Here is a 54,543-nt window from a genome sequence, read left to right on the forward strand (position 1 = left end):
GGACCACCTGTCCACCCGCGCGCGGCGCAACGCCGAGAACCTGATCATCCTCGGCGGCGAGCAGCCCGGCAGGCAGTGGCGCAACCCGGTGGCGCTGGGTGAGCTCGTGCGCGGCGCGACCGCCGAGACCGAGGAGTACAAGCGGGTCAGCGTCGGCAAGCTGCCCTCCATCGCCGTGGTCGGCCCCGCCGTCGGCGACCTCGTCCACCTGCTCGCCGAGCTGATCGACAACGCGACCTCGTTCTCCCCGCCGCAGTCGCGGGTCGAGGTGCGCGGTGACATCGTCGGCCGGGGCATCGTGATCGAGGTCGAGGACCAGGGCCTCGGCATCGAGCCGGAGCACTGTGACGAGCTGAACCGGATGCTCCAGGACCCACCGGACTTCAGCTTCATGGCGCTGTCCGAGGAACCGAGGCTCGGGCTGTTCGTGGTGGCCAGGCTGGCCGCCAAGCACGGCATCACGGTGACCCTCCGTGACTCCGCCTACGGCGGCACCAGGGCCATCGTGCTCGTCCGCTCCGACCTGCTCAGCCCGCTGCCGGAGGAGGACGACGAGCCCGACGTCACCGAGGCCGTGCCCGCTCAGGTGGGTGCGCGGCACCGCGCGGAGCCGGGGCCCGAGCCGGAACCCCCCGCCCCGGTCGACGCCGAGCGGACCAGGCAGGCGATGGCCCCCGTGCAGCAGCACGCGCAGCAGCCCGGCCCCGGCGGGCGGCCCCCGCTGCCCACGCGCAACGGCCGGTCGGGCGAGCGCAGGCAGCAGGTCGACATGTTCCGGCCCGCGCCGCAGGAGGACTGGCCGACGCAGGAGCCGCAGGCGTCGCCGCCGGTGGCCGAGCACCGGCCACCGCCGCCGTCCCGCGACGTCCGGCCACCGAGACAGGGCGGGCCGCCCGCCCAGCAGGGGAACGGGCAGCAGGGAAATGGCGCGCTGTCGTCGGGACGGCCGCCGCTGCCCCGGCGCCGCCGTCAGGAGAACCTCGCGGCCCCGCTGCGCGACGACGCACCCGTCACCGAGCAGACGGACATCATGATGGCGGACGACCCGGACCAGGCCCGCCAGCGGCTGGCGGCCTTCCAGCGCGGCACGCACCGGGCCCGTGAGCAGGAACCCGGCCCCCACGACCATTCTGGAGAATGAGAGACATGGCCAACGCGGGAGTCAACGAACTCGACTGGTTGCTCGACGACCTGCTCAAGCAGGTCGCGGGTGCCGACCGCGCCGTCGTACTGTCCGCCGACGGGCTGCTCATCGGCCGGTCGAGCAACCTGTCCGAGGCCGACGGGGAGCACCTCTCCGCCGTCGCGTCGGCGTTCCAGAGCCTCGCGCGGGGCACCGGACGGCACTTCAACGGCGGTCAGGTGCGGCAGACCGTCGTCGAGATGGAGCGGGCCTTCCTGTTCGTGACGGCGGCCGGCAGCGGCGCGTGCCTCGCGCTGCTCACGGCGGACAACGCGGACATGGGTATGGTCGCCTATGCGATGAACATGTTGGTCAAGCGCGTCGGTGCGGTGCTCTCCGCCGCACCCCGCACGGCGGAGAACGCCCCCAACCTGCGCGAGGTGAGGCAGTGAGCGCGGCCGCTATCCGTTCCATCGGGCGCACGGAGCGTCTTTCGCCATGAGCGGGCAGGGCGAGGCGTGGTTCGATGACGCGGCCGGTCCGCTGGTCCGGCCGTATGCCGTCACGGGTGGCCGCACCCGGACGGACAACTTCGGCCTCGACCTGATCACGCTCGTGGTGGCACTGCCCTCCGTCGCCGAGGCCGCGGGCATGGCGCCGGAGTATGCGAAGATCGTGCGCCTCTGCCAGCGACCGATGTCGGTCGCGGAGGTGGCCGCACGGATCGACCTGCCCCTGCCGGTGGTGAAGGTCCTGCTCAGCGACCTCATCGAGCAGAACTACGTCATCTACCGGTCGGCGGCCCCCGCGACCGACACCCCCAACAAACACGTACTGCAGGCGGTTCTTGATGGCATCCGGAAACTCTGAGCACCGGCGGAGCCTCACCGCGACCGCGGTGAAGCTCCTCATCGCCGGCGGGTTCGGGGTCGGGAAGACGACCATGGTCGGTTCCGTCAGCGAGGTTCCGCCGCTGCGGACCGAGGAAGTGCTGACCTCGGCCTCGGAAGGCGTCGACGACCTGTCCGGGGTGGAGCGGAAGACCACCACCACGGTCGCGCTGGACTTCGGGCGTATCACGATCAACCCGGAGCTGATCCTGTACCTGTTCGGCACGCCCGGCCAGGACCGGTTCTGGTTCATGTGGGACGAGCTCGCGCAGGGCGCGCTCGGTGCCGTCGTGCTCGCCGACACGCGCCGGCTGGAGAGCTGCTTCCCCGCGGTGGACTTCTTCGAACGCCGCGGGCTGCCGTTCGTGGTGGGGGTGAACTGCTTCGACGGTGCCTACCGCTACGGCACCGAGGAGGTGCGGGCGGCGCTCGACGTTGACATGAGCGTGCCGCTGCTGCTCTGCGACGCGCGGGACAAGGAGTCCACGAAGCAGGTGCTGGTGACCCTGATCCAGCACGTCATGGTGAACGCCGAGCTGGCCGCGAGCGGCTGACGAGGAGCGCGAGCGGCAGCAGCGCCAGCGTCCCCGCCACGGCGGTGACCAGCACGAACCCGCCCACGCCGAACAGCTGACCGGCGCCGAGGCTGGCGACCGCCGAGGCGCTCCACACCAGCGCGTCGACGATGCCCTGCAACCGGGTGCGCTCCGCCGCTGGGAGGTCCCTGCTGAGCAGGCCGCTGCCGCCGACGAAGACCAGGTTCCAGCCGTAGCCGAGCAGGAACAGCGCGACGGGCAGGCCGGTGGCGTGTGCCGTCGGGGCGGCGATCGCGGTGGCCGAGGCGACCGCGAGCGTGCCGATGCCCGCGTAGATCGTGGCGCGTCCGCCCCAGCGGTCGGCGATCCGGCCGGACAGCGGCGCCAGGGCGAACATGCCGATCATGTGCGCGCCGAGCACCCAGCCGACGCCGTCGAGGCCGTGGCCGTGCTCGTGGAGCTGCAGCGGGGTCATCGTCATCACCGCGACCATGCACACCTGCGCGGCCACCATGGCGACCAGCGGGGTCAGCACCACCCGGCTGCGCAGGGCCCGGCCGGTGTCCGCGAGGGAGAACGCGGGCCGCACCCCGGCGGGCGTGGTCGCGGCCGTGCGGGGCAGGGCCGCCGCGGCGAGCACGGCGACAGCCGTCACCACCACCGCCAGCCCGACCGGTCCGGACAGCTCCGGCAGGGCGAGCAGCCCCGCGAGGTGGGATGTGGGCGCGAGCAGTGCGGGGCCCGCCAGTGCGCCGACCGTTCCGGCCAGCACGATCAGGGAGAGACCGGTGGCCCTGCGCTGCTCCGGGTAGAGCTCGGCGGCGACGTACCGGGACAGCTGCGCCGCGCCGTTGCCGAGGCCGAGCAGCGCCATCCCGGCCAGCAGCAGTGCGAGCGTGCCCGTCACCGCGCCGCCGAACGCGACCAGCCCGCCACCGGTGGCGAGCGCGTAGAGCGTGACCAGGCCGAACCTGCTGCCCCTGCGGGACACCAGGGTCGCGGCGATCAGCGCTCCGGATGCCGTGCCGAGGACGCCGGCCGCGTTGGGCAGCCCGGAGAACCCCGCGCCCGCCCGCTCGGCCGCGATCAGGCTGCCCGCCGTGCTGGCGCCGACCATGACGGTGTTCATGGCGGCGACGCCCGCGAACAGCGCGGCCATGGAACGGATGCGGACCGAGCGCGCAACCACGGGCGCCGTTGTCGTCACGCCGACCGATGCTAGCCACGTCCACCGACAAAGCGAACGCATTTCGTGACCGGCGACCGCCCCCACCGCCCGCCGAAAGCTCCCCAATGTGGCATTGGTTGCGTTGGACGTCCCCAATGTGGCATTCGGTGCGTCGAGCGCACCGAATGCCACATTGGGGAGATTCGAACGGGCCGGGTCAGCCTTCGGTGAGCAGGGCGTTCATCGTGTCGATCTCCCGTTGCTGGGCGTCGATGACGGCTTGGGCGAGCTGGCGCGCGCCCTCGTGCTCACCGTGGTCCAGCTGCTCGCGGGCCATCTCGATGGCGCCCTCGTGGTGCCGGACCATCATCCGCAGCCACATGCGGTCGAACTCCGGTCCGGAGGCCGCGGACAGGCCGGACAGGTCACCGGACGACATCATGCCGGGCATGCCAGCGTGGTCCGCGTCGTGCTCGCCGTGGCCGCCCTGTCCACCGCCGGTGCTCGCACCCCATTCGGACAGCCACGTCGTGAGCCGCTCGATCTCCGGGCCCTGCGCCCGTTCGATGTCGGCGGCGAGGTCACGGATCCGCGCGTTGCCGGTGCGGGCCCCGACCAGCTCCGCCATCTCGATCGCCTGCTCGTGGTGCGGGATCATCCGCTGGGCGAACTCGACGTCCGCGTCGTTGTGCCCGGCGCCGCCGGTGCATGCCGTCAGTACGGCTCCGGCGGCCACAGTGGACAGCACGAAACCGAGTGTCTTCCTCATCATGGTTTTCCTTGCCTGTGTGCGATGTTCTCGGGTGTGTCGGGCCGGGACCGGCCGGTCTACACCCGGAGCACACAGGCGAGGTGGAGCAGGTCGCGCCCGCCAGGGCGCGGTGGTGCGCGGGCGGCCGAGCGCGGCACCACCGCGCCGCGGGGCCCCGGCGCCCGGCCGGCGGCGAGGCGCCCGGACAACAGGGTCAGCGCCAGTGCGAATCCCGCGGCGACGGCCACGGCGAGGCACAGGTGGAGCAGGTCGTGTCCGCCGCCCGGTGCCGGGTGGCCGTCGGCGGGCCGGTGCTCGTCGCCGTGCGCGGTGCCCTCGGCCATCGTGTGCGCGGCGTGGGTGGCGTGAGCCGTGGGCGGCGGCTCCGCCTCGGCGCCGGTGTGGTGCATGAGGACCACGCCGAGCGCCAGCAGGCACAGCAGCACCCACCGCGTGATCACGGAAGCTCCCCAATGTGGCGTTGGTTGCGTTGGACGCTCCCAATGTGGCATTCGGTGCGTCGAACGTACCGAATGCCACATTGGGGAAGCTTTCCTTCTCGGTCAGCGGGGGAGCGGTTGCCAGTCGCGCACAGGATACGTGTGCGCGTAGTTCAGGGTGCAGACCAGCGCGTCCCGCTGGGCGGTGCGGCCCGCGAGCGGTTCCAGCGGGGTGACGGTGTGCCAGAACCGGCTGTCCTCGAACACCAGCAGGGCGCCCGGTTCGAGAGTGCCCCGGAACACCGGCTCGCCGCCGGCCTCGGTCTCGTAGAGCACGGTCTCCGCGCCCCGGCCGACCTTGTCCAGGACGTAGATGAAGATGACCCGTTCGCCGTCCTGGTGCGGACGGGTCACGACGTTGGTGAACGTGCGGAACAGGTTGACGCCGAACGTGCCCTTCGGGTCCCGCCACGGGGGCGGCACGAGCGCCAGTGCCGACTTGATCCAGTGTTCGAACACGCCGTCGGCGAGTACCTCGACCCGGCCGTACTCGCGCGCTTCGGGCCGCTCACCGCGGTCGGCGATGGTGATCGTGTCGTGCTCGGTCAGGACCGGCTCGCCGCCCCGCCAGGCGAAGCGCACGACGTCGCGGGCCCGTTTCCGGTCGACGGGGAGGTCGTTCTCGTAGGCCTTCAGCACTCCGTCGTGGAAGTATTTCTCGCGAATGTGCTCGCGGCCTTCCAGGGAGAACCCGAATTCCTTTTCGTTGAGGACGACGAAACCGTCGTCGAGGAGTCTCCGCCAGTCGCCGGAGAGAGAGTCGTCTGCCATGGATGGTCCAGTGTCCAATGCGGGGGATGGTCGGAATGGGTCAGGAGAAATGCTGCTGTCGTACCGAGTTGATCAGCGCCCGCGACTCGTCCGGCGTCAGTGCGTGCCTGCGCAGTTCCTCGTGGTGACCTTTGTACTCAGCGACCTCGTCGGCGGTCGTGATACTGCGGAAACCGGCGTGGTTCTCGATGTGCACGAAACCGGATTCCAGGTCGCCCGCGAACTCGAAGTGCGCGTACATGCAGGTGAAGGTGAAAAGCGGCGGCGCGGTGAACGGATAGATTCTCAGCTCGACATGGGGTGCCGTCGATCGCTCGATGAGGTGGTCGAGCTGCTCGCGCATGACGGCGGGGGAACCCACCAGCTGCCGGATCGTGGTCTCGTGGGCCACCGCCACCAGTTCCAGTGGTGGCTTGCCGGGCCGGTCGGTCAGCGCTCGCTGCCGCTTCATGCGCAGCTCGACGAGCGCGTCGATCTCCTCGGCGGACCGCCAGCGTTCCGTGCTCCGGTAGTAGGCCCTGGCGTACTCGGCCGTCTGCAGGAGCACGGGAATGGCCGGGATGGTGTACACGCGGGCGACGGCGGCCTCGGCCTCGTAGTCGACGTGTTCACCGAGCTCGTCGGGGATCTCCCGGCTGTAGGCGGTCCACCACGGCTTCTCCTGGCCCGCCCTGGTCCACGAGCGGAGCTGCTCGGCGAGGCTCGTGCCCTCGAGTCCGTAGAGCCGGATGAGGTCACGGACGTCCCGCAGCTGCGGCCTGCCCTGACCGTTCTCCAGCCGCGACAGCTTGGACGTGGAGATCATCAGCTCGGCCGCGACGTCCTCGAGTGTCTTGCCCGACTGGCTGCGCAGGCGGCGCAGCTCGTCGGCGAGGAGCTTGCGGGGTACCACGCGGCCGGGTGGAGCCATGAGACCTCGGTTCGGGGTGGAGAAGCCTGGATATTCCGTTGTGGGAACCCTCATGAGCAATTCCCAGAGCGGGATCCTAGAACATCGACCGCGACTGGTACAGCCTGGCAGTAGTGCCAACGGGTGAACCTTCGCGTGGCCTCTGGACCCAGCGCGGCAGCGCGCTGCGCTGAACGAGTGAACCGTCATGGGATGGCCAGTATGGGAATTGCACGATGGGCATGCATTACGGGACACTCGTGGTGAAGTTCCCGTGAGATCCCACCACCAGGAACCACCAGGAATCCGAAGGAGACCCACCGAGCACGAACCGTCGGCGATCAACTCGGGGACTCGGCCCAGCCCGTCGAGTGGAGGAGGACCGCCATGTTCGTGTCGTTGCGAGTGGGACTGTTCATCCGCGTACTGGTGGTCACCGCACTCGTCGCCGGTGCCCTCATGCTCGCCCTCGGCGCCCGGACCCGGCCCTCGGCGACCCAGCCGGGCGGCGACGGTTCCGCACCCGAGTCGGTACCGGCCACGGAGGCGCCCGCCGCGCCGCCGCGCGAGATCCGGTACCGGGTCTCCGGCACCGGGGGAGCCGGGCTCAACGTACGGGCCTGCCCCGATGTCGACTGTGTGAAGGTCGGCGAGCTCGACGAGGGCGCCACCTTCGCGGTCACCTGCTGGCGGCAGGGACCGGCCGTGGCGGGCAACGCGATGTGGCTGGCGGGCACGGTCGACGGCCGGGAGGGCTTCGCCTCCGCGCGCTATCTCCGGCCGTTCACCGGGGTGGCCGCACCCGCCTGTGCCGAGGAACCGCTCGCCCTGGCCGGGTGAACTGCCATGAGTGGCTCGTTACTGACGAAAAGTGTCAGTGACGAGCCACTCATGACATTCGGGGTCAGCCCGGTGGGCGGCCCTGGATGGACGCGTCGAGCAGCTGGACCGGGTGCAGCATCGGCACGCCGTCGAGGTAGCGGCCGATCTGCAGCAGGCAGCCCGGGTTGGCGGTCACCAGCAGGTCCGGCCGCGCGGCCCGGATGTTGGCCGCCTTCCGCTCGCCCAGCTCGGCGGCGGGCTCCGGCTGCACCATGTTGTAGATCCCGGCTGAGCCGCAGCAGATCTCCGCCTCCGGCAGGTCGACCAGCTCCAGGCCGGGGATCGTCCGCAGCACCGCTCTCGGCTGGTCCCGCACTCCCTGCGCGTGCCCCAGATGACACGCGTCGTGGTAGGCGACCCGCGCCCGCACCGGGTGCCGCGGCGCCCGGGGCTCCAGCTCGGCGAGCACCTCGCTGACGTCCCGCACCTTCTCGCTGAACGCGCGTGCCCGCTCCGCCCACTCCGGGTCGTCCGCGAGCAGGTCCGCGTACTCCTTCATCGACGAGCCGCACCCGGCGACGTTCACGACGATCCGGTCGGCAGGCAGCCGCTCGAACGTCTCGATCGTCCGCTTCGCGCGCCGTACCGCGTGCGGCTCGCGCCCGGCGTGCAGGCCGAGCGCCCCGCAGCACCCCTGGTCCCTCGGCGTGAGCACCTCACAGCCCTCGGCGGCCAGCACCCGCTGCGTCGCCACGTTGACCTCGTGGAAGAACACGTCCTGCACGCAGCCGGACAGCATCGCGACCCGCAGGCGCACGGTCCCCTCGGGCCGGACCCGCCGGGGCAGCGAGGCGAACGCCTCCCGCAACCGCACCGGCGGCATCAGCGCCTGGGCCGCCCGCAGCCGGGGCGGCAGCACGCGCTCGGCGAGCCGGGCCAGGCCCAGCTTCTGGTAGGCCAGCCCCGCCACGGCGGCCGCCCGCAGCCGCCGCCGGTACGGGAACAAGGCGAAGATGCCGTCGCGGAACAGCCGGTCGGCCCTCGACCGTCGCACGTTGCGCTCGATCTGCGGCCGGGTGGCCTCCAGCAGCCGGTTGTACTGCACGCCGGAGGGACACGACGTCACGCACGCCATGCAGCCGAGGCACGCGTCGATGTGCTGGGTGAAGGCGCCCGCCAGCTCGATCTCGCCGCGCTCGGCCAGGTCCATGAGGTAGATCCGGCCGCGCGGGGAGTCCATCTCCTCGCCCCACAGCTGGTACGTGGGGCAGGTCGGCAGGCAGAACCCGCAGTGCACGCAGTCGTCGAGCAGCTCCCGCGACGGCGGGTGCAGCGCGTCGAAGCTGGAACGGTCCGCATCGGACACCCGGTCACCCTCCACTGTCGGCACCACCGAACCACGTCTCGAACCGGCCCCGGCCGAGCCGTGCCTCCGGGTCCAGCTCCCGTTTCAGCGCCGTGAGCACCCGGACCGCGGACGGCGCCCTGCCCCAGGCACGCAGCGGCCCGGCAGGGCGCTGCCGCAGCACGGAGGTGCCACCCTCGGCCGCGACCGCGTCGTGCACGTCCGCCACCTCCGCCGGGGGCACCCGGACCGTGCCGACGCCGGTGCCGAGCCCGCCCGTGGCGCCTTCCCCGCGGAGGAACCGCGGCAACCGGCTCGGGCGGCAGCCGATCCGGACCACGGCGTCCCGCGGGGCGGGGCGGGCCACCAGGTCCGCGTGCCGGGCCCACGCCGTGGCGGCGTCGTCTTCGGTGAGCACGGCACCGCCGATCAGCTCCGCCAGCTGCCGCGCCCTCGCCCGCGTGCCGTCCGGCGTGCCCTCCAACCGGGCCAGCAGCTCGCCGTCGGACCACTCCAGCGCCACCGGTTCCAGCGCGCTCGCGAGAACGGTGGCCGCGCGTCCGGCGGCCGTGTCGAGGGGGCACTCGAGCCGGACGGTCCGCTCGGCGGCCGGAACGGGATGCAGGCGCAGTACGAGGTCGGTGACCAGCGCGAAGGCGCCGTAGGAGCCGTGCAGCAGCTTGCTCAGGTCGTATCCGGCGACGTTCTTGATGACGTGCCCGCCGGTGCGGGCCACCGTGCCGTCGGCGAGCACGACCGTCGCCCCGATGACGAGGTCGCGCAGCGAGCCGTAGCCCAGCGCGAGCGGCCCGGAGTCGGCGGTGGCGAACAGCCCGCCGAGGGTGGCCCCGCGCCCGGCCCTGGCCGCGTCGAACGCGAGCCGCTGGCCGTGCCCCGCCAGTTCCTCCTGCAGCCGCACCAGCGGCGTGCCCGCCCGCACCTCCACGGTGAGGTCCGCCGGGTTGTACGCCAGCACACCGGTCAGCCGGGTCGTGTCCAGCACGGTCGGGGCGGTTCCGGGCGCTCCGGCCCAGTCGGCCGCGGTGCCCGCGCCGCTGATCCGCACCGGGCCGCTGGTGTCGGCCAGTGCCTCGTGTGCCGAGCGCAGGTCGGTGGGGGAGAGCACGACCGGGGAGGTGGTGGTCATAGGCGCTCGATCACTCCCGCCTCCTCGAGCGGGTGGGGCCGGTAGACGCCGGGCCGCTCGCCGCACAGCCGCGGCGTGGGAAGGAGCTTGCCCGGGTTGCACAGCCGGTCCGGATCGAAAGCCGAGCGCACGCGGTCCATCACCGCGAGGTCGTCCACGCCGAACATGCGCGGCATCGAGCACGCCTTGTCGGTGCCGATGCCGTGCTCGCCGGAGAGCGACCCGCCGAGCTCCACGCACAGCTCCGCGATGTCCTTCGACAGCTCCTCCGCCCGCTCCAGCTCGCCCGCGTCGGCGTCGAACAGCACGAGCGGATGCAGGTTGCCGTCGCCCGCGTGGAAGACGTTGGCCACGCGCAGCCCGGCGGCGTCGCCCATGCGCGCGATGCGGTCGAGCACCTCGGCGAGCCGCGTCCGGGGCACCACGCCGTCCTGCACGATGTAGTCGGGACTGATCCGGCCGACCGCGGCGAAGGCCGCCTTGCGGCCCTTCCAGATCCGGGCGCGTTCGCCCGCGTCGCCCGCGACGTGCAGCCGGGTGCAGCCGTGCCGCTCGCAGATGGCCTTGACCTGCTCGAACTGCTCGCCGCACTCGGCCTCGGGTCCGTCCAGCTCCACGACGAGCGCGGCGGGGGTGTCGAGCGTGTAGCCCGCCCCGACGGCCTTCTCCGCGGCCTGGATGGCGAGGTTGTCCATCATCTCGACGGCGGCGGGCACGATCCCGGCCGCGACGATGTCGCTGACCACCTCGCCCGCGGCGGGCACGGAGGGGAAGTCGGCGAGCAGCGTCCGCACCGTCTCGGGCACCCGCAGCAGGCGGACGGTGATCTCGCACGCGATGCCGAGGGTGCCTTCCGAACCGAGGAAGACGCCGCGCAGGTCGGGCCCGAGTTGCTCACCGCTGTCGCCGCCGAGGGTCACCACTTCGCCGTCGGGCAGGACCACGGTCATGGCGAGCACGTGGTTGGTGGTGAAGCCGTACTTGAGGCAGTGTGCCCCGCCCGAGTTCTCGGCGACGTTGCCGCCGATCGTGCACACCTGCTGGCTGGAGGGGTCGGGCGCGTAGTAGAGCCCGTGCGGGGCCGCGGCCTTGGTGATGTCGAGGTTGGTGACCCCGGGCTGGAGGACCGCGCGCCGGTCGACGGGGTCGACGTCGAGTACCCGGCGCAGCCGCTGCAGCGAGATGACGACGCCGTCGGCGACGGGCATGGCGCCGCCGGAAAGCCCGGTTCCCGCGCCCCGCGCGACGAACGGTACGGAATGCCGGTGACAGACGCGGACGGCGGCCGCGACGCTCTCGGTGTCGCGGGGCAGCACCACGAGCGCGGGCACCTGCCGGAACCCAGTCAGGCCGTCGCACTCGTAACTGCGCAGGCCGACCGGGTCGGAGATGACGTTGTCGGCGCCGACCGCCGCCACGAGCGCATCCCGTGCGGCCTGGTCGAGCATTCCCCCAAAGTACCTGCCGGGCTCGTGAGTGAGAAACGTTGTTCTAACCACGTTTCTCACTCACGAGCCTGCGCGGTCGGTCAGGCGTTGATCTCCTTCGGCGCCGGCGCGCCCTCGATGGCGATCTTGCGCGGCTTCGCCTGCTCGGCGACCGGGATGCGCAGCGTCAGCACGCCCGCGTCGTAGCTCGCGCGGATGTTGTCCGTGTCGAGCGACTCGCCGAGGAACAGCTGCCGCGAGAACACGCCGAGCGGGCGCTCGGAGACCTGCATCTCCACGTCCTTGTCCGCCATCGGCCTGCGCTCGGCCTTGACGGTCAGCACGTTGCGCTCCACGTCGACGTCGATCGCGTCCGGCGCGACGCCGGGCAGGTCGAACGAGACGACGAACTCGTCGCCGGACCGGTAGGCGTCCATCGGCATCGGGTTCGGGCGCGACCACGTGCCCGAGGGCGCCGCGGTGCCGAAGACCTGCTGGGCCAGCCGGTCGAACTCCCGGAACGGGTCGGTGCGCATCAACATCGTTCCACCTCCTGGTTCCCACACCTGTGTCGACGCGCTGTCGCCGGGATTCCCACACCCGGGACACCTCCGTTGTACTACGTCGTCGTTCCGTTGACAACTACTTACGTCGTCGTCATGATGACGCCATGGAGGATGTGCGGTCAGGCGGGGAGCACCCGGACTACGCGCGGCTGCGCCAGGTGGTCCGGCGTGCCGCGGACGGCGAGGAGCTGGAGGCCAACCAGGTGCTGGCCGCGCTGGACCTGCTGCGCCGCCTGCGCGACGACCTCGCCGGCTGGGAACCACAGCTCATCGCCGCCGCGAGGGAGCTCGGCACCAGCTGGGCGGAGCTGGCGCCGGTGCTCGGCGTGGCCAGCAGGCAGGCCGCCGAGCGGCGGTACCTGCGGCTGCGCCCGTCCGCTCCGGACTCGGCGGCCACCACGGCCGACGAGCGCGTGCGGGCGGAACGTGACCGGCGCGCGGGCGAGCGGGCCGTGGCGCTGTGGGCTCGTGCGAACTCGGCGGCGTTGCGCAGGCTCGCCGGGCAGGTGGGCGCGCTGGAAGGCGTGGCCGACCACGTGCGGGAACACGTCGACCGGGTGCAGGACGCGCTGGGCGGGACCGACGCCGCCGACCTGCTGCCCCCGCTGGCCGGCGCGGGTCCGCACCTGGCGGCCAGCCACCCCACCCTGGCCGCCCGGATCAGCGACGTCACCGCCGAGGCGGAGCGTCTCCGCCGGGACACCCAGCGTCGCCGGGCGCGTGGTCGTTGACCAACGTGGTATCGCTGAGCTGCGATAACGCGTACCTTTTCGACCATGCGGGCAATGTGGAAGGGCGCGGTGTCGTTCGGGCTCGTCACGATCCCGATCCACCTCTACGCGGCCACGGAGAGCAAGAACGTCTCGTTGCGCCAGGTGCACGAGGCCGATGGCGGCCGGATCCAGTACAAGCGGTTCTGCACGGTCGACGGCACGGAGGTGCCGTACGCCGAGATCGCCAAGGGCTACGAGCTCGCGGACGGCGGCATGGTCGTGCTCACCGACAAGGAGCTCGCCGAGCTGCCGCTGTCCACCTCGAAGACCATCGAGGTGGAGGAGTTCGTGCCGCTCGAGGCCATCGACCCCATCTACTTCGACAAGAGCTACTACCTCGAACCGCAGAAGGCGGCGCTCAAGCCGTACGTCCTGCTGCGGGACGCGCTGGCCAAGTCGGGCCAGGTGGCCATCGCCAAGGTCGCCATCCGCCAGCGGGAGTCGCTGGCCGTGCTGCGCGTGCTGTCCGACGTGCTGGTGCTCACCACCATGCTGTGGCCGGACGAGGTCCGCACCCCCGACTTCGGCTTCCTCAAGGAGGATCCGCCGCAGGTGCGCCCGCAGGAGCTCACGATGGCGGGCTCGCTCATCGACTCGCTGTCCGACAGCGTCTTCGAGCCGTCGAAGTACCGCGACAGCTACCGCGAGGCGCTGATGTCGCTGATCGAGTCCAAGATCGCGGGTGCGGAGACCACCGCGCCGCAGGCGGAGACCGCGGAGGCCGAGGTGACCGACCTGATGGCGGCGCTGGAGGCGAGCGTGTCCGCCGCCCGGAAGTCCCGGGGAGCGGCCTCCGGCAAGGGCTCGGCGCGCAAGACGACCACCCGCAAGTCGCCGCGCCGCCCGGCCAAGGGCGCCTGATACCGCACGGCCGACCGCGACACGCCCACGGGTGCTCCCCCGATCGGACGGCGCACGGTGGTACCAAAAGCTTCATGAACTGTGCGAGCTGCGAGGCCCGTCTCGACCACTGTCACGGGACGCTGGTCCAGCACGCCGACGGCGGCGCCGAGTGCACCGATGGCGGCTGCACCGGGCCCGATCCGGTACGGCACGCGTTGCTGCTCGACTGCGCGTCGGTCGACGGTGGCTGCGCCTGCCTCCTCGTCGAGTACGAAAGCGAGCTGCTCAGGGCTTCGTGACCGCGAAGCGCAGGCCGAAGTTGTCCAGCGTCGCCGGCAGCCGGCGCCCTGAGCCGAGCCGCCTCGCCGTCGTCCTCGGGGCCAGCAGCCGGTAGTCCCGGTCCGCCAGCAGGGCCGCGAGCATCGTGCTGGCCGTGAACAGTGCCAGGTTCTGACCCGGGCACTCACCCGGTCCCTCACTGAACGGCACGAGCGCCGGATCCTGCTGTGCCCGGCCGTCCAGCCAGACATCCGGGTCGAAGCGGTCCGCGAACGGCAGCCGCTCCCGGTCGCGGTGGAAGAACGGGCTGAACACCACGAACGTCGTCTCGGGCGGCAGGTTCCCGGTCCGCCATTCGGTGGTCTCGGTGCTCTCCCGCAGCACGATCGGCGTGGTCGGCCACAGCCGGACCGACTCCAGCACGCACGCCCGCAGGTAGGGCAGCTGGCTGGGGCCCATGGCGTCCCCGGCCTCCGCGCGTGCGCTGGCTGCCTGCACCGGGTGCGTCGCCAGCAGCGCGAGTGTCCGCAGGGTCACCATTCCCACCGCGTCGAACGCGAACAGCCAGTGCGGCACCTGGCCGTAGGGGTCGACGCCGGGTTCGGCGGGCGTGTCCGCGACGGCACCGGCGAGGCTGCCCCGTTCCGCCCGGTCGAGGTGGCGGGCCAGCGTGCGCCGGAACCGTTCCCGCAACCCGCGGTCCTTGGGCCGCAGGTAGGCCCAGTTGCCGTGGTAACGCAGGGTCGCCAGCGCGTCGGTCACCTCGTCGTCGTCCCGTGCGCCGTCGCCGAGCACGATGCGGCGCACGATCCGCCACCATGCCCGGTTGAAGGCGGGCCAGTCCAGCCGGTCACCCGTCTCCGCGAGCAGCCGGGCCGTCTCCTCCCGCACCGCCGTGTCCGCCGCTCCGGCCACGGCGTGCAGCGGGTGGTTCCACTCGAGGGCGTCCTCGTTGAACCGGCGCCGCGGCCGCCGTTCCGAGCCGCGCGTGGTGAGGACCGCGTGCGGCTGGAAGTGGCTCAGTGCCGCGCTCTTCTCCCGCGTGGCCGGCGCGAACGGCGCGGGGGTCCGGTCGAGCACGCGTTCCACGTCACCGGCGTCGAGCACCAACGCGAACGAGCGGCGCGGGATGCGCAGCGGCACCGGGTCGGGCCCGTAGCGGCTGCGCAGCCGCCGCAGCAGCCGCACCGCGGGGCGGTCCAGTCGCAGCCGCCCGGCCAGCGCCATCACCTTCGGCCGCCGCTTGAGCACCCCGCCCGCGAGCGTGGGCAGCACGACCTGGCCCAGCACGCGGGCGGTGTCGGTCCGGGTCGCGGGGCGGGGCGTCGAGCTCATCGACCTCACTGACCGCGCTGGGCGGGCACGAGCTTGCCGTCCTGCGGGGTCAGGCCCAAAGCCTCGAGCAGTTCCGCGCACTCCTCGGCATCGGCCGACGCCGACGCCACCGCCCGCGCCGCCCGGTAGCGCTGGTGCGCGTCCGGCTCCTCGCTGTACGGCAGCACGGGCTTCGGGTCCTTGCTGGGCGCATGTGGGTTCACGACAGCTCCTGCGATCGAGGTCTTGGTCTCCAGGTCTCGTGGTCACCGTGGTACGTGCAGTTACCCACTCGCCGTGCCCGCTACACGTGCCGCCTCGTACGCGAGCTGGAGTTCCACGTGTGCCTCGACGATCAGCAGGGGCACCCGGGAGCCGATCCCCAGCACCCCCAGCCCGGCGGTGACCTCCTGCACCACCTCCGGCTGGTGCTCACCGATGGCGCCGGTGAGCACCAGCGCGTCGATCCGGTCCAGGCTCGCGGACATGGCGGCCAGTTCCCGGCGGACGCGGTGGCTGAACACGTCCATCGCGAGCCGTCCGCGGCGGTCCCCGGCCCGTGCCGCGCGCACGAGCTCGTCCGGGGTGGCGGAGCGTCCCCCGGACAGGCCGAGCAGGCCCGAGCGCTGCCGCAGGGCCTCGTCGAGCTCGGCGAGACCGATCTTGTCCTCCCGCAGCAGCCACAGCAGCAGGCCGGGATCGACCGAGCCCGAACGGGTCGGCATCGGCAGCCCCTCCAGCCCGGTGAACCCCATCGAGGTGTCCACGCTGCGGCCGTCCCGCACGGCACAGACGGAGCTGTCGTCGTCGAGGTGGGCGATCAGCAGGTTCAGCTCCCTTGCCGGGCGCTGCAGCAACTCGGTGGCGCGGCGCAGCGCCCACGCGTACGACAGGCCGTGTCCGCCGAACCGGTGCAGGCCCCACCGCTCGCGCCACTCCTCGGGAAGGGCGTAGGTGCGGGCCGCCTCGGGCAGGTCCGCGTGGAACGCCGTGTCCGGGCAGACGACGTGCGGCACCTCGGGCAGGCGGTCCCGCAGGTGGTCCAACAGCGCCAGCGCGGCCGGACCGTCCTCGGGCGCGACGGTGGCGGCGTCCGCCAGCTTCCCGCGCACCAGATCGTCCACAACGGACGGTCGAGTGACCGCGGGCCCGCCGTGACTCAGCCGATGGCCCACCGCCGCCGCACGCGGCATCCGGCCGAGCAGTCCGGTGAGCGCGTCCCGGGCCCGCGCCGAGTCGGCGGGGACGTCGGCCTCCACCTGGTCGAGGACGCGCAGGCAATGCTCGTCGACGACGTGCGCGCGCAGTCTCTCCGGACCGCCGTCGACCGCGAGGATCGCGTTCACGTCCGCGACTACCACCCGTGCTGCCTGCGGAAACGCGTTGGTTTCCCCCTGCAGCGGCACGGGTACTCAGCGTGCGTGGCGGGGCGCGCCACGGGAAGGAGGCTACGGTGACGACCGACATCTACCTCTGGTTCCTCGGTATCGGCGTGGCCATCATCGTCGCGGACGGCTTTTTCCTGTACCACAGTGGCAAGCGGTACCTCGCCGCGGCGGACGGCGAGGGCGGGGAGACCGCCATGTCCCGGCTGATCGCCGTGCTGTTCCACATCGTCATGTTCGGCATCCTGGCGCTGCTGTCGGTGTTCGACTTCGACTTCGGCGACGGCGCCTCGATGCGGGCGCTGGTGGGGAACCTCGGCGTGCTGCTGCTCGTCCTCGCGATCGTGCACGGCGTGACCATCGCCGCGCTGTCGAACGTCCACGACAACCAGGTCGCCGAGGACCAGCTCGCGTCCCGCGCGTCGGCGAGCACCAACGCGCACATCCAGCGGGGGCCGGTCGTCACGCCGGTGCCGGGCCAGAAGGGCCGTGACCCACAGGTCAGCCCTTCGATCGAGCATGACGCCCTGTAGCCCGCGGGCCGGGGCCGGTCGCGCGGCCGGTCAGGCTGGACGGCCGCCCGGCGGCACGCCGAGTGGCGAGGGGGAGTCCTCGTCGGTGAGCCGCCGCTTCGGCCGGGGCCCCTTCGGCTCCCGCGACGCCAGTTCGTAGCAGGCGAGCAGGCGGAGTCCGGTCCACTCCTCCGGAGTCCAGTCGGATTCCACCCTGGGGGGCCGCCAGCCTTCGCGCAGTGCCCGCTGCCGGGTGTCGTAGGCGTGCGAGGCCAGCAACACCAGCCGGCTGACCGGTACGGGGCGCTCGACGGCGGACTCCTGCTCGCGCAGGGTCGTCCGGATCGCACGCAGGTGCTGGTGGAGCTGGGTACGCAGGACGGGCTGGGCGGCGAGCGCCGTCCAGCCCGAGTTCAGCTCATCGGCCATCCGGCGCAGCCATCTCCGCGCCGAACGGTCGGCTGCCGAATCCAACCAGCGCACACGTCGATGATGACCCTCGGTGCACATGATCGCTACTCGGAGGGTCCATCCGCCGTCACGGTATGCGCCCATCCGGCGGACGGACGGTGGTCGGCAGCCGGGCCGGAGGAATTCTCACCAGCGCCGGTACCCGGTCGCGCGATGGACGGCTTTCCCACTGACGGAGTAGCCCGCGTACGATTTTCCGGATGAGCCCGGTCGGGGGACCACCATGAACGGAACCACGTTGCGAGCGGACGCCCGGCGCAACCGGGAGCGGGTTCTCCAGGCCGCGAGGGAGGCCTTCGCGGCCGAGGGGTTCGCGGTACCGCTCGACGACATCGCCCGCCGCGCCGGTGTCGGTGCGGGCACCGTGTACCGGCACTTCCCGAGCAAGGAGGCGCTGTTCGACGCCGTCGTCGCGGAACGGGCGGCGGAGCTCACGGCCGAGGCGCGCGCACCGGCGGACAGCGCGGCGGCGGGGGCGGCGTTCTTCGCGTTCGTCGAGCGGGTGGTGGCCGAGGGCACGCGCAACGCGGCACTCCGCGACGCGCTGACGGGCCCGGCGGCGTTCGAGCGGGGCGCGGTCGCCGAGTCCGGTTTCGCCGCGGCGCTCGGTGAGCTGCTGCGCCGTGCACAGGCGGCCGGGGCGGTCCGCGGGGACGTGGACCTCGGCGGCCTCAGGGCGCTGATCGCGGGTTGCCTGACGGCCGAGCGCACCGCTCCCGCGGGCCGCCACCTCACCAGCGTCTTCCTGGACGGCCTGCGCGCCGGCTCGTGAGTGAAAACCGTGGTGAGAACGACGTTTCTCACTCACGAGCCGGCAGGCCGCTAGCGCGCGGGGTCGACGCCGAACTGCTTCGCGATGTCGTCGAGCATCTGGTGGGCGCCCTGCAGGCTCACCGAGACGTACCACGTGTCGTCGTCGACGTCGGTGATCTCGCCGTTGAGGGTCTGCCACAGCGGGTTGGACTGGAACTTCGCCTTCGGGTCCTCCGCCTGCTGCGTCTCGTCGGCGTAGTTGGAGACGTAGACGTGATCGGCGTCGAGGTCGCGGATCCGCTCCTGGCTGAGGTCGACCGCGATCTGGTCCTTCGTGTCGGGCTGGTTCGCGGGCCGCGTCAGCCCGACGTCGGAGAGCACGATGCCGGGGAAGGACTTGCTGCTGTAGAGCCGCACGGTCGGCTCGCCCTCGACGAACCGGACGAGCGAGTACGTCGGCATCGACCCGGTCTTCTCCTCGATGGCCTGGCCGATCTCCCTGGCACGCTGCTCGTAGGCGCCGATCTTCCGCTCGGCGAGGTCCTCCTTGCCCAGTGCCTTCGCGAGCAGCCGGATGTTCTCCTTCCACGTCGCGCCCGTGGTCTCGCTGAACACGGTCGGGGCGATGTTCGACAGCTCCCCGTAGAGCTCCTCGTGGCGGACCTTCGCCGAGACGATGAGGTCCGGTCGCACGTCGTACAGCTGTTCCACGTCGGGGCTGGACAGCTGGCCGATCATCCGGGCGTCCTCGCCGAACCGGGTGTCGTCGCCGAGGTAGGCGGGGAAGCCGTCCGTCGTCGGGTACTTCGTGTACGCGACGACCTTCGTCTCCAGGGCCAGCGCGGCGTCGACGTAGCTGGAGTCCAGCGCGGCGACGTGCTGCGGCCGCTGCTCGATCGTGGTCTCGCCCATCGCGTGCTGGATCGTGCGGGGGAACCCTTCCTGGTTCGCGGCGGACGGGTCGGCGGCCTGCTCGCTGGGAGGCGAGCACGCGGCCAGCGCCAGCACGGCGAGGGCGGCCGCCGTCAGGCCGGTGCGCCGCGATCGACGTTGACGGTACAGGCGGGGCATCTGCGATCCTTTGCGTTCGGTTAGGCTTTCCTAACGGTCGGGCCACCGGACCATAAGCACACACCGGCCACCGGGAAAAGGGTTCGTAACGTGGATGACAGGAGCCGTCCATGGAGGTGACCGTCGCGTCACCGGCGGGTACCGCCCGTGACGGCATCCCGGGCCGGACTCCCCGCCGTCGCCGGTCGCTCACCCTGGGCGCGCTGGTCGCCTGCCTGGTGCTGGCGGCAGGCCTGAGCATCGCGTTCGGCGCCCGGACGCTGCCGCCCGCCGCCGTGCTCGACGCGCTCGTCAGCCCGGACGGGTCCGAGGCCGACCTGATCGTCCGGTCCCTGCGCGCGCCCCGCACGCTGATCGGCATTCTCGCCGGGCTCGCACTCGGCGCGGGTGGCGCGCTGATGCAGGGCCATACGCGCAATCCGATCGCGGACCCCGGGCTGCTCGGCGTCAACCAGGGCGCGGCCTTCGCGATCGTGCTCGCCATCGTGGTCTTCGGCGTGCGCGACCTCTACGGGTTCGTCTGGTTCGGCTTCGCCGGTGCGCTGCTCGCCGCCGTCGTGGTGTTCCTGCTCGGCTCGGTCGGCGGGCGCGGCTCCACCCCCGTCACGCTGGCCCTCGCCGGGGCGGCGATCAGCGCCCTGCTGTACGGGCTGATCTCGGCCATCGTGCTCGGCAACCGCGAGGGCATGGAACTGTTCCGGTTCTGGCACGTCGGGTCCATCGCGGGCAGGGACTTCGCGGTGGCGGGCCAGATCGCGCCCTTCGTCGTGCTCGGGCTGGTGCTGGCGCTCGTCAACACCCCCGGGCTGAACACCCTCTCGCTCGGTGAGGACGTGGCCACGTCCCTCGGCCAGGACCTCCGCCGCACCCGGGTGCTCGGTGTCCTCGCGATCACGCTGCTCGTCGGCGCGGCCGTGGCCGCGTGCGGGCCGATCGCGTTCCTCGGCCTGATCGTGCCGCACATCGCGCGGGCCGTCACCGGGCCCGACTACCGGTGGCTCGTGCCGTCGGCCGCGCTGCTCGGCGCGATCCTGCTGCTCTGCGCCGACGTCGTCGGCAGGCTCGTGTCCGGCGACCGGCTGGAGGTGGGCATCGTGCTCGCCGTGCTCGGTGCGCCCGTGTTCATCCATCTCGTCCGGCGGCGGGGACTGGTGCGGCTGTGAGCGCGGTGCGGGACAGCGGCCCGGCGCCCGGCCGGAAGGTGCTGCGGGCGGGACCGGCGGCGTGGACGTTCCGGCCGAGGGTGGTCGCCGTGCCGCTGGTCGGCGCCGCCCTGCTCGTGGTCGTCGCCGCCGTGAACATCGGCAAGGGCAGCTCCTACATCGAGCCGCTCGACGTGCTGCGGACGCTGCTCGGCGGGGGAGACCGCCGCGAGACCGGCATCATCTTCGACCTGCGGCTGCCGCGCACCCTCGCCGGGGTGCTGGTGGGTGCCGCGTTCGGGCTCGCGGGCGCGATCTTCCAGACGATCGCCCGCAACCCGCTGGCGAGCCCTGACATCCTCGGGATCACCTGGGGCGCGGGGGTCGGCGCGGTCGGCGTGATCGTGGTCGGCGGTTATCGCGGCCAGGTCAGCGGTGCCGCCGCCGAGCTGGGCGTGCCGCTCGCCGCGCTCGTGGGCGGGCTGGTCGCGGGCCTGCTGCTGTACGCCCTGTCGTGGCGCCGTGGCATCGACGGCTACCGCATGGTGCTGGTGGGCATCGGCCTTTCGGCCATCGGCTACAACATCGTCTACTGGCTGCTGACCGTCGGCGACGTCGACGACGCCGCGCGGGCGACGACGTGGATCGTGGGCAACCTGGCCGACGTCGGCTGGGAGGCCGTCGGCCCGGTGGCGCTCGCGCTCGCCGTGCTGGTGCCGGTCACCCTGGTCGGCGCGCACACCCTCGGTGGCCTGCAGTTCGGCGACGACACCGCGCGCGGGCTCGGCATCCGGGTCGACGCGGCCCGCGGTGGTCTGCTCCTGCTCGCGGCGGCGCTGGCGGCCGTGGCCACCGCGGCGGCGGGGCCGATCACCTTCGTGGCGCTCGCGACCCCGCAGATCGCGCTGCGGCTCGCGCGGACGGCGCAGCCGCCGCTCGCGGGCTCGATGGTGCTGGGGGCGTTGCTCACGGTCGGAGCCGATCTCACCCTCCGGCTGACCGCACCGGCCCTGCCGGTCGGCGTGCTGACCGCGATCCTCGGCGCGCCGTACCTGATCTACCTGTTCGTCCGGAGCCGCCGGGAGGTGCGCGCATGACCCGACTGCGAGCCGAAGGCGTCCGCCTCGGCTACGGCGAACGTGTGGTGGTCGACGACCTCGACCTCGACGTGCTCGACGGGTCGGTCACCGTGATCATCGGCCCGAACGGGTGCGGCAAGTCCACCCTGTTGCGAGCGCTCGGCCGGTTGCTGCGCCCGAAGGCCGGTGCGGTGCTGCTCGACGGCAAGCGCATCGACCGGCTCCCGACCAGGGAGGTGGCACGGGTCGTCGGCCTGCTGCCGCAGGCGCCGAGCGCGCCCGAGGGACTGACGGTGGCCGACCTGGTCTCGCGGGGCAGGCACCCGCACCAGAGCTGGTACCGGCAGTGGTCGGGCGGCGACGAGGAGGCGGTGCGGTCGGCGCTCGCGATGACCGGCATGGACGTGCACGCGGGCCGGGTCGTCGACGAGCTTTCCGGCGGCCAGCGCCAGCGGGCGTGGATCTCCATGACGCTGGCCCAGGACACGTCGATGCTGCTGCTCGACGAGCCGATCACCTACCTCGATCTGGCGCACCAGGTGGACGTCCTCGACCTCGTCCGGCGGCTGCACACCGAGCGCGGGACGACCGTGGTGATGGTGCTGCACGACCTCAACCTGGCCGCGCGCTACGCGGACACGCTCGTCGCCATGCGCGACGGGCGGGTCGTCGCCCGCGGCGCACCCGGGGACGTGCTGACCGAGCAGTTGCTCTCGGACGTGTTCGACCTCGACGCGAAGGTGCTGCCCGACCCGGTCTCCGGGACACCGCTGGTCGTGCCCGTCAGCGCCCACCTGCGCCCCGACCCCTCGTGAGTGAGGAACGTGGCGAGAACCACGTTCCTCACTCACGAGGCCGGTGCGGCTCGGCTCCCCTGACCAGTATCGTCAGCGCGTCGGCGGCCGGGGTGGCCGGCGGTGCGCCGGTGGCCAGCCTGCGCAGTTGCAGGCCGGTGACGAGCGCGACGGCCGGACCGGCGAGCCGCTCCGGGTCCGGGATGTCCAGCGCGCGCAGGATCGTCAGCGCCAGCTCGTCGTAGGCGGCGAAACAGCGGGCCGTCGCGTCGCGCAGTCCGGGGTCGCGGCCCGCCTGCAGGAACAGCTCCAGCGAGGCGATCTCGGCGATGCCGAGCGGCAGGTTCGCCAGCACGGTGTCGACGGCGGCCGCGGCGGCCTCGACGGTCATCCCCTCGGCGCGGTGCGCCTCGGCCAGCCCGCCGAGGCGCACCGCCTCGTCCTCGGCGAACAGCAGCATCGCCTGCCGCAGCAGTTCCGGCTGGCTGGGGAAGTGGTAGGTCAGCGAGCCGAGCGAGACTCCGGCCTCCGCGACGATCCTGCGGTTGGTCAGCCCCGCGACGCCCTGCTCGCCGATCACGCGCAGTGCCGCGCGGAGGATCGCCTCGCGGGTGCTCACGGTGTCCGCTCGTGCCAGCGTTCGGCCCGCTCCAGCTGCGCGGCCAGGGAGACGAGCAGCTCCTCGGAGTCGGCGGGGCCGAGCAGCTGCGCGCCCAGCGGCAGGCCGTCGGCGGTCGGCCCGGCCGGGACGTTCACCGCGGGCCAGCCGAGCACGTTCCACGGCCACGCGTACGGGCAGGCGGCCACGATCGCCCGGTCGGTGCGCCAGTTCGGCAGGCCGGTGAACGCGTCGGCGCGGGGCGGCGGCGTCGCGGTCGTGGGCGCGAGCAGCACGTCGACCTCGTCGAACACGGTTCCCACCTGCCGGTGCAGCAGTGGCTCCGCGCGCCGGGCCAGCCGCAGCAGGGGACGCAGCCGCGCTCCGGCCCGCTCGTTGGCCCTGGTCCTGCGGTCGAGCAGGCTCGGGTCGGGCACCTTGGCGACGACCCAGTCGTGCACGCCGACGAGCGAGCGGGGCAGGAAGTCGAGCCCGATCAGGCCGTAGCGCGGTTCGACGGGCCGCACATCGTGCCCGAGCGCGGTGAGGACCCGCGCGAGCCGGGTGACGGCGGCCCGGACCACCGGGTGGAGCCGGGCACGCACGCCGGAGAACGGGATCCGCAGCGACAGCCCGATCCGCAGGTGCCCCGGTTCCCGGCGGGCGGCCCCGGCGAAGGTGTCTTCGGTGCCCGCCGTCACGTCGAGCAGCAGCGCGGCGTCGGCCACCGTCCTGGCGAGCGGGCCGTGCACGGTCAGGCCGTGGAACAGCTCCGGTTCGGGGTCGGTGGGGATCCGCCCGCGGCGGGTCTTGATGCCGACGAGGTTGTTCCACGCGGCGGGGATGCGCACCGAGCCCGCGCCGTCGGAGCCGAGCGCGGCGGGCACGAGCCCGGCGGCGACAGCCGCCGCCGAGCCACCGGACGAGCCACCCGGCGTGTGGGCGTGGTGCCACGGGTTGCGGGTCAGGCCGAAGGCCGCTCCCTCGGTGAACGGCCACTGGCCGATCTCGGGTGTGTTGGTCTTGCCGACGATGACGGCGCCCGCGCGCTTGAGCCGGGTGACCACCTCGGCGTCGGTGTCGCGGACGGGGAACTCGCCCGCGCAGCCGAACGCGGTGGGCAGGCCCGCGATGTCCGTGTCGTCCTTGATGGCGACGGGCACACCGAGCAGCGGGGCCCGGTCGCCGGCCGCGAGCCGCCGGTCGGCCGCCTCCGCCTCGCGCCGCGCCTCGGCGGCGCGCACGTGCCGGAAGGCGTTCAGGGTCCGCTGGGACCGCTCGATCCTGGCCAGCGTCGCCTCGACCAGCCTGGCCGAGGTGACCCGGCCGCGCGCGAGCAGGTCGGCCTGGCCGGTGAGACCGGCGAAGGTGAGGTCGCCGGCCGTGGTCGCGTCGCTCATGGCCCGCTCCAACTCGTTCGTTCGAACGAACGATATCACCGGACGCTGGTGCGCCGTGCCCGCGCCGCCCGAAGCGCGAGTGCCAGGAACGTGGCGAGCAGCGCGAAGTCCACCAGCAGCACGAGCCGCTGGGTGAGCCCGACCGGGAAGACGTCCATGAAGTAGGACACGCCGAACAGCGCGAGTCCGTTCCAGCTCAGGGACAACACGCAGACCAGCGCGGTGCGGACCTCGGCGAGGGCGGGGTGCCCGCGCAGCCCGTCGAGCAGGGCAAGCCCGATGATCGGCAGGCTGAGGAACGCGACGGCGCTGCCGAGCTGGTGCACCCTGCCGACGAGCGGGTGGATGTCGGGGCTGAAGCTCGCCGGGAACAGCGCGGCCGCCACCAACCCGGCGGCGGTCGCGGTGAACAGCACCGACGTGGACCGGCTGAGCGGGACGCCCGCGACGTGCAGCGCCCCCCGGACCGCGACGACCCCGATCGCCAGCGAGACCAGGCTCGCCTCGAGCATGCCGACGCCGTGGTCGGTGAACGCGTAGCGGCTGAGCGTGTCCAGCATGGGGTCGTAGGAGCTGACCACGTGCAGGATCGTCAGCGTGAACAGGGCCCAGCCGATCGCCGCGTAGGCGGCGAGGGCCCAGGGCCGGACACGGGTCTCGGCGACGGTCGTGGCCACCGGTTTGGTCATGGTCACCAGCTTGGTGTCCGGCCACCGCCCCGGGATCAGGGAAGCTCCCTGAGCCTTCCCCTACTTCTCCCGGAAGTCGATCAGGGCGAGCGCCTGGTCGTCATGCCGCTTCGACCGCGGCCACCGCGTCGCGTGCGGGTCGGTGTGCTCGGCCTCCCGGACGGCGTCGAGCACCGTCGCGGCGCCCTTGCGGCGGGCGAGGTCGAGCACCTCGGCCCAGTCGAACAGGCCGTACGTGTCGACACCGACCGCGGCGCCGTCCGTGGCGAGCAGCACGGCGTCCACCGAGTCGAGTGGCCAGCGGCGGACGAGCGCGTGCCGGGCCGCGGCGGGATCGGCCTCCGCGACCCAGAACCCGCCCTCGCTGTTGCGCCGCCGGTTGACGGCCTCCCTGGTGCGCAGCGCGCCACTGCGCCGCAGGGCCAGTGCCCGGTCGTCGGCGACGATGTCCGTTCCGGACTGTCCGAACGCGATGACGGGGCTGTCGCCGAGCACGAGTGCGTCGACGGCCTCGCCGGTCCACCGCAGCATGGCCACGGTGCTGGAGGGGGAGTGGCCCGGTCGCAGCCCGTGTGCCGTGGCGACGTCGGTGATCGCGGCGGCCAGCGCGCCGGCGAGGTCGGCGTCCGGCCGGGCCCGCAGCCGGGCGTCGAGTCGTTCGGCCAGCCGGGTCGCGTACCAGCCGCCGCTGGGCAGGTCGTCGCGGAACTCGGTGGCTCCGTCGAGCAGGACGACGGCGTTGCCGGTGGTCACCACGTGGTCCTCGGTGGGCCGGGGAGCGCCGTTGACGCCAACACCGGCCCGTTCGGCGATGTCGATTCGGGGCACGGGGTCGACAGTAGCCGCGGCAGGCGTCAACCGACGTTGACAAACCCTGTGCGTCAACCTATGTTGACATCATGACAGAGGCAACCGACCTGGCCGCCAGGGCAGGCGATCGCGACCCGCGGGTAGGGCTGCGGGCGGTCGCCGCCCTGCGCAGGCTGCTGGAGCAACTGGAGGCCGTGCAGGTGCGCAGCGCGCGCGTGCAGGGCTGGTCGTGGCAGGAGATCGCCGACGAGCTGGGTGTGAGCAGGCAGGCGGTCCACAAGAAGTACGGGAGGCGTTGATGTTCGAGCGGTTCACCAAGGACGCCCGCGAGGTGGTGGTCGAGGCGCAGGGCAAGGCGGTCGCGCAGGACGCGGCGGAGATCGGTGCCGAGCACCTGCTACTCGCGCTGATCGCCGCGCCGGACGGCAGGGCCGCGCGGTTGCTCACCGAACTGGGCGCCGAGCCGGAGCTGCTGACCGCCGAGCTGAACAACGTCCGCAGGCGGGGCGGGCTCAGCGATTCCGACGCCGAGGCGCTCGCGGAGTTCGGTATCGACGTGGACGCGATCGTCGAGCGGGTCGAGCGGGCGCACGGCGAGTACGCGCTCGCGGACCGCCCCCGGCGGACCCGTTCTCGCACGTTGCGGCACCGGCCGTTCACGAGCGGGGCCAAGCAGGTGCTGGAACGCACGCTCCGCGAGGCGCTGGACCTCGGCGACCGGCACATCGGCTCCGAGCACATCCTGCTCGCTCTCGCCACCCAACCGGGCGCCACGGCGGACGTGCTCGCCACCTACGGCGCCGATCCCGTGGCTATCCGGCGCGCCCTGGCTCGTCCGTGAGAAACGTGGTGAGGGCAACGTTTTTACGAGGCCACGCGGGCGTCTCGCCATGCGACGTACGGCAGGAACGCCTGCGTCAGAGGGCCGATGCCCAGCGCGTAGAGCACCGTGCCCGCGCCGACGGTGCCGCCCAGCGTGAACCCGATCGCGAGCACGGTGAGTTCGATCCCCGTGCGGACCAGGCGCACCGAGCGGCCGGTGCGGGCGGAGAGGCCGGTCATCAGCCCGTCGCGCGGACCGGGGCCGAGCCGGGCCCCGACGTACACGGCCGTCGCCAGGCCGTTCAGCACCACCCCGCCGACCAGCAGCGGGATCTGCAGCGCCAGTACGTGCTGGTCCGGAAGCACCAGCCGGACCAGGTCGACGGTCACCGCGATCACCAGCACGTTCGCGACCGTGCCCACGCCGGGCCGCTGGCGCAGTGGCACCCACAGCAGGAGCACGGCGACGGCGGTGAGGCCCGTGATCGTGCCGAAGCTCAGGCCGGTCAGCCCGGTGAGGCCCTCGTGCAGCGTGTTCCACGGGTCGAGGCCGAGCTGTGCCCTGGTGAGCATCGCGATGCTGGCCCCGTAGAGGGCGAGGCCCGCGACCAGCTGCACGAGCCTGCGGGACGGGTGGACGGTGACGCTGACGGGACGGAGGTCGACTGGCTGGGCCACGTACGGAACTATCCAGCAGATTGGCTGGCGATACCATAGCCAATCGGCAAGAATTGGCCTGGTGAACACCGACATCCCACTAGGTGGACGTGTATCGGGTCCTCGATTGGCTACGTTGCTGGGGGACTGGCGACGCGGTGGGTCCCGGCGCGGTGCCGCCGATCTCGCCGCGGCCGTCGAGCTGCTCGTGCTCGACGGGCAGCTGCCGGTCGGCACGCGACTGCCCGCGGAGCGGGAGCTGGCCGACGCGCTCGGGGTGAGCCGCACCCTCGTCGCCGCCGCGCTCGACCGGCTGCGCGCGGACGGGCTCGTCGCCAGCAGGCGCGGCGCGGGCTCGTGGATCGCGGCGGCCCGGGACGCCGGGTCCGTACCGGTGCCCGAGCGCGGTGCTGACCTCATCGACCTGGCCAGGGCGGCGCCACCCGCCGCGGCCGGTATCGGAGCGGCGGTCGACGTCGCGCGGCGGGCGCTCACCGCGGAGCTGGCCGGCCACGGGTACACCGCGCAGGGCCTCGCGGACCTGCGGGCACGGATCGCCGAGCGCTACCGTGCCCGGGGCCTGCCCACCACACCCGACCAGGTGCTCGTCACCAACGGCGCCCACCACGGGTTCGCGCTGGCGCTGCGCGCGTTCACCGGCCCCGGCGACCGGGTGCTCGTCGAGCAGCCGTGTTATCCCAACACGCCCGAGGCCATCCGGGCGGCGCACGCGCAGCCGGTGCCCGCGCCGGTCGACCCGGTCGAGGGGTGGGACCTGCCCGGGATCGAGGCCGCGCTGCGGCAGGCCGCGCCCCGGCTGGCGTACCTCGACGTCGACTTCCACAACCCGACCGGTCTGCGGCTGGACGCCGAGGGCCGGGAACGGCTCGGGGCGGCACTGGCGCGGTCGCGGACCCCGGTCGTGGTGGACGAGACGGTGGCCGAGCTCGACCTGGAGGGCGACCCGGTGGCCGGTCCGCCCCCGCTCGCCGCGTTCGCGGGCGACTGGGCGATCACGGTCGGGTCCGCGGCCAAGTCGCACTGGGGCGGCCTGCGGCTGGGCTGGATCAGGGCGGCGGAGGAGGTCGTCGACCGGATTCTCGCCTCCCGCTACTCGATCGACCTGGGATCTCCGGTGCTGGAGCAGCTCGTGCTCGCGGAACTGCTCACCGACCCGGAGCCGTTGCTCGCCAGGCGGCGCACGGAGGTGCGGGAACTGCGGGACGTGCTCGTCTCCTCGGTGCGCACCCACCTGCCGGACTGGACGTTCCGCGTGCCGGAGGGCGGGTTGTCGCTGTGGTGCCGCCTGCCCGAGCCGATGAGCACCCGGCTCGGCGTGGCCGCGGCGAGCCACGGCGTGCTCGTCGCTCCGGGGCCGCGGTTCGCGATCCGGGGCGGCTTCGAGCGGTGGCTGCGGTTGCCGTTCGCGCAGCGGGCGGACCGGCTGGACGAGGCGGTGCGCAGGCTCGCCGTCGCGGCGGCCTCGGTCCGTCCCTCGGGTGCGGCGAACGCGCTGGACGTGCCCGTCACGTGACGAGCGAGACAGGCACGACATGACGAAGCCGGTGCGCCGGATGAGAGATGCCGTCACTCCAGGGATGCGGGACGGGTGGTCATCCGGCGCACCGGCTTCGGCCGCGGGCGCTTCCCGGCATCGCCCCTCGCCATGCCGGGAAGCCCCGTCGGCTCAGGCGCGCACCGGGTGGAGGTTCCCGCTCGGCGCGGTGAGCGGGAACCACCGGTGAACGCCCGGGGTGGGCGCCGGCGTCGCGGGGGCAACGCGACGCCGGGCCCGGAACCCGTCACGGCCGGGCGCGGTCGGCCGAGCGGGAAGAATGAGTCGCACGTAACACCCCGAACTAAACGAATCGGACCGAATCGAGACGTGATCCGGGCGTCGCGAAACCAGAAGTTGATCTTGTTCTGGACGCGGCTTTCCCGGCGGGTTCGGCTCGCGGGGTCAGTCGGGTGACGTGACGGGCAGGGCGGCCTCCCGGCCCGCCCCGTCGGCGTCGTGGCCACGGCTCGTACCGAGAAGCCGCAGCTGGGTGGGCGTGGTCTCCGCGTTCGGCGTGGCGTGCACGTGGCGGCCGCCGCCGGAGTTGTCCTGCGGGGCGACGACGCTCGCGCCGCCGGTGGTCGCGGTCGCGGGCGCCAGCGGCAGCGAGCCGCCGCCCGGTGCGCCGGGGACGGAGCCGCCGCCCGCGCGGATGTCGGTTTCCCCCTCCGGGCCCGACGTGTCCGCGGCCGTCCACGAGGTGGCGGCGGACGCGGGGGTGCCGCCGGATCGTGCGGTCACCACCGGACCGGCGACCGCGCCGCGGTCGGCCCGCGCGCCGTCTCCGGCCGGAGCCGGCGCGGTCGCGGGCAGCTGGTCCGGTGCCGTGGGCCGCGGTGCGGGCGCTGCCGGAGCGGTGGCGTCCGGCGCGGGCGCGGGCGCCTGCGGCGCGAGGTCGGGCACGACCGGGCCGAGATCGGGCAGCACCTTCGGCACGTCGACGATCGGCGTGATGGCATCCACCGACCCCGACACGTCGTCGACGGTGGTGTCCACGGTGCGCACCACGGTGTCGACGGTGCTGGTGAGGGTGCCCAGCAGGTTGCCGGTGGGCTCGGTGACCCGCTGCACGGTCTGGGTGGTCTGCCGGAGCACGGGCTCGGTGATCCGCGTGAGCCCGCCGAGGAGGCCGGCCCCCGCCTGCGGTGCGGTCCGTGGCTCCTCGGACGTTTCCTCGACCGGCTGCTCGGTGGGCTGCTCGGCCGGCTGCTCGGTGGGTTGTTCGGCCGGTTGTCCGGTGGGCTCCTCAGCGGGCTTCCCGGTGGCTCGCGGCTCCGCGGGCGGAGCGGGGTCCGGCTCGGCCGGGGCGGTGCCCGCACGGGAGGTGTCCACAGGGGAGGCGTCCGGCTCCTCGGCCGCCACCGGCTCGGTCGTCGTGGTGGCCTCGTCGGCGAACGCGACCGACGAGAGCGCCGACGTCAGCAGCCAGGCGGCCACGGCGAAGCCCGCGATCACCAGCAGGCGCGTGAGCGAGGTGGGCAGCACGGCACCGGAGCGGTGCGTGGCACCTGAACTCCTCACCGCAACCACCGTCCGTACTCCCGCTCACGGCTCGTCGCCCGTGGATCATGGTCGGGGTCATCCGGCCTGGTCGCGGCTACCCCGGCTAGCCCATTTCTAACATCGACGGGGAGTCTTTCACCTCGTGAGCGTCCGATCCACCCCGGACGGCGCAATCGTGGCCAGTTTGTGCAAACGGGCGATCGCGTCGTCGAGAACTTCGTCGCGTTTGCAGAACGCGAATCGGAGTACATGATTCCACTCGTCCGGGTGATCGGTGAACACCTTCACCGGCACGGCGGCCACTCCGATCCGTTCGGGCAGCTGCCACGCGAGCTCGGCGGCGTCGGTGAAGCCGAGTGGGCGCACGTCGGCGCAGACGAAGTAGGTGCCCGCGCTCGGCCACACGGCGAAGCCAGCCTCGGCGAGCCCCGCCGCGAGGCGGTCGCGTTTGGCCGCCAGCGACCGGCGCAGCTCCGCCACCCAGTCCAGCTCGTGCCGCAGGGCGTGGGCGACGGCGGGCTGCAGCGGGCCGCCGGAGACGAAGGTGAGGAACTGCTTGGCGGACTTCACGGCGGCCACCAGCTCCGGCGTCGAGCAGGCCCAGCCGATCTTCCAGCCGGTGCAGTTGAACGTCTTGCCCGCGCTGGAGACGGACACCGTGCGCTCGGCCATCCCCGGCAGCGTCGCCAGCGGGATGTGCTCGTTGTCGTCGAACACCAGGTGCTCGTAGACCTCGTCGGTGATCGCGATCAGGTCGTGTTCGACGCACACGGTCGCCAGCGCCGCCAGCTCGGCGCGCGTGAACACGGTGCCCGTCGGGTTGTGCGGCGAGTTCACGAGGATGGCCCTGGTCGCGGGGGTCACCGCCGCGCGGACGGCGTCCACGTCGAGGGCGAACCGGCCGCCTTCCGAGACCAGGGACACGACGCGCCGGGTGGCTCCGGCCATCGCGACCGATGCGGCGTAGGAGTCGTAGTAGGGCTCGATGACGATCACCTCGTCACCGGGTTCGGTCAGGGCGAGGAGGCTGGCCGCGATGGCCTCGGTGGCGCCCGCGGTGACGAGGACCTCGCTGTCCGGGTCGTAGCGCAGGCCGTACCGCTCGCGGTGGGCGGCGATCGCGGCCCGCAGCTCCGGCCGTCCCGGGCCCGGTGGGTACTGGTTGGCCCCGCCGAACAGGGCGTCCTTGGCCGCGTCCAGCATCCCGGCCGGTCCGTCGGTGTCCGGGAAACCCTGGCCGAGGTTGACCGCGCCGGTCCGGGTGGCCAGCGCCGTCATCTCGGCGAAGATGGTCGAGGTGAACGGCCGGAGGCGGGGGACGAGAACTGGTTCGCGCACGATCGCCCATCCTCACGGACAATGGCGTCGTGGAGCAACTGACGTCCGCCGGAGCGCGACCGGCCGAACCACCTGGCGGCATCGCCGACGAGGAGGCCAAGCGGCGCGGCCTGCGCAGGATGAAACTGGTCGCGCTGTCCTTCCTGCTCGGTGCGACGGTGTTGTTCCTGCTGGCCAGCTGGGCGGAGGCGGCGGGCTGGCCGGTGTGGGTCGGCTACGTGCGGGCCGCCGCCGAGGCGGGCATGGTGGGCGCGCTCGCGGACTGGTTCGCGGTCACGGCGCTGTTCCGGCATCCGCTGGGCATCAAGATCCCGCACACGGCGATCATCCCGAACAAGAAGAACGTGCTGGGCAACAGCCTCGGCGACTTCGTGGGCGCCAACTTCCTCTCCGAGCCGGTGGTGCGGGACAAGCTGCGCCGCATCGAGATCTCCGCGCGGCTCGGCGGCTGGCTGTCGCGGCCGGAGAACGCCGACCGGGTGACCGCGGAGCTGGCGACCGTCGTGCGGGGTGCCGTGGCGGTGCTGCGGGACGAGGACGTGCAGGCCGTGATGGAGCACGCCGTGGTGCGGCGGGTCCTCGACCGGCCGTGGGGACCGCCGCTGGGCAAGCTGCTGGAGCAGGTGTTCGCGGACGGTGCGCACTACAAGCTGGTCGACCTCGTGTGCGACCGCGCGTACGAATGGGTGCGCGACAACCACAACACCGTGCTGCGCGTGGTGTCGGACCGGGCACCGAGCTGGTCGCCGCGTTTCGTCGACGAGATGCTCGCCGACAAGGTGTACGGCGAGGTGCTGTCGTTCGCCTGGGCCGTGAAGACCGACGTGAACCACCCGATGCGGCTGGCCGTCGACCGCTTCCTCACCGAGTTCGCCCACGACCTGCAGAAGGACCCGGAGACCATGGCCAGGGCCGAGCAGGTCAAGCAGCAGCTCGTGGAGCATCCCGAGGTGCAGAACCTCATCGGCTCGGCGTGGTCCACGGCGAAGGACATGCTGCTCACCGCCGCCGAGGACCCGTCGAGTGAGCTGCGCAGGAGGGTGCGGGCGGGGCTGTGCGAACTCGGCGACCGGCTGGTCACCGACCGCTCGCTCGCGGCGAAGGTCGACGGCTGGGTCGAGAGCGCCGCCGCCCACGTCGTCAACAACTACGCCACGGAGATCACCACCATCATCACCGACACCGTGGAGCGTTGGGACGCCGCCGAGACGTCCCGCAAGGTGGAGCTCCAGGTGGGCCGCGACCTGCAGTTCATCCGCATCAACGGCACCGTGGTCGGTGCGCTGGCCGGGCTGGTCATCCACACCGTCGCCCACCTGCTGTTCTGAGTACCGCGACGGCGTTTCCGGCGGGTGGAGCGGGGTCAGGCGGTGGGTGGCACGGCCGCGCCCCGCACGTTGAACTCGAGGCCGAACTGTTCCGCCAATCCGGGCACGGCGATCTCGGAGACCAGGTCGCCGGTGGCGCGGTCGAACCGCGTGATCCTGACTGGTGTCACGCCGTCGAACGTCTCCTGGACGACGTGTATCGACCGGTCCGTGAAGATCGCCTGGCTGGACGAATCGCTGCCCGAGGTGGACCGGGTGTCGAACCGCGGTTCGGTGACCCCGGAGGCGATCTCGGTACTCATGATCCGGCCGTCGGCGGCGAGCCATTCGAGGTGACCATCCCGGACCGCCCGTGCGTCGTAGGACTTCAGGGAAAACACCTCGGGGTCGACCAGTTCCTCGGCGACGGGGCGTCCCTGGCCGTCGACGAGGGGCTGTTCGGTGTACTCGCCGTCGCGGGTGTCCCACGAGACGACGGTCAGGTGGGGCGTGCCCTCGGCGTCGAGGTAGTCGGAAAGGAACGTGATGACACCGTCGTGACAGGGCACGTGACGGTTGTGGTCTCCGGCGTTGAAGGCTCCTCGCCAGGCGAGGACCTTTTCCCGCCCTTCGGTTGCCGGGTACAGCTGGGAAAGCAGCTCCGGCTGCGCGGTGGGATCGACCTTCGAACGCATACCGGGAATGCCGGCCGAATCCGCGAGATGCGTCCCCGCTTCGGTGGCGATTCCATGAAGGGCACCGTCGCACAGCGCGTTCATGAAGTAGTTTCCTTCGACCTGGTAGAGCCGGGAACCGGTGGAGGTGGTGACGGCCACCTGGTTGGTGTAGCCGGATTCGGAGAAGCCTTCGTTGTAGACCGCGACGAAGCCCTGGCCGCCGGGCAACGCGAAAGCCGACTGCTGATGCCCTGCCTTCTCGTTGGCGAAGCTGACCAGACCGTCGTTGCCGAGGATGTGGTCGCGTTCGTCGTCGCTGAAGAACAGTCCGGTCTCCGACCACGCGAGGTGCGGCTCGCTCATGCCGCTGGTCTCGATCAGCTGTTTTCCGCCGTCCGCCCGCACCAGGACCAGATAGGCCGGGCGCTCCTCCGGTGAGCTCTTCTCGACGGAGGTGTCCGGGCTGAGGTAGAACGCGACGACGGTGTCGCCGAGGGTCACCTCAGCGGGATCGGCGATGTCTCCCGCGGCTCCGCTCTCCGGCGAAGTGCAGGCCGTCACGGCCAGGACCGCGCAGGCGGCGAGCGCGATGAGTCGGAGCGAGTGCACCGTGTCGGGTCCTTTCGACCGGCGGGTGGTGCGGCCCGCACCCGGCAGGCCGCACCACCACCTGGATGTCGTTACTTGATGGTCGCGTAACGCACGGTGCTGCCGTCGTCCTTGATGTTGTTGGGGTAGACGCCTGGCCCGCCGTTGCTGTCCAGTTCGATGTTCACGGCGTACTTGTAGGCCTTCCACACCAGCTCGGAGCAGTTCAGCTTCGAGCTGTTGCTGCTCTTGTTGAACGCGAAGTTCGTGTCGTAGGCCTTGCCGCGGTAGTTCCGGTAGGCGTAGTTGGCCGCCTTGTCGCGGCTGGACTGCTTGGCCTTGACGTACATCTTGTAGATGGGGCCACACTTCTTGAGCGTCGATGCCGTGACGGACCTGCTCTTGCTGCCCTTGCCGGGCGCCTCCACGACCGTCTTCGTCGTGTAGTAGATGCCGACGTGGTTGTGCTTGTACACGGCGGTCTTGGCGTAGGAGTGGAAGATGTCTCCCTTGTTCCGCGCGTTTCCGACCGTCTTCTTCTTGCTGCAGGCGCCGTCGTCAGAAGAGGAAGCGATGGCGACCGGGTTCGACGCGGCCGTTTCCGCGGCCGTGGCGGGTGCGACGAGCAGGCCGGTCATCGCCGTTCCCGCCACCACGGTGGCCGCTATGGAAGAGGCGAGAGTTCGCCCGATTCTGGACATGTGTAACTCCACTCTGTAACCCGTGGACATCGACCCCAAGGAAAAGGCGCTTGCCGCGCGCGAATCCCCCGATGCGGCCACCGGATGGCCGCCATCGGGCCCCTCTCGTCCTTGAACCCCCAGTCCGTTGACAAGAGCGACATTAGACCGCCCGGTCACCCCTGTCTGTCGGGTGTTCACCCGACAGCGGAGCGTAGGGGCAACCCGGCAACTCGCGGACGGCAGCGAGGACTCGCGGTCACTCGCGGGTGTCCACCCGAACGGGGGAGTTGTCCACAGTTGCCCGGGTTATCCACCGGGTTATCCACAGGGTCATCGCTCGGTCGCGGCGCGCTGCCGCCACGCGCGGGCCTTCTCCCGGTTGCCGCAGACCTTCATCGAGCACCACGTGCGGGACCGGTTGCGGGACCGGTCGTAGAACGCCCACCGGCAGTCGTCGGCCGGGCAGATCTTCACGCGCTCCCATTCGCCGAGCACCGCGAGCCGGGCCGCCGCCGCGAGCACCGTGGCCACCGCGCCGGCGGCCACGAGCTCCGGTCCCCGGTCGGTGAGCACCACCTCGATCCCCGCGCGGGCAGGCGACGGTGTCCGCGCCGGGTCGCCGACCGCCGCCCGCAGCGCGTCCCGGACCTCCCTGGCCTCGGTCACCGGGTCCGCCCGCAGCTCACGGTCGCGTGCCCAGGCAGCCCAGGCGGTCGCCGAGTCGAGCAGGTCAGTGCCCTCCTCCACGTCGACGGTGTTGAGGAAGTCGAGCACGAGGGACGCGTCGGGCGGCACGTCACCAGTGTAGATCCCATGGTGGTTGCTCCCCTCCGGCATAACCACCATAATCAGTTCGAAGGTTATGTGGAGGTGATGATGAACTCGACGACCACAGCCGCCGCGAAAGCCTCGAAGGTCGCGTTCGGTTGCGTGGCGCTCGACTGCCCTGACCCGTGGGGGCTCGCCGGTTTCTACCGGGAGCTGCTGGGCTGGCGGGTGCACGAGGAGAACAAGCCGGGTGACGACTGGGTGACGCTCGTGAACCCGGACGGCGGGCCGGACATCGCGTTCCAGCGCGATCCCGGCTTCCAGCCGCCGACCTGGCCCTCCAGTGAGCGGGCGCAGATGCTGCACATCGACTTCGAGGTGCCGGACATCGAGGCCGAGCACGACCGGGTCCTCGGCATCGGGGCGCGCCTGCTGGACGACCAGCCCGAGACGTTCCGGGTGTACGCCGATCCGGCCGGCCATCCGTTCTGTCTCTGCGCCTGCTGAGTGGCTATACACAGGGTGTAGAGACCACTTCTATACATCCTGTGTATAGTCAGTCGCATGTCAGTTGGACATACGCTCCTCGGCCTGCTGGAGTCGGGGCCGCGCCACGGTTACGACCTCAAGCGCGACTACGACGCGAAATTCGGCCACGACCGCCCCCTGCACTACGGCCAGGTCTACTCGACCCTTGCCCGCCTGCTGCGCAACGGACTCGTCAGCGAGCGGGGAACCGAGGCGGGTGGCGGCCCTGAGCGCAAGAGCTACGCCATCACCGACGCCGGGGTCAGCGACGTCGAGCAGTGGCTCGCCACGCCGGAGAAGCCCGAGATCTACCTGCAGAACACGCTCTACACCAAGGTCGTGCTGGCGCTGCTGTCCGGCCGCAGTGCCCAGCAGGTGCTCGACACGCAGCGCAGCGCGCACCTGGCCGCCATGCGCACGCTCACCGCGCGCAAGGCCGGCGGGGACCTCGCCGACGTGCTCATCTGCGACCACGCCCTGTTCCATCTCGAGGCGGACCTGCGCTGGCTGGAGCTGACCGCGGCCCGGATCGACGAGCTGGCCGAGCGGGTGCGGTCGTGAGTACCGCGGCGCTGCTGAGCGCCACCGGCCTGCACAAGTCGTTCGGGCCCACCGAGGCACTGCGCGGGGCGAGCCTGTGCGTTCAGGCCGGTGAGGTCGTCGCCGTGATGGGCCCTTCCGGGTCCGGCAAGTCGACGCTGCTGCACTGCCTGGCCGGGATCGTCCAGCCGGACGCGGGTGCGACGTACTACCAGGGCCGCAGGCTCACCGACCTCACCGACGCCGAGCGCACGGCGCTGCGCCGGACCGACTTCGGGTTCGTCTTCCAGTTCGGTCAGCTCGTGCCCGAGCTCACCTGTGTGGAGAACGTCGCGCTGCCGCTGCGGCTCGGCGGGCTCCGCAGGCGGGAGGCGGAACGTGCCGCGCTGGCGGCGATGGCCCGGCTGGAGGTCGACGACCTCGCGCCGAAGCGGCCCGGGGACGTCTCGGGAGGCCAGGGGCAGCGGGTGGCTGTCGCCAGGGCACTGGTCACCGAACCGAAGGTGATCTTCGCCGACGAACCCACCGGGGCGCTGGACTCGCTGAACGGGGAACGCGTGCTGCGGCTGCTCGTCTCCGCGGCGACCGAGCACGGCACCGCCGTGGTGCTCGTGACACACGAGCCCAGGGTGGCGGCCTATTCCACCCGCGAGGTGATCGTGCGGGACGGCCGGACGACCGAGCAGGTGGTCGCGTGAGTGTCCACAATGACCTCGTCCTCGGGGCCCGGCTGGCTGTCGGGGGCGGCCGGACCCGGGGGACGAGCCTGGTCCGGCTGGCCCTCGTCGCCACCGGCGTCGGGCTCGCCGTGGCGGCGCTGCTGCTCGCGCTGTCGGCCGTCGGCGCGGTTCAGGCGCGCATGGACCGGGAGTCGGCACGCGAGCCGGTTCCAGCCGAGGCGGGCGACACGTCGACGTACGTGATCCAGGACTGGACCTACTACCGCGGCACCCTGATCGAGGGCGCCTTCCTCCAGGCGGGCGGAGCGGGTGCGCCGGTGCCGCCGGGGCTCGACCGCGTCCCGGCGCCGGGGGAACTGGTCGTGTCCCCGGCCCTGGCGGAGTTGCTCCGCTCGCCGGAAGGGGAACTGCTCCGGCCGAGGTTCACCGGACGGGTCGTCGGCACGATCTCCGCCGAGGGGCTGGCCGACGCCGGCGAACTCAGGTACTACGCGGGTGCGGACGGCCTGCGGGAATCCGGGGCGGCCGAGGCCGTGGGGGCCTTCGGAGAACGAGGCGGATCGACCGGCCCGCCGCCGTTCCTGATGTTCCTCCTCGGTGTCTCGGCGGCGGTGGTGTTCGTGCCGTTGCTGATCTTCGTGTCGAGCGTCAGCCGGATCGCCGGTGCGGAACGGGACCGGCGGCTCTCCGCGCTCCGGCTGGCCGGTGCGGATGCCGCCCAGCTCCGCCGGATCGCGGCGGCCGAGGCGCTGGTCGGCGCGCTCGCCGGGGTCGCGGTCGGCGCGGTGGTGTTCCTGGCCGCGCGGCCCGCGGTGGCCGGGACGGACATCGCCGGAATCCCGGTCAGGCCGGCCGACTTCGCGCCGTCGTGGCAGGCGGCGACCGCGGGACTGCTGCTGGCGCCGGTGCTGGCGGTCGGCAGCGCGTTGTTCGGACTGCGGCATCTCGTCGTCGAGCCACTCGGCGTCGTGCGCCGCTCCGCCCCGGTCCGCCGCCGGCTGTGGTGGCGGTTGTCGCTGGTGGGCGCCGGGGTGCTGGCCCTGTCGCCGGATCTCGTGTTCGCCGTGGAAGGCCGCGGCCACAACACCGCCGTGGCGGCCGGTACCGGTTCCGTGCTGCTCCTGCTGGGGGTCCCCGCGCTCACCGCCTGGCTCACCGACCGGCTCGTCCGCCGTCTCCGGGGCGGGACACCGGCCTGGCAGCTCGCCGTCCGCAGGCTCCAGCTGGACAGCGGAACGCCGACGCGGGTGGTCGCGGGTGTCACGGCGGTACTGGCCGGTGCGATCGCCCTGCACGGCCTGTTCGGTGCCGTGCAGGCCGAGCGGGAACGGGTGATCGCGGACGAGCGGGACGCGGTGCTCGTCGCGGTCACGGACGCGGACTTCCGGCACGCCGCCGAGCTGCTGCGGCACACGCAGGGCGTGCGCGAGGTCGACGACGACGCGATCGTGCTCGACGAGACCGATCCCGCGGCGCTGGAACGGGCCCGCAACGCGCTGGCCCCGCTGTCGTGGCGCGCCTCGCTGTCGGCGCCGGTCGACAGCCAGGCCTCGGCGGAGCGGGCGGTGGCGATCCTGCGCGGGGTGCTCGTCGCGGGTGTGCTCCTCACGCTCGTGATCTCCGGGGCGAGCCTGCTGGTGCTCGTCAGCGGGCAGCTCGCCGAACGGCGCAGGGCGCTCGCCGCACTCGGGGCGAACGGGGTGCCGTGGGGTGTGGTCGGGCGGTCGCTGCTGTGGCAGAACGCGATCCCGATCGGTGTCGGCGTGGTGGTCGCGGTGAGCGTGGGCCTCGCCGCGACGGCCCTGGTGGGCAGGCTGCTGGAGATGCCCTTCCGGCCCGACTGGCCCATCGTCGCGGGTCTCGCGGCGGTGGCCGTGCTCGTGGTGCTCGCGGCGACCGCCGCGCTGCTGCCCGCGGTCAGGGCGGCCACCACCCAGTCCGCGCTGCGTGCCGAATAGCGTGGACCCTCCCCGCGCCGCCCGCACATGCGTAGGCTGTGCCCGTGATTTGTCCCAAGTGTCAGAACGTGCTGAAGACGGTCGACAAGAACGGCATCCACATCGAGCAGTGCGAGGGCTGCCGGGGCGTCTTCCTGGACCGTGGGGAGCTGGAGCAGATCGTCAACGCGGAGAAGGCCTTCTACGCGCAGGCGGCTCCCTCGGCTCCGCCGCCGTACCGGTCCGACGCGCCGCCGCCCCCGCCCGGCTACCAGGGCGCCCCGCCGCCCGCCCCGCACTATCCCGGCGGCCACTACAAGGACTCGCCCCGTCCGTACCGGGGTGGGCACGGAGGTTACGGCGGCTACCAGGACTCGCCGCGGCCGTACGGCCACGGGCACAAGGGGCATCGCAAGCGCAGCTTCCTCGAGGGGCTGTTCGACTAGGGCGTGCTCGATCTCAAGATCTGCCCCGGGTGCGGTGAGTTCGCCGAGGTTCCCCGGGCCGAGCAGGGGCGGCTGGTCTGCGCTCGCTGCGGCCACCGCCGCGAGTTCCGCCGGCTGCCCCTGTTCGCGCTCACTGGGCCCAGCGCGGCCGGGAAGTCGACGGTCGGTCCCGCGCTGGCGCGGCTGCTCGGCGACCGGGTGGTGCCGCTCGAACAGGACGTGCTGTGGACCGGTGGGCTGCGCGACGACGTGGACGGCCATCCGGCCTTCCGCTCGACGTGGCTGCGGATGGCCGCGATGATCCAGCAGAGCGGACGGCCGGTCGTGCTCTGCGGGACGGTGGTGCCGCCGGAGTTCGAACCCCTGCCCGAGCGCGTCTTCTTCAGCGAGATCCACTACCTGGCGCTGGTCGCCGAGCCCGGTGTGCTGGCGCGGCGGCTCCGGGCACGGCCCGCGTGGCGTGGCTGGGACGAACCGCGGATCGCCGAGATGCTCGAGTTCAACGACTGGCTGCGGGCCGAGGCGGGCCGGCTGGAGCCGCCCGTGCGGCTGGTCGACACCACCACCGCACCGCTCGACGAGACCGTGGCCACCGTGTGCGCCTGGGTGACCGACCGCCTGCCTCGTGAGTGAAGAGCGTGGTTAGAACCACGCTCCGCACTCACGAGGCAGGCGTGGTCAGAGGCCAGCGGTGCGTGCTCTCCGGCTCCCTGAGCCAGAACTCCTGGCGTTCGCCGGTGACCGTGACGCCGAAGTCGGTGCGTTCCGGCTCGCCGAGGGTGCGCCACTGGTCGTAGGCCGCCTCGACGAGGTCCCACAGCCGCCGCGGACCGCCCTGCTCGACCTCGAACCTTCCGTTCCGCCCGCGCTGGCGCGCCCACGACCCGTCCGCGTGCACGAGGCAACTGCGGTCCGGGTCGTCGGGGTCCGGCACGGTCGTCACGTCCGCGAGCGTCAGCCCGGCGAAGAACTCGAACCGGCTGGCCGGGCTCAGCACCGTGGTGAGGGGCAGCGCGGTCCGGGTGCTGGCCACGGTGCCGCGGCCGACCGCTTCCACCGGATCGGCGATCCGGTGCGCCCGCAGCGGCATGAACCGGCCGTCCCAGCCGAGCACCCTGCCCGTTCCGGTGGCGCCCGTCCCGACGACGATCCGGAGCAACCCGGCGCCGATCGGCCGGTTGAGGGTGGTGACGATCAGCCCGCCCTGCCGGGTCTGTTCCAGCCACGCCGGCGGGATCCGGGACACCGCGCACGTGCACAGCACGCGGTCGTACGGCGCACCCCGGGGCAGCCCGTGTTCGCCGTCGGCCGCCTCGCCTCGTGGCTGGTATCCGAGCCGGCGCAGGGTCGCCCCGGCGAGCGCGGCGAGCCCCGGGTCGATGTCCACTGTGTACACGTGGGCGGAGCCGAGCCGTTCGCACAGCAGTGCCGTGTTGTACCCGGTTCCCGTGCCGATCTCGAGCACGCGGGAGCCGCTGGCCACGAGCAGCTGCTCCAGCATCACCGCCATGATCCCCGGCATGCTCGACGAGCACGTGGGCGTGCCGGGCACCGGGCCGTCCCGCCGCGCGAGCTCCCACCGGGACAGGTCGTCGTCGAGCTGGGTCACCAGCACCGCGTCGGAGTAGACGGTGCCGAGTGCGCCGTCGTCCTCGACGCTCACCGCGGCCCACCGCGAACCGGAGGGGACGAAGAAGCGGGGCACGAACGCGTGGCGCGGCACCTGCCGGAACGCGGCCAGCCACCGCGTGTCCGTGAGGACGCCGTCGCGGTGCAGTCCCTCCGCGAGGCGCCGCCGGGCTCGTGCGGCGTAACTCACCTGTCCACGATATCGCCGTGGCGTGAACCACACTCGATGGTTGCAAGCAGAGTGCTTGCAATAGTTAGCACTCGGGCGTACCGTCGGTGGTGTCGTGAGGAGGTGGCAGTGGTGACGGAGACACCGGCTCCGGAGAGCAACGGTGCGGCCAGGACCGTCGATGCCAAGCCGATGGACAAGGTCGCCGACATCGGCCGGGACATCGGCGAGTACATCCGGCAGCAGCGCAACAACGCGAAGATCTCCTTGCGGCAGCTGTCGAAACTGGCCGGGGTCTCCAACCCGTACCTGAGCCAGATCGAGCGCGGGGTTCGCAAGCCCAGCGCGGAGATCCTGCAGCAGATCGCCAAGGGGTTGCGAATCTCGGCGGAGGCCCTCTACGTGCAGGCGGGAATCCTCGACCTGCCGGTGGGTGGGCCGGTGCCCGACGCGATTCGTGCCGACACCGAGCTGTCCGAGCGGCAGAAGCAGGTCCTGCTCGATGTGTACGAGTCCTTCCGTCGGGAGAACCGGGCGGTCAACCCCACCGAACCCACCACAGCCGAGTCCGAACCCGAGGAGTGATCCACATGGCCACCAACAAGTCCGAGGACACCCGCAAGACCAGCTTCGACCCGATCCGCACGCCGCTGCTCGCCGCGCTCGGCGCGGGCAACCTGGCCGGTCAGGCCGTCGCCGACGCCATGAACAAGGCGAAGGAGCGCGTCACCGAGAGCAGCGAGGTCGCGCGGAAGAACATCGAGGAGCTGCCGACCGATGTCGAGCAGCTCCGGGAGCGGTTCGACCCGGCCGAGCTCCGCAAGCTGCTCGACGAGTACACCGAGGCCGCGCTGAAGCTGTACCAGAAGCTCGCCGAGTCCGGTGAGGAGGCGTGGGAGCGGCTGCTCACCCAGCCGCAGGTCAAGCGCAGCATCGAGCAGCTGGAGGAGGCCCTGCAGACCGCGCAGGAGCGCGTCGGCGACTTCTCCGGTGACGCCCGCGAACGCGTCGACGAGGTGCTCGCGCTCGTGTCCAAGCGGACCCGTTCGCTCGGCGAGAAGGCGGCGACGTCGATCGGCGAGACCAGCAGCGACGTCGCCGAGGCCATCGACGAGGCCGGTTCCGAGGCCGCGCACGAGACGCGCAGCGTCAGCCGCAAGGCCGCCAACCGGACCTCCCCGCGCACCACGAGCGCCGCTCGCCGCGGCGGCTCGAGCACGTCCAGCACGTCGAGCACCTCGAGCAACACCCGGAAGAGCACCGGCGGTGGCTCGAAGTCCACGAAGTAGGACTCCGGCGGAACTGTCATGAGCGGCCCGTTACGGACGAGAGCTGTCCGTAACGGGCCACTCATGACATCCGGGCCCGCTGGCACGCGGCACGGCCTGACGTACCCTGGGGTGGTGCCGCTCATCGCGCAATGGATCGTCTGGGTCATCGACTGGGCAGGGACCCTCGTCGGCGTGTTCGCCTTCGTGCACGCGCTCACGCAGCGTGCGGACGCGTACGCGGCCGCGGACAGAAAGACCAAGCCGGTATGGCTGGCCATCACCGGTGGCTCCACTGTGGCGCTCGCGCTGTTCGGTTACTACGGCGCGGGGATGATCTTCTGGCTCGCGGGCCTGGTCGCGGTGCTCGTCTACATCGTCGACGTCCGGCCGAAGCTGATCGAGGTCCAGCGGGGCGGGCAGTACTGACCGACCACTATCGTTGGCGGCGTGACCACCTGGAGCATCGCCGGAACCCTTGACGTCCTCCCGGCCGCGCAGCACCCCGGCCTGATGGCCGAGCCGGTGGCGAAGGCCCTCGCCGGGATCACCGAGCCGGTGGGCGTGGCGGAGATCGACCCCGAGCTCGCCGACACCGCCGAGTTCTGCGCCGCCTACTCCTCGCCGCTGTCCGCCTCCGCCAACTGCGTCGTCGTGGCGGGCAAGCGATCCGGCGAGGTCCGCTACGCCGCGGCCATGATCCTCGCCACCACCCGCGCCGACGTCAACGGTGTCATCCGGCGGCGGCTCGACGTCCGGAAGGCCTCGTTCGCCCCCATGGCGGAGGCCGTCGCGCTGACCGGCATGGAGTACGGCGGCATCACGCCGATCGGCCTGCCCGAGGAATGGCCGATCCTCGTCGACCGCGCCGTCGCCGACTCGCCGGAGCTCGTCGTGGGCAGCGGCATCCGCGGGAGCAAGCTGCTGGTCACGGGCGCCCTGCTCACCTCGCTGCCCGGTGCCGAGGTGATCGAAGGGCTCGCCAATCCGGTCTGAGCCCTGGTCCGGACGAAGCCGACGAAGCCGACGAAGAGGAGCCACGCATGGGACAGGTCACGGCCACCGCCGAGCGCACGATCGACGCACCGGCCGAACAGGTGCGCGCACTCGTCGCCGACTACGCCGAGACCCGGCCGAAGATCCTCACCGAGCACTACCGCGACTACGAGGTCACCGAGGGCGGCCAGGGTGCGGGCACCGTCGTGCGCTGGAAGCTGCAGGCGACGTCGAAGCGGGTCCGGGATGTGGTGGCGACCGTCAGCGAGCCCGAGCCGGGCACGCTCGTCGAGACGGACGCGAACTCGAGCATGGTCACCACGTGGACGGTCCGGGAGGCCGGTGCCCGCAGCCTGGTACGGATCCAGACGAGCTGGCAGGGCGCGAGCGGCATCGGCGGCTTCTTCGAGAAGACGTTCGCGCCCGCGGGGCTGAAGCGGATCCACGACGGCGTGCTCGCCAACCTCGACGCGCGGGCGCGGTCCTGATGCCGGCCACGGAGGTCCGGCTCGCCGCGCGGCCGCACGGTATGCCCACCCTCGACGACTTCGAGATCGTCGACGTGGACGTGCCGGAGCCCGCGCCGGGCCAGGTGCTCGTGCGCAACAGGTGGCTGTCCGTCGACCCGTACATGCGGGGCCGGATGAACGCCGCCAAGTCCTACGCCGAACCGTACGAGGTCGGCAAGGTCATGCACGGCGGCGCGATCGGCGAGGTCGTGCGGTCCACAGTGGATGACCTGGCTGTCGGCGACCTCGTGCTGCACGGTCTCGGCTGGCGCACGCACGCCGTGCTCGAGCCGCGGCACGCGGCGCGGATCGACCCGGAGGCCGCGCCGCCGAGCGCGTATCTCGGTGTGCTGGGCCTGACGGGTCTCACCGCCTACGTCGGCCTGTTCGACGTCGCCCGGTTCGCCGAGGGCGACACCGTGTTCGTCTCCGCCGCGGCCGGAGCCGTCGGTTCGGTGGCGGGCCAGCTCGCCCGGTCGCGTGGCGCGCGCCGGGTGATCGGCAGCGCGGGTTCCGCGGAGAAGGTGCGCTACCTGCGGGAGGAGCTGGGCTTCGACGCGGCGTTCGACTACCACGACGGGCCGGTCGCCGAGCAGCTGGCGGCCGCCGCACCGGACGGCATCGACGTGTACTTCGACAACGTCGGCGGCGAGCACCTCGAGGCGGCCATCGGTTCCCTCAACCTGCACGGCCGCATCGCCGTGTGCGGCATGATCTCGCAGTACAACGCCACGGAACCGACACCGGCCCCGCGCAACCTGTTCCAGATCGTCGCGAAGCGGTTCACGATGCGGGGGTTCCTGGTCGGCGACCACTACGACGCGCGGCCCCGGTTCCTGGAGGAGGTCGCCCCGCTCGTGCGCGACGGCAGCCTCAGGTACTCCGAGACAGTGGTCGAGGGCATCCGCAACGCCCCGCGGGCCTTCCTCGACCTGCTCGCGGGAGCCAACACGGGCAAGATGCTCGTGCGTGTCGAGCGTGGTTAGAACGACGTTCCCCGCTCACGAGGGCTGGGACGTGAGGTAGCCGCCCATCGTGCGGAAGTAGTCGGTGGCGGCGTACTCGGTGTCGTCCTCGGTGCGTACCCGCTCGACCAGCAGCCCGTGGTTCTGCCCGTACCTGGCGTCCGCGCCGGCGACGATCACCACGCCGTCGCCCTCGCGGATGAAGATCCGCCCCGGCGTGCCGCCGTAGCGGCCCTCGGAGACCGAGGCGCGCACGATCCGCAGTTTCCGTCCCTTGTGGAAGGTGAAGGCGTTCGGGTACGGGTCGGACTGCGCCCGCACCAGCCGCTCGATGTCCTCGGCGGGCCACGTCCAGTCGATGCGGCTGTCCTCGATGGACCGCTTGTGGAAGAAGCTGGCCTTGGTGCGGTCCTGCGGCGTCCAGTCGGTGCGCCCGGACGCGATGAGCGGCAGCGCCTCGCTCACCACCGGCTCGATGAGGTCGACGGTCTTGTGGAACAGGTCCGTGGCCGTGTCCTTCGGGCCGACCTCGACCGCCTTCCGCAGCACGATCGGCCCGGCGTCGAGCTCGCCGTCCATCATGTGCGCGGTGACGCCGACCTCCTTCTCCCCGTTGATGAGGGCCCAGATCAGCGGGGAGAAGCCCGCGTAGGCGGGCAGCAGCGAGTCGTGCACGTTCAGCGTCCCGAACCTGGGCAGCCGGAAGATCTCCGGTGGGATCCAGGTGCGCCAGTTGTTCGCCACGATGAGGTCGGGCCGGACCTCCCGCAGCCGCGCGGCCAGCTCCTCGTCCGGCCGGTTGCGCAGCACCACCTCGACGCCGTGCTCCTCGGCCAGGTCCGCCACCGAGTCCGCCCAGATCCGCTCGTAGGCGTGGTCCGACTTGGGGTGCGTCACCACCAGTGCCACGTCGTGCTCCGAGTCCAGCAGCGCCCGCAGGGTCCGGTGCCCCCACGTCTGGTAGCCGAACATGACGACCCGCATCGGGCTCCTCCAGATCCTTCGGTGGCAAACGGCGCCTAGTGAAGCAAGCCTTACCTAAATTCGCAACCCCCGGCGGTACGGGATGAGGATCACCCACAAAAGTACTAACTGAGCCTTACCTAAGTTAGGTTAGGGTTTCCTCTGTTCGGCTGGTTCACGGCGATGGGACGGGGTATGCCAGAGGCGCTGCGCAAGGACGAGACACCGGTCTACGACCTGGTCGGAGTGGGGTTCGGGCCGTCCAACCTCGCGCTCGCGATCGCGGTGACGGAGCACAACGCCGGTACCGGGGACGCCGTCACGGCGCACTTCCTGGAGCGGCAGGAGCGGTTCGGCTGGCACCGCGGGATGCTGATCGACGACGCCACCATGCAGGTCTCCTTCCTCAAGGACCTGGTCACCCTGCGCAACCCGGCCAGCGACTTCAGCTTCCTCTCCTACCTGCACGACCAGGGCAGGCTGGTGGACTTCGTCAACCACAAGAACCTCTTCCCGCTGCGCGTCGAGTTCCACGACTACTTCGAGTGGGCGGCCGCGCGGGTGGACGACATGGTGTCGTACTCGCAGGAGGTCGTGGCCGTCCGGCCGGTCTCCGCGGCGGGGGAGGTGGCGTACTTCGACGTCGCCACGGCGGCGGGCGAGGTCTACCGCGCCCGCAACCTGGTGCTGGCCACCGGCCTGCGGCCGTACCTGCCGGACGGGGTCACCGCGTCGGACCGGATCTGGCACAACCGCGACCTGCTGCACCGCATCGACGACGTCGACGAGCGCACCGCCCGCCGGTTCGTCGTGGTCGGCGCGGGCCAGAGCGCGGCAGAGGTCACCGCGTTCCTGCACGACCGGTTCCCGCGCGCCGAGGTGTGCTCGGTCTTCTCCCGGTTCGGCTACAGCCCTTCCGACGACAGTGCGTTCGCCAACCGCATCTTCGACCCCGACTCGGTCGACCGGTTCTACGGCGCGCCGGAGGAGACCAAGCGCCGGATCATGGACTACCACGCGAACACGAACTACTCCGTGGTCGACCTCGAGCTCATCGACGAGCTCTACCGCAGGCTCTATCGCGAGAAGGTGCTGGGCGTCCAGCGGCTGCGCATCCTCAACGTCTGCCGTCCGGCCGCGGTCGAGGACACCGGCGACTCCGTGCGCGTGACCGTCGAGTCGCTCGCCACGGGGGAACGCACCGACCTCGACGCCGACGTCGTCGTCTACGCGACCGGGTACCGGCCCGACGACACGCCCGCGCTGCTCGGCGAGCTCTCCCGGTACTGCCTGCGCGACGAGCACGGGCGGTTGCGCGTCGAGCGCGACTACCGCCTGCGCACCGTGCCGGAAGTGGCGGGCGGCCTCTACCTGCAGGGCGGCGGCACCGAGCACACGCACGGCATCACGTCGTCGCTGCTGTCCAACAACGCCGTGCGGTCCGGCGAGATCCTGCGCTCGGTCGCCGACCGCCGCCTCCGGGGGGAGAGCGCCAGTCCTGCCGCGGCCTACGCGGTCAGTGGAATCAGTTCCCGGTAAGGCAGTTCCCGGCAGAGAAGGAAGAAAGGTAGTTCCCCGATGTTCCCCATCCTCCGAAAGCCGGTGCGGGCGTGGCTGCGCCTGCCCGCGGCGCTGCTGGGCCTCGTGCTGGCAGTGGTGCTCGCCGGCTGCGGCAGCTCCGACGGTTCCGGTGACTCCTCCGGCGACCAGCCCTCCAACGCGGCGGCCGACGGCGCGTTCCCGGTGACCGTCGAGCACAAGTACGGCAGCACGGAGATCACCGAGGCCCCGGAGAAGGTGGTCACCCTCGGTCTGTCCGATCAGGACGCGGTACTCGCGCTCGGCATCAAGCCGGTCGGGGTCGTCGACTGGTTCAAGGAGCGCCCGTACGGCAAGTGGCCGTGGACCAAGGAGCGCTGGGGCGACACGCAGCCCGAGATCGTCGGCGAGCGCGACGAGTACAACATGGAGAAGGTCGCGACGCTGCGGCCCGACCTCATCATCGCGCAGTACTCGGGCATGACCAAGGAGCAGTACGACACCCTCTCCGAGATCGCGCCGGTCGTCGCGCAGCCCAAGGAGTACCCCGACTACGCCGCGCCGTGGAAGGTCATGACGCAGCGGATCGGCAAGGCGCTCGGCCGGGAGGACGAGATCAACCAGCTCATCGAGCAGACCGACCAGCGCTTCGCCGAGGTCAGGCAGAACCACCCGGAGTGGGCCGAGCAGACCGTGGTGGTCGCCGACAGCTTCGAGCCCGGCGTCTACTCGGCGTTCACCAGCACCGACCCGAAGGCGGACTTCTTCAAGGAGATGGGCTTCCAGCTCAAGCCCGCGATCGACGAGGCCGCCGAGGAGGGCGCGAACGTCGCCCAGCTCAGCGCCGAGCAGCTCGGCATGCTGGAGGCCGACCGGCTCGTCTGGGTCACCTCCAGCGAGGAGGCCAACGAGCGGATCCGGTCGGAGCCGCTCTACCAGCGGCTGAAGGTCCACCAGGACGGCCGTGACCTGTTCGTGCCGTACGAGAACCCGGACATCGGTGCCGCGTTCTCCTTCAACACCGTGCTGTCCATCCCGTACGCCATCGACCAGATGGTGCCGCGGCTCGAGAAGTGACGGAAGGCTGCTTCCCGATGTCGGATGCTCCGCTCACGAGCGCCCAGTCCGGAATCTGGCTGGCACACCGGATCGAACCGGACGACCCGGTCTACAACATCGCCTGGTACGCCGACCTCCGCGGCGACTTCGACCTCGATCGGCTCGCCACGGCGACCCGGCAGGCGATCGGCGAGGCCGAGTGTGTGCACGTGCGGTTCACCGGCACCGGGGAGCGGCCGAGGCAGGTGCCCGCACCCGCCGACCCCGCACCCGGACGGCTCGACTTCACCGCCGAGCCGGATCCGGAGGCGGCCGCGGTGGAGTGGATGCGAGCCGACCGGCTCCGGCCGGCCGACCCGGAGCGGGGGCCGCTGTTCCGGCACGCCCTGCTCCGGGTCGCCGCCGACCGGATCTGGTGGTACCAGCGGTATCACCACCTCGTGATGGACGCCTACGGCTGCCTGCTGGTCACGCAGCGCGCGGGGAGCCTGTACGCGGGCGAGGACGGCGTGCCGTTCGGCCCGCTGCGCCGGCTGGTCGGCGCGGACACCGCCTACCGCGCCTCGCGGCAGTACACAGTGGACCGGGAGTACTGGCACTCGCGGTTCGCCGACCGCCCGGAGCCCGCCCGGCTCGTGCCGTACGGCGGCGGTGAGGTACGCCGCCGCACGACCGAGCTGCCCGCCGCGACCACCGCGGCGGTGCGGGAGCTGGCCGCCCGCCAGGGCTCCCGGCTGTCCCGGGTCGTCATCGCGGCGGTCGCGGCCTACACCCAGCGCGCGACCGGCGCCAGGGACGTCGTGCTGAACCTCCCGGTGACCGCCCGCGTCGAGGACAGCACCCGCGACGTGCCGGGCATGGTCTCGAACGTGCTGCCGCTGCGCGTCCCCGTCCATCCGGCGACGACTCCGGCCGCGCTGATCGGCGCGATCGACGTGGCGGTCGCGGAGCTGCTGGCGCACAGCCGGTACCGCGGCGAGGACCTGGCCAGGGAGCTGGGTCTGCCCGGGGGCATCGCCGAACTCGGTGGCCCCGGGGTCAACGTCATCGGGTTCGGCCGTGACCTGCGGATCGGCGGGCGGCGTGTGGAGTTCCGGGACCTCGCGCTCGGCCCCGTCTCCGACCTCAACATCACCTGCTACGACCGGGGCCCCGAGGACGGCCTGCTCGTCGAGTTCGACGCCGCGTGCGCCGACGACCGGCTGGCCGGGCACGAACGCCGCTTCCTCGCGGTGCTCGACGGCCTGCTCGCTCACCCGGATCGCCCGATCGGCGCGCTCGACCTCGTTGGCGAGGGCGAGCGCACCCGGCTGCTCACCGAGTTCGGCCGCGACGAACGCGCCGTCGACGAGCTGACCTGGCCTGCCGCCTTCGAACGGCAGGTCCGGAGGGCGCCGGACGCCGTGGCCGTGGTGTGCGAGAGCGAGCGGCTGACCTACGGCGAGCTGAACGCGGCCGCGAACCGGCTGGCGCGCGCGTTGCGGGCCCGCGGAGTGGACGCCGAGGACATCGTGGCCGTGGCCCTGCCCCGGTCGGCGGATCTCGTCGTCGCCCTGCTCGGCGTGCTCAAGGCGGGGGCAGCCTACCTCCCGCTCGACCCCGACCAGCCGCGCGAACGCCTCGAGGCGATCACCGCCGACGCCGACGCCCGGCTGACCCTGTCCACACTGGACCACGACGAGCTGAGCGCGTACGACGACTCGGATCTCGGCCTGGAGATCGACCTGCGCCAGGCCGCCTACGTCATCTACACGTCCGGCTCCACGGGCAGGCCGAAGGGCGTCGTCGTCCCGCACGAGGGCATCGGCAGCCTGGTCGCGACCGCCGTCGACCGGCTCGGCGTGGACGCCACCAGCCGGGTGGCCCAGTTCGCGTCCGTGAGTTTCGACGTGACGGTGTGGGACCTGACGATGTCGCTGTGCGTCGGCGGCCGGGTGATCGTCGTACCCGCCGAGCGGCGCGTACCGGGCCCCGAGCTGACCGGGTATCTGACCGAGCACGGCGCCACGCACATGATCCTGCCGCCGTCGCTGGTCGCCGCGCTGCCTCCCGGCTGCGCGCTGCCCGAGGGCGGGGTGCTCGTGGTCGGCACCGAGACCGTGCCCCCGGAGCTGGTGGCCCGCTGGGCGGACCGGATGCGTGTCGTGGCGGCGTACGGGCTCACCGAGGCCACCGTGAACTCGACGCTGTGGTCCGCGCGGCCCGGCTGGACCGGCCCGGTGCCGATCGGCAGGCCCGACCCCAACACCCGCTGTTACGTGCTGGACTCCGCGCTGCGCCCCGTCGGCATCGGCGAGGTGGGCGAGCTCTACGTCGGCGGTCGCGGGCTCGCCCGCGGCTACCTCGGCAGGCCGGGGCTGACCGCGGAACGGTTCGTCGCCGACCCGTTCGGGGCGCCGGGCGCGCTGATGTACCGGACCGGCGACCGGGTGCGCTGGTCGCGAGCCGGGGACCTCGAGTTCCTCGGCCGGGTCGACGACCAGGTCAAGATCCGCGGGCACCGGGTGGAGCCCGGCGAGGTCGAGGCCGCCCTGCTGACGCACCCGGACGTGGCACAGGCCGCCGTGGTCGCGCGCGAGGACCACCGCCGCGTACGCCGCCTCGTCGCCTACACCGTCGGCGACGCGAAGCCCGGCGCGTTGCGGACCTTCCTCGCCGGCGCGCTGCCGGACTACCTGGTGCCCTCGGTGTTCGTGTCCCTCTCCGGCACGATGCCGGTGACCCCGAACGGCAAGATCGACAAGCGGGCGCTGCCGGACCCCGACTGGACCGCGCTGGCCGGGGACGCCGAACCGGCGACACCGCGCGAGCGAACGCTGGCGGCCCTGGTCGCCCAGGTGCTCGACCTGCCGAGTGTGGGCGTGCACGACAGCTTCTTCGAGCTGGGCGGCGACAGCATCGTGGCGATCCGGCTGGTGAACCTGGCCCGCGCCGCGGGACTCGCGCTCACGCCCCGCGACGTGTTCCGTCTCCGTACCGTGGCCGCGCTCGCCGAGGTGGCCGGGGTGCCGGAGACCGCGGCCGAGGTGAGCCTCGACGACGACGCGCTGCCCGTGTCACCGCTGCAGGAGGGCTTCTTCTTCCACTCGGCGTTCGACGACACGGACTCCTACGTCGTGCAGCAGGTCGTCGAGCTGACCGGCGACGTCGACCCGGTGGCGCTGCGCCGCACGCTGCAGGGTGTGCTGGACCGGCACCCGCTGCTGCGTGCCGGGTTCCGGCAGCTGCCCGACGGCCGGGTCGTGCAGCGGCTCGCCGACCGAGTGGAGCTGCCGTGGCGGGAGGCCGACGACGTGGACACCGCGCTCGCGCGGGACCGCGCCGAGGGCTTCGACCTGGCCACCCCGCCGCTGCTGCGCGCCACCCTGGCCGGCTCGCGGCTGGTGCTGACCCTGCACCACATCATCGCCGACGGCTGGTCGGTGTCGATCATGCTGCGGGACCTGGTGGCCGGGTACACGGGCGAGGAGCCGCCGCCCGCGCCGGATCCGCGTGGCTACCTGGCGTGGCTCGCCTCCCGTGACCGGGAGTCCGCACGTGCCGCCTGGCGCTCGGCACTGTCCGATGTGGAACCCACCAGGTTGGTGGAGGAGCCTCCCGGCGCACCGGCGCAGCACGACGTCCGGCTGTCCGAGGAGCTGACGGCTGGCCTCGCCGCGCTCGCCCGCGACCGGGGGCTCACCCTCGGCACGGTCCTGCACGGCGCGTGGGGACTGCTGCTCGGCGGCCTGACCGGGCGCACCGACGTCGTGTTCGGCAGCACCGTGTCCGGCCGGGGCGCCGCCGTCCCCGGCATCGAGTCGGCCGCCGGGCTGTTCATCAACACCGTGCCCGTCCGGATGCGCGTGCGCCCGGCCGACACGCTCGCCGGGGCACTGCTGCGCATGCAGGACGACCAGGCCACCCTGCTGGACCACCAGCACCTCGGGCTCGCCGAGATCCAGCGCGGCACCGGCGAGCTGTTCGACACGCTCGTGGTGGTGGAGAACCAGCCGATGCCCGAGCGATCGGGCCCGATCGGCGCGATCGAGGTCCACGACGCCGTGCACTACCCGGTCGCGCTCGTCGCCCACCCCGGACCACGGCTGCACCTGCGGTTCAAGCACCGCATCGGCGCTGACCGCGCCCGGGACCTCGCGGACCGCTACGTGCGGCTGCTCCGCACGCTCGCCGGGGAGCCCGACCTGCCGGTCGCCGCGCTGGACCTGCTCACCGGCCCCGAACACGACCGGCTCGCGCGGCTGAACGCCACCGGAACGGACGTGCCGGACGCCACGCTGGTGTCCGCGTTCGCCGAGCAGGTCGCCCGCACGCCGGACGCGACGGCGGTGGTGTACGAGCACACGCGACTGTCCTATGCGGAGCTGGACCGGCGCGCCAGCGCGCTGGCCGCGGTGCTGCGCGCGCGGGGCGCGGGCCCGGAGGCCGTCGTCGCCGTGGCCGTGCCGCGCAGTGCCGAGCTGATGGTCGCGCTGCTCGGCGTGCTGCGCTCGGGCGCCGCGTACCTGCCGGTGGACCTCGACTACCCGGCCGACCGGGTAGCGTTCATGCTCGCCGACTCCGGCGCCCGGCTCGTCGTGACGCTGCCCGGCATCGAGCTGCCCGGCGACCTCGACCGGGTGCACGTCGGGGAGACCGCAGGGGACAGCGCGGACAGCGCGGGCAGCGGGGACGCGCCGCCCGCGCCCGGCCATCCGGCCTACCTGATCTACACGTCCGGCTCCACCGGGCGGCCCAAGGGCGTGGTGGTGACCCACCGCGCCATCGTCAACCGGCTCGCCTGGATGCAGCACGCCTACGGGCTCGCGCCGGACGACCGCGTGCTGCAGAAGACCCCGTCCAGCTTCGACGTCTCGGTGTGGGAGTTCTTCTGGCCGCTGCTGCGGGGCGCCGCCGTGGTGCTCGCCCACCCGGACGGCCACCGCGACCCCGCCTACCTGGCGGAGCTCGTACGGTCCGAGGGCATCACGACCATGCACTTCGTGCCGTCGATGCTGGCCGCGTTCACCGGCGCCGTGCGGCCGGGCGCGTGGTCGGCGAGCCTGCGCCGGGTGTTCTCCAGCGGGGAGGCGCTGCCCGGCGAGGTCGCCGCCCGCTGGCGGGAGCTGACCGGGGTGCCGCTGCACAACCTCTACGGCCCCACCGAGGCGGCCGTCGACGTGACGTGGTTCCCGTACACCGGCGGGGACGAGGTGTCCGTGCCGATCGGGTGGCCGGTGTGGAACACGCGCCTGTACGTGCTCGACGAGCTGCTGCGGCCGGTGCCCGACGGGGTGCCGGGCGAGCTGTACCTCGCGGGCGTCCAGCTGGCGCGCGGCTACCACGACCGGGCGGGTCTCACCGCGGAGCGGTTCGTGGCGTGCCCGTTCGGCAGGCCCGGTGAGACCATGTACCGCACCGGGGATCTGGTGCGGCGGCGCCCGGACGGGGCACTGGAGTACCTGGGCCGCACCGACCGCCAGGTGAAGCTGCGCGGCAACCGTGTCGAGCTGGGCGAGATCGAGGCCGCGCTGCTCAGGCTGCCCGGGGTCGGGCGGGCGGCGGTGACCGTCCGCGACGGCGCCCT

At 72.3% G+C, this 54,543-nt stretch carries 58 protein-coding genes (2 of these 58 running past the window's edge); 32 read left to right on the forward strand and 26 right to left on the reverse strand.

Going from position 1 to position 54,543, the window contains the following annotated elements:
- The 4 genes in view from B0I33_RS21560 to B0I33_RS21575 are tightly spaced (at most 46 nt apart) and all read left to right on the forward strand, a layout consistent with a single transcriptional unit that may run on beyond the window.
- Window positions 1-1,141: the 3' portion of a sensor histidine kinase gene (locus tag B0I33_RS21560; RefSeq protein WP_425440509.1), read on the forward strand. The gene continues 1,364 nt to the left of window position 1, outside the view; the window shows 1,141 of its 2,505 coding nt (coding positions 1,365-2,505); its start codon lies beyond the left edge, outside the window; the stop codon is at window positions 1,139-1,141.
- Window positions 1,142-1,146: 5 nt separating this feature from the next.
- On the forward strand, window positions 1,147-1,575 hold the full coding sequence (locus tag B0I33_RS21565; protein WP_106180660.1) for a roadblock/LC7 domain-containing protein: 429 nt from the start codon (window positions 1,147-1,149) through the stop codon (window positions 1,573-1,575).
- 46 nt (window positions 1,576-1,621) lie between these two features.
- Window positions 1,622-1,993, forward strand: coding sequence for a DUF742 domain-containing protein (locus B0I33_RS21570; RefSeq protein WP_106180661.1), 372 nt, complete (start codon window positions 1,622-1,624; stop codon window positions 1,991-1,993).
- Complete coding sequence (locus B0I33_RS21575; protein WP_106180662.1) at window positions 1,974-2,567, forward strand: GTP-binding protein; 594 nt, start codon at window positions 1,974-1,976, stop codon at window positions 2,565-2,567. The genes B0I33_RS21570 and B0I33_RS21575 overlap by 20 nt, the downstream gene beginning before the upstream one ends.
- Here the strand turns inward: B0I33_RS21575 and B0I33_RS21580 are convergent.
- The 5 genes from B0I33_RS21580 to B0I33_RS21600 form a co-directional block, all read right to left on the reverse strand.
- Window positions 2,533-3,756 (reverse strand): MFS transporter, encoded by a 1,224-nt coding sequence (locus B0I33_RS21580; RefSeq protein WP_245900917.1) that lies wholly within the window; start codon window positions 3,754-3,756, stop codon window positions 2,533-2,535. The two genes, B0I33_RS21575 and B0I33_RS21580, sit on opposite strands and share 35 nt — an antisense overlap.
- 178 nt (window positions 3,757-3,934) lie before the next feature.
- A complete protein-coding gene (locus tag B0I33_RS21585; RefSeq protein ID WP_106180663.1) occupies window positions 3,935-4,486 on the reverse strand; it encodes a DUF305 domain-containing protein in 552 nt (183 codons plus the stop codon).
- 59 nt (window positions 4,487-4,545) lie between these two features.
- A complete protein-coding gene (locus B0I33_RS21590) occupies window positions 4,546-4,929 on the reverse strand; it encodes a DUF6153 family protein (RefSeq protein ID WP_245900918.1) in 384 nt (127 codons plus the stop codon).
- A 102-nt stretch (window positions 4,930-5,031) separates the two neighbouring features.
- Complete coding sequence (locus B0I33_RS21595; protein ID WP_106180664.1) at window positions 5,032-5,739, reverse strand: 2OG-Fe dioxygenase family protein; 708 nt, start codon at window positions 5,737-5,739, stop codon at window positions 5,032-5,034.
- A gap of 40 nt (window positions 5,740-5,779) precedes the next feature.
- Entirely contained in the window at window positions 5,780-6,649 is an 870-nt protein-coding gene (locus B0I33_RS21600) for a helix-turn-helix domain-containing protein (RefSeq protein WP_106180665.1), read from the reverse strand.
- A gap of 366 nt (window positions 6,650-7,015) precedes the next feature.
- On the opposite strand from B0I33_RS21600, the gene B0I33_RS21605 reads away from it, so the two are divergent.
- Complete coding sequence (locus B0I33_RS21605) at window positions 7,016-7,468, forward strand: SH3 domain-containing protein (RefSeq protein ID WP_106180666.1); 453 nt, start codon at window positions 7,016-7,018, stop codon at window positions 7,466-7,468.
- Between the two features lie 64 nt (window positions 7,469-7,532).
- Here the strand turns inward: B0I33_RS21605 and B0I33_RS21610 are convergent, their stop codons facing one another.
- From B0I33_RS21610 to B0I33_RS21625, 4 genes are all read right to left on the reverse strand, one after another.
- On the reverse strand, window positions 7,533-8,816 hold the full coding sequence (locus B0I33_RS21610) for a (Fe-S)-binding protein (RefSeq protein WP_106180849.1): 1,284 nt from the start codon (window positions 8,814-8,816) through the stop codon (window positions 7,533-7,535).
- Window positions 8,817-8,820: 4 nt separating this feature from the next.
- Window positions 8,821-9,942 carry an FAD-binding oxidoreductase gene (locus B0I33_RS21615; protein WP_106180667.1) on the reverse strand — a complete coding sequence of 374 codons (1,122 nt, stop codon included), beginning with the start codon at window positions 9,940-9,942 and terminating at the stop codon, window positions 8,821-8,823.
- Window positions 9,939-11,390 (reverse strand): FAD-linked oxidase C-terminal domain-containing protein, encoded by a 1,452-nt coding sequence (locus tag B0I33_RS21620; RefSeq protein WP_106180668.1) that lies wholly within the window; start codon window positions 11,388-11,390, stop codon window positions 9,939-9,941. The genes B0I33_RS21615 and B0I33_RS21620 overlap by 4 nt, the downstream gene beginning before the upstream one ends.
- Window positions 11,391-11,470: 80 nt before the next feature.
- On the reverse strand, window positions 11,471-11,911 hold the full coding sequence (locus B0I33_RS21625; protein ID WP_106180669.1) for an Hsp20/alpha crystallin family protein: 441 nt from the start codon (window positions 11,909-11,911) through the stop codon (window positions 11,471-11,473).
- A gap of 128 nt (window positions 11,912-12,039) precedes the next feature.
- Between B0I33_RS21625 and B0I33_RS21630 the strand changes: the two genes are divergently transcribed.
- The 3 genes from B0I33_RS21630 to B0I33_RS21640 all read left to right on the forward strand — a co-directional run bounded on the left by B0I33_RS21630 (window position 12,040) and on the right by B0I33_RS21640 (window position 13,850).
- A complete protein-coding gene (locus tag B0I33_RS21630) occupies window positions 12,040-12,666 on the forward strand; it encodes an HSP18 transcriptional regulator (protein WP_106180670.1) in 627 nt (208 codons plus the stop codon).
- Between the two features lie 45 nt (window positions 12,667-12,711).
- On the forward strand, window positions 12,712-13,569 hold the full coding sequence (gene ku / locus B0I33_RS21635) for a non-homologous end joining protein Ku (RefSeq protein WP_106180671.1): 858 nt from the start codon (window positions 12,712-12,714) through the stop codon (window positions 13,567-13,569).
- 74 nt (window positions 13,570-13,643) lie between these two features.
- Entirely contained in the window at window positions 13,644-13,850 is a 207-nt protein-coding gene (locus B0I33_RS21640) for a hypothetical protein (protein ID WP_106180672.1), read from the forward strand.
- Here the strand turns inward: B0I33_RS21640 and B0I33_RS21645 are convergent.
- The 3 genes from B0I33_RS21645 to B0I33_RS21655 are packed head-to-tail and all read right to left on the reverse strand — an operon-like array spanning window position 13,837 to window position 16,505.
- Entirely contained in the window at window positions 13,837-15,165 is a 1,329-nt protein-coding gene (locus B0I33_RS21645; protein WP_106180850.1) for a cytochrome P450, read from the reverse strand. The two genes, B0I33_RS21640 and B0I33_RS21645, sit on opposite strands and share 14 nt — an antisense overlap.
- A 5-nt stretch (window positions 15,166-15,170) precedes the next feature.
- Entirely contained in the window at window positions 15,171-15,368 is a 198-nt protein-coding gene (locus B0I33_RS21650) for a hypothetical protein (protein WP_106180673.1), read from the reverse strand.
- 60 nt (window positions 15,369-15,428) lie between these two features.
- On the reverse strand, window positions 15,429-16,505 hold the full coding sequence (locus tag B0I33_RS21655) for an acetate/propionate family kinase (protein WP_245900919.1): 1,077 nt from the start codon (window positions 16,503-16,505) through the stop codon (window positions 15,429-15,431).
- Window positions 16,506-16,597: 92 nt separating this feature from the next.
- Between B0I33_RS21655 and B0I33_RS21660 the strand changes: the two genes are divergently transcribed.
- A complete protein-coding gene (locus B0I33_RS21660) occupies window positions 16,598-17,062 on the forward strand; it encodes a hypothetical protein (protein ID WP_106180675.1) in 465 nt (154 codons plus the stop codon).
- A 30-nt stretch (window positions 17,063-17,092) separates the two neighbouring features.
- On the opposite strand, the gene B0I33_RS21665 is transcribed toward B0I33_RS21660, so the two are convergent.
- Window positions 17,093-17,470 carry a DUF6401 family natural product biosynthesis protein gene (locus tag B0I33_RS21665; protein ID WP_245900921.1) on the reverse strand — a complete coding sequence of 126 codons (378 nt, stop codon included), beginning with the start codon at window positions 17,468-17,470 and terminating at the stop codon, window positions 17,093-17,095.
- 265 nt (window positions 17,471-17,735) lie between these two features.
- Here B0I33_RS21665 and B0I33_RS21670 point away from each other — a divergent pair, with 265 nt between their 5' ends.
- Window positions 17,736-18,284, forward strand: a complete 549-nt coding sequence (locus B0I33_RS21670; RefSeq protein WP_106180676.1) for a TetR/AcrR family transcriptional regulator — start codon at window positions 17,736-17,738, stop codon at window positions 18,282-18,284.
- A gap of 50 nt (window positions 18,285-18,334) precedes the next feature.
- On the opposite strand, the gene B0I33_RS21675 is transcribed toward B0I33_RS21670, so the two are convergent.
- A complete protein-coding gene (locus B0I33_RS21675) occupies window positions 18,335-19,336 on the reverse strand; it encodes an ABC transporter substrate-binding protein (RefSeq protein ID WP_106180677.1) in 1,002 nt (333 codons plus the stop codon).
- 110 nt (window positions 19,337-19,446) lie between these two features.
- Here B0I33_RS21675 and B0I33_RS21680 point away from each other — a divergent pair, with 110 nt between their 5' ends.
- The 3 genes from B0I33_RS21680 to B0I33_RS21690 are packed head-to-tail and all read left to right on the forward strand — an operon-like array spanning window position 19,447 to window position 22,372.
- Window positions 19,447-20,499 (forward strand): FecCD family ABC transporter permease, encoded by a 1,053-nt coding sequence (locus B0I33_RS21680; RefSeq protein WP_106180678.1) that lies wholly within the window; start codon window positions 19,447-19,449, stop codon window positions 20,497-20,499.
- A complete protein-coding gene (locus B0I33_RS21685) occupies window positions 20,496-21,575 on the forward strand; it encodes a FecCD family ABC transporter permease (protein ID WP_106180679.1) in 1,080 nt (359 codons plus the stop codon). Before B0I33_RS21680 ends, B0I33_RS21685 begins: the two co-directional genes overlap by 4 nt.
- A complete protein-coding gene (locus tag B0I33_RS21690; RefSeq protein WP_106180680.1) occupies window positions 21,572-22,372 on the forward strand; it encodes an ABC transporter ATP-binding protein in 801 nt (266 codons plus the stop codon). The genes B0I33_RS21685 and B0I33_RS21690 overlap by 4 nt, the downstream gene beginning before the upstream one ends.
- 28 nt (window positions 22,373-22,400) lie before the next feature.
- Here B0I33_RS21690 and B0I33_RS21695 read toward each other — a convergent pair whose 3' ends face one another.
- Genes B0I33_RS21695 through B0I33_RS21710 form a run of 4 tightly spaced genes read right to left on the reverse strand, consistent with a single transcriptional unit; the run spans window position 22,401 to window position 25,866 of the window.
- Window positions 22,401-22,970, reverse strand: coding sequence for a TetR/AcrR family transcriptional regulator (locus tag B0I33_RS21695; RefSeq protein WP_106180681.1), 570 nt, complete (start codon window positions 22,968-22,970; stop codon window positions 22,401-22,403).
- Entirely contained in the window at window positions 22,967-24,349 is a 1,383-nt protein-coding gene (locus B0I33_RS21700; RefSeq protein ID WP_106180682.1) for an amidase, read from the reverse strand. Before B0I33_RS21700 ends, B0I33_RS21695 begins: the two co-directional genes overlap by 4 nt.
- A gap of 35 nt (window positions 24,350-24,384) precedes the next feature.
- Entirely contained in the window at window positions 24,385-25,038 is a 654-nt protein-coding gene (locus tag B0I33_RS21705; RefSeq protein ID WP_106180683.1) for a DUF998 domain-containing protein, read from the reverse strand.
- Window positions 25,039-25,098: 60 nt separating this feature from the next.
- Entirely contained in the window at window positions 25,099-25,866 is a 768-nt protein-coding gene (locus tag B0I33_RS21710; protein WP_106180684.1) for a protein phosphatase 2C domain-containing protein, read from the reverse strand.
- A 71-nt stretch (window positions 25,867-25,937) separates the two neighbouring features.
- Here B0I33_RS21710 and B0I33_RS21715 point away from each other — a divergent pair, with 71 nt between their 5' ends.
- Both B0I33_RS21715 and B0I33_RS21720 read left to right on the forward strand, forming a co-directional pair.
- Window positions 25,938-26,147, forward strand: coding sequence for a sigma factor-like helix-turn-helix DNA-binding protein (locus B0I33_RS21715; protein ID WP_106180685.1), 210 nt, complete (start codon window positions 25,938-25,940; stop codon window positions 26,145-26,147).
- Window positions 26,147-26,689 carry a Clp protease N-terminal domain-containing protein gene (locus tag B0I33_RS21720; RefSeq protein WP_106180686.1) on the forward strand — a complete coding sequence of 181 codons (543 nt, stop codon included), beginning with the start codon at window positions 26,147-26,149 and terminating at the stop codon, window positions 26,687-26,689. The genes B0I33_RS21715 and B0I33_RS21720 overlap by 1 nt, the downstream gene beginning before the upstream one ends.
- Window positions 26,690-26,712: 23 nt before the next feature.
- Here the strand turns inward: B0I33_RS21720 and yczE are convergent, their stop codons facing one another.
- Complete coding sequence (gene yczE / locus B0I33_RS21725) at window positions 26,713-27,348, reverse strand: membrane protein YczE (RefSeq protein WP_106180687.1); 636 nt, start codon at window positions 27,346-27,348, stop codon at window positions 26,713-26,715.
- 61 nt (window positions 27,349-27,409) lie between these two features.
- On the opposite strand from yczE, the gene yczR reads away from it, so the two are divergent.
- Window positions 27,410-28,861, forward strand: coding sequence for a MocR-like transcription factor YczR (gene yczR / locus B0I33_RS21730; RefSeq protein WP_483878513.1), 1,452 nt, complete (start codon window positions 27,410-27,412; stop codon window positions 28,859-28,861).
- A 426-nt stretch (window positions 28,862-29,287) separates the two neighbouring features.
- Here yczR and B0I33_RS21735 read toward each other — a convergent pair whose 3' ends face one another.
- Both B0I33_RS21735 and B0I33_RS21740 read right to left on the reverse strand, forming a co-directional pair.
- Entirely contained in the window at window positions 29,288-30,406 is a 1,119-nt protein-coding gene (locus B0I33_RS21735) for a hypothetical protein (RefSeq protein ID WP_146147540.1), read from the reverse strand.
- A gap of 117 nt (window positions 30,407-30,523) precedes the next feature.
- Complete coding sequence (locus tag B0I33_RS21740; RefSeq protein ID WP_106180690.1) at window positions 30,524-31,726, reverse strand: pyridoxal phosphate-dependent aminotransferase; 1,203 nt, start codon at window positions 31,724-31,726, stop codon at window positions 30,524-30,526.
- Window positions 31,727-31,755: 29 nt separating this feature from the next.
- On the opposite strand from B0I33_RS21740, the gene B0I33_RS21745 reads away from it, so the two are divergent.
- On the forward strand, window positions 31,756-33,054 hold the full coding sequence (locus B0I33_RS21745; protein ID WP_106180691.1) for a DUF445 domain-containing protein: 1,299 nt from the start codon (window positions 31,756-31,758) through the stop codon (window positions 33,052-33,054).
- A 35-nt stretch (window positions 33,055-33,089) separates the two neighbouring features.
- Here B0I33_RS21745 and B0I33_RS21750 read toward each other — a convergent pair whose 3' ends face one another.
- From B0I33_RS21750 to B0I33_RS21760, 3 genes are all read right to left on the reverse strand, one after another.
- Entirely contained in the window at window positions 33,090-34,319 is a 1,230-nt protein-coding gene (locus B0I33_RS21750; RefSeq protein WP_106180692.1) for a hypothetical protein, read from the reverse strand.
- Between the two features lie 71 nt (window positions 34,320-34,390).
- Window positions 34,391-34,954, reverse strand: coding sequence for a YiiX/YebB-like N1pC/P60 family cysteine hydrolase (locus tag B0I33_RS21755; protein ID WP_181193405.1), 564 nt, complete (start codon window positions 34,952-34,954; stop codon window positions 34,391-34,393).
- Between the two features lie 357 nt (window positions 34,955-35,311).
- Window positions 35,312-35,818, reverse strand: coding sequence for a CGNR zinc finger domain-containing protein (locus B0I33_RS21760; protein WP_425440510.1), 507 nt, complete (start codon window positions 35,816-35,818; stop codon window positions 35,312-35,314).
- A gap of 39 nt (window positions 35,819-35,857) precedes the next feature.
- Between B0I33_RS21760 and B0I33_RS21765 the strand changes: the two genes are divergently transcribed.
- Genes B0I33_RS21765 through B0I33_RS21790 form a run of 6 tightly spaced genes read left to right on the forward strand, consistent with a single transcriptional unit; the run spans window position 35,858 to window position 40,513 of the window.
- Complete coding sequence (locus tag B0I33_RS21765; protein WP_106180853.1) at window positions 35,858-36,256, forward strand: VOC family protein; 399 nt, start codon at window positions 35,858-35,860, stop codon at window positions 36,254-36,256.
- A gap of 57 nt (window positions 36,257-36,313) precedes the next feature.
- A complete protein-coding gene (locus tag B0I33_RS21770; protein WP_106180694.1) occupies window positions 36,314-36,838 on the forward strand; it encodes a PadR family transcriptional regulator in 525 nt (174 codons plus the stop codon).
- A complete protein-coding gene (locus tag B0I33_RS21775; RefSeq protein WP_106180695.1) occupies window positions 36,835-37,515 on the forward strand; it encodes an ABC transporter ATP-binding protein in 681 nt (226 codons plus the stop codon). The genes B0I33_RS21770 and B0I33_RS21775 overlap by 4 nt, the downstream gene beginning before the upstream one ends.
- Window positions 37,512-39,455, forward strand: coding sequence for an FtsX-like permease family protein (locus B0I33_RS21780; RefSeq protein WP_106180696.1), 1,944 nt, complete (start codon window positions 37,512-37,514; stop codon window positions 39,453-39,455). The genes B0I33_RS21775 and B0I33_RS21780 overlap by 4 nt, the downstream gene beginning before the upstream one ends.
- A gap of 44 nt (window positions 39,456-39,499) precedes the next feature.
- The gene (locus tag B0I33_RS21785) at window positions 39,500-39,880 is read left to right on the forward strand and encodes a TFIIB-type zinc ribbon-containing protein (protein WP_106180854.1); all 381 of its coding nucleotides are present in this window, start codon (window positions 39,500-39,502) and stop codon (window positions 39,878-39,880) included.
- Window positions 39,881-39,883: 3 nt separating this feature from the next.
- On the forward strand, window positions 39,884-40,513 hold the full coding sequence (locus B0I33_RS21790) for an AAA family ATPase (protein ID WP_106180697.1): 630 nt from the start codon (window positions 39,884-39,886) through the stop codon (window positions 40,511-40,513).
- A 28-nt stretch (window positions 40,514-40,541) separates the two neighbouring features.
- On the opposite strand, the gene B0I33_RS21795 is transcribed toward B0I33_RS21790, so the two are convergent.
- On the reverse strand, window positions 40,542-41,699 hold the full coding sequence (locus B0I33_RS21795; protein WP_106180698.1) for a methyltransferase domain-containing protein: 1,158 nt from the start codon (window positions 41,697-41,699) through the stop codon (window positions 40,542-40,544).
- Between the two features lie 171 nt (window positions 41,700-41,870).
- Between B0I33_RS21795 and B0I33_RS21800 the strand changes: the two genes are divergently transcribed.
- The 6 genes from B0I33_RS21800 to B0I33_RS21825 all read left to right on the forward strand — a co-directional run bounded on the left by B0I33_RS21800 (window position 41,871) and on the right by B0I33_RS21825 (window position 45,437).
- Window positions 41,871-42,263: a helix-turn-helix domain-containing protein gene (locus tag B0I33_RS21800; RefSeq protein WP_106180855.1), complete on the forward strand. Its 393-nt coding sequence runs from the start codon at window positions 41,871-41,873 to the stop codon at window positions 42,261-42,263.
- A gap of 5 nt (window positions 42,264-42,268) precedes the next feature.
- The gene (locus B0I33_RS21805; RefSeq protein WP_106180699.1) at window positions 42,269-42,967 is read left to right on the forward strand and encodes a DNA repair protein RecN; all 699 of its coding nucleotides are present in this window, start codon (window positions 42,269-42,271) and stop codon (window positions 42,965-42,967) included.
- Between the two features lie 114 nt (window positions 42,968-43,081).
- Window positions 43,082-43,375: a DUF2516 family protein gene (locus B0I33_RS21810; RefSeq protein WP_106180856.1), complete on the forward strand. Its 294-nt coding sequence runs from the start codon at window positions 43,082-43,084 to the stop codon at window positions 43,373-43,375.
- A 21-nt stretch (window positions 43,376-43,396) separates the two neighbouring features.
- On the forward strand, window positions 43,397-43,942 hold the full coding sequence (locus tag B0I33_RS21815) for a YbaK/EbsC family protein (RefSeq protein WP_106180700.1): 546 nt from the start codon (window positions 43,397-43,399) through the stop codon (window positions 43,940-43,942).
- A 47-nt stretch (window positions 43,943-43,989) separates the two neighbouring features.
- Window positions 43,990-44,430, forward strand: coding sequence for an SRPBCC family protein (locus tag B0I33_RS21820; protein WP_106180701.1), 441 nt, complete (start codon window positions 43,990-43,992; stop codon window positions 44,428-44,430).
- Window positions 44,430-45,437: an NADP-dependent oxidoreductase gene (locus B0I33_RS21825; protein WP_106180702.1), complete on the forward strand. Its 1,008-nt coding sequence runs from the start codon at window positions 44,430-44,432 to the stop codon at window positions 45,435-45,437. The genes B0I33_RS21820 and B0I33_RS21825 overlap by 1 nt, the downstream gene beginning before the upstream one ends.
- A gap of 15 nt (window positions 45,438-45,452) precedes the next feature.
- Here the strand turns inward: B0I33_RS21825 and B0I33_RS21830 are convergent, their stop codons facing one another.
- Window positions 45,453-46,400 carry a methionyl-tRNA formyltransferase gene (locus B0I33_RS21830; RefSeq protein ID WP_106180703.1) on the reverse strand — a complete coding sequence of 316 codons (948 nt, stop codon included), beginning with the start codon at window positions 46,398-46,400 and terminating at the stop codon, window positions 45,453-45,455.
- Window positions 46,401-46,574: 174 nt separating this feature from the next.
- Here B0I33_RS21830 and B0I33_RS21835 point away from each other — a divergent pair, with 174 nt between their 5' ends.
- The 3 genes in view from B0I33_RS21835 to B0I33_RS21845 are tightly spaced (at most 39 nt apart) and all read left to right on the forward strand, a layout consistent with a single transcriptional unit that may run on beyond the window.
- The gene (locus tag B0I33_RS21835; RefSeq protein ID WP_106180704.1) at window positions 46,575-47,918 is read left to right on the forward strand and encodes a lysine N(6)-hydroxylase/L-ornithine N(5)-oxygenase family protein; all 1,344 of its coding nucleotides are present in this window, start codon (window positions 46,575-46,577) and stop codon (window positions 47,916-47,918) included.
- 39 nt (window positions 47,919-47,957) lie between these two features.
- Entirely contained in the window at window positions 47,958-48,995 is a 1,038-nt protein-coding gene (locus tag B0I33_RS21840) for an iron-siderophore ABC transporter substrate-binding protein (protein WP_106180705.1), read from the forward strand.
- Between the two features lie 17 nt (window positions 48,996-49,012).
- Window positions 49,013-54,543: the 5' portion of a non-ribosomal peptide synthetase gene (locus B0I33_RS21845; protein WP_106180706.1), read on the forward strand. Its footprint extends 7,936 nt past the window's final position; only the first 5,531 of its 13,467 coding nucleotides appear in the window; it begins with the start codon at window positions 49,013-49,015; its stop codon lies beyond the right edge, outside the window.

This window comes from Prauserella shujinwangii (assembly GCF_003001955.1).
GTDB lineage: Bacteria > Actinomycetota > Actinomycetes > Mycobacteriales > Pseudonocardiaceae > Qaidamihabitans > Qaidamihabitans shujinwangii.

What these genes read in the sequence shown, in the direction of transcription:
- B0I33_RS21565 (WP_106180660.1), top strand. Translation starts at nt 1,147, where the DNA reads ATGGCCAACGCGGGAGTCAACGAACTCGACTGGTTGCTCGACGACCTG.
- B0I33_RS21570 (WP_106180661.1), top strand. Translation starts at nt 1,622, where the DNA reads ATGAGCGGGCAGGGCGAGGCGTGGTTCGATGACGCGGCCGGTCCGCTG.
- B0I33_RS21575 (WP_106180662.1), top strand. Translation starts at nt 1,974, where the DNA reads ATGGCATCCGGAAACTCTGAGCACCGGCGGAGCCTCACCGCGACCGCG.
- B0I33_RS21585 (WP_106180663.1), bottom strand. Translation starts at nt 4,486, where the DNA reads ATGAGGAAGACACTCGGTTTCGTGCTGTCCACTGTGGCCGCCGGAGCC.
- B0I33_RS21595 (WP_106180664.1), bottom strand. Translation starts at nt 5,739, where the DNA reads ATGGCAGACGACTCTCTCTCCGGCGACTGGCGGAGACTCCTCGACGAC.
- B0I33_RS21600 (WP_106180665.1), bottom strand. Translation starts at nt 6,649, where the DNA reads ATGGCTCCACCCGGCCGCGTGGTACCCCGCAAGCTCCTCGCCGACGAG.
- B0I33_RS21605 (WP_106180666.1), top strand. Translation starts at nt 7,016, where the DNA reads ATGTTCGTGTCGTTGCGAGTGGGACTGTTCATCCGCGTACTGGTGGTC.
- B0I33_RS21615 (WP_106180667.1), bottom strand. Translation starts at nt 9,942, where the DNA reads ATGACCACCACCTCCCCGGTCGTGCTCTCCCCCACCGACCTGCGCTCG.
- B0I33_RS21620 (WP_106180668.1), bottom strand. Translation starts at nt 11,390, where the DNA reads ATGCTCGACCAGGCCGCACGGGATGCGCTCGTGGCGGCGGTCGGCGCC.
- B0I33_RS21625 (WP_106180669.1), bottom strand. Translation starts at nt 11,911, where the DNA reads ATGTTGATGCGCACCGACCCGTTCCGGGAGTTCGACCGGCTGGCCCAG.
- B0I33_RS21630 (WP_106180670.1), top strand. Translation starts at nt 12,040, where the DNA reads ATGGAGGATGTGCGGTCAGGCGGGGAGCACCCGGACTACGCGCGGCTG.
- ku (WP_106180671.1), top strand. Translation starts at nt 12,712, where the DNA reads ATGCGGGCAATGTGGAAGGGCGCGGTGTCGTTCGGGCTCGTCACGATC.
- B0I33_RS21640 (WP_106180672.1), top strand. Translation starts at nt 13,644, where the DNA reads ATGAACTGTGCGAGCTGCGAGGCCCGTCTCGACCACTGTCACGGGACG.
- B0I33_RS21645 (WP_106180850.1), bottom strand. Translation starts at nt 15,165, where the DNA reads ATGAGCTCGACGCCCCGCCCCGCGACCCGGACCGACACCGCCCGCGTG.
- B0I33_RS21665 (WP_245900921.1), bottom strand. Translation starts at nt 17,470, where the DNA reads ATGGCCGATGAGCTGAACTCGGGCTGGACGGCGCTCGCCGCCCAGCCC.
- B0I33_RS21670 (WP_106180676.1), top strand. Translation starts at nt 17,736, where the DNA reads ATGAACGGAACCACGTTGCGAGCGGACGCCCGGCGCAACCGGGAGCGG.
- B0I33_RS21675 (WP_106180677.1), bottom strand. Translation starts at nt 19,336, where the DNA reads ATGCCCCGCCTGTACCGTCAACGTCGATCGCGGCGCACCGGCCTGACG.
- B0I33_RS21680 (WP_106180678.1), top strand. Translation starts at nt 19,447, where the DNA reads ATGGAGGTGACCGTCGCGTCACCGGCGGGTACCGCCCGTGACGGCATC.
- B0I33_RS21690 (WP_106180680.1), top strand. Translation starts at nt 21,572, where the DNA reads ATGACCCGACTGCGAGCCGAAGGCGTCCGCCTCGGCTACGGCGAACGT.
- B0I33_RS21700 (WP_106180682.1), bottom strand. Translation starts at nt 24,349, where the DNA reads ATGAGCGACGCGACCACGGCCGGCGACCTCACCTTCGCCGGTCTCACC.
- B0I33_RS21705 (WP_106180683.1), bottom strand. Translation starts at nt 25,038, where the DNA reads ATGACCAAACCGGTGGCCACGACCGTCGCCGAGACCCGTGTCCGGCCC.
- B0I33_RS21715 (WP_106180685.1), top strand. Translation starts at nt 25,938, where the DNA reads ATGACAGAGGCAACCGACCTGGCCGCCAGGGCAGGCGATCGCGACCCG.
- B0I33_RS21720 (WP_106180686.1), top strand. Translation starts at nt 26,147, where the DNA reads ATGTTCGAGCGGTTCACCAAGGACGCCCGCGAGGTGGTGGTCGAGGCG.
- B0I33_RS21760 (WP_425440510.1), bottom strand. Translation starts at nt 35,818, where the DNA reads ATGCCGGAGGGGAGCAACCACCATGGGATCTACACTGGTGACGTGCCG.
- B0I33_RS21765 (WP_106180853.1), top strand. Translation starts at nt 35,858, where the DNA reads ATGAACTCGACGACCACAGCCGCCGCGAAAGCCTCGAAGGTCGCGTTC.
- B0I33_RS21770 (WP_106180694.1), top strand. Translation starts at nt 36,314, where the DNA reads ATGTCAGTTGGACATACGCTCCTCGGCCTGCTGGAGTCGGGGCCGCGC.
- B0I33_RS21800 (WP_106180855.1), top strand. Translation starts at nt 41,871, where the DNA reads ATGGACAAGGTCGCCGACATCGGCCGGGACATCGGCGAGTACATCCGG.
- B0I33_RS21805 (WP_106180699.1), top strand. Translation starts at nt 42,269, where the DNA reads ATGGCCACCAACAAGTCCGAGGACACCCGCAAGACCAGCTTCGACCCG.
- B0I33_RS21820 (WP_106180701.1), top strand. Translation starts at nt 43,990, where the DNA reads ATGGGACAGGTCACGGCCACCGCCGAGCGCACGATCGACGCACCGGCC.
- B0I33_RS21825 (WP_106180702.1), top strand. Translation starts at nt 44,430, where the DNA reads ATGCCGGCCACGGAGGTCCGGCTCGCCGCGCGGCCGCACGGTATGCCC.
- B0I33_RS21830 (WP_106180703.1), bottom strand. Translation starts at nt 46,400, where the DNA reads ATGCGGGTCGTCATGTTCGGCTACCAGACGTGGGGGCACCGGACCCTG.
- B0I33_RS21835 (WP_106180704.1), top strand. Translation starts at nt 46,575, where the DNA reads ATGCCAGAGGCGCTGCGCAAGGACGAGACACCGGTCTACGACCTGGTC.
- B0I33_RS21840 (WP_106180705.1), top strand. Translation starts at nt 47,958, where the DNA reads ATGTTCCCCATCCTCCGAAAGCCGGTGCGGGCGTGGCTGCGCCTGCCC.